Consider the following 43,390-nt stretch of genomic DNA (forward strand, 5'->3'; position numbering starts at 1 on the left):
CTACGTCGGCAACGGCCAACCCCGCGGCCAACGCCCACGATCCAACCAAACGTCACCGAAGTCCTGAGACATGGAGTGTCACCGATGTCCTGATGCAGAACAGTCACCGCTGTCCTGAGACATCACATGGCGAGGTTCTTCACGATTCTTCGCCTTGGTTTCGAGGCTCCTCGCTGCGCTCGTCGCACCTTAGCCAGCGGCAGCCAGCGCGACCTCGCACCTCCGTCAGCGGCGGTGCGGCGCCTCGACAAGCTCGGCGGACGTGGGTCGATTCAGGCGGGCAAGCGGCTCACACGAGCAGCGCGGGATCGGGGAGGAGGCGGGCGGCGGGTGACCCGCGCCACGTTCCTCGCGAAATCAACGACCACAACGGCCAGGCCAAGACGGCTACTTGTGGGTATCCCACGGAGGGGTCTTAGGTAGGCGCATGAGTGTCACGCCTTCGTCGTACTCCATCACCATGCGTCTCTACGCCGAGCCCGACTTCGCCGTCGTGGGCAAGGTGGCGACCACGATCGCCGAGGCGGGGGGCATCACCACGGCGATGGACGTCGCGGAGTCGCGTCACGACCGGCTGGTCCTCGACGTGACCTGCAGCGCCACCGACTCCGACCACAGCGAGCGGCTGGTCCAGGCGGTCGAGCAGCTCGAGGGGGTGCAGGTCCACAAGGTCTCCGACCGCACGTTCCTGCTGCACCTGGGCGGCAAGATCCAGGTCACCAGCAAGGTCCCGCTGAAGAACCGCGACGACCTGGCGATGGCCTACACGCCGGGAGTCGGCCGGGTCAGCATGGCGCTGCACAAGCACCCGGAGGACGTCGCCAAGCTGACCATCAAGGGCAACTCGGTGGCAGTCGTGACCGACGGCTCGGCCGTCCTCGGCCTCGGCAACATCGGCCCCGGCGCCGCGTTGCCGGTGATGGAGGGCAAGGCCGCGCTCTTCAAGCGCTTCGCCAACATCGACGCCTGGCCGATCTGCCTGGCGAGCCAGGACGTCGACGAGATCGTCCGCGCGGTCGAGATGATCGCGCCCGGCTTCGGGGGCATCAACCTCGAGGACATCGCCGCGCCGCGCTGCTTCGAGGTCGAGCGCCGGCTCCGGGAGTCGCTCGACATCCCGGTGTTCCACGACGACCAGCACGGTACGGCGATCGTCGTCCTCGCCGCGCTCCACAACGCGCTGCGGGTCGTCCGCAAGTCGCTGTCGGCCGCCCGCATCGTCGTCGCCGGGGGTGGCGCCGCCGGCTCGGCGATCGTCGCCCTCCTGCTGGCCGACGGGGCCGAGGACGTCATCGTCTGGGACCGCGAGGGCCTGCTGTCGACCGACGACACCTCGCTGCCGCCCGCGAAGCGCGAGCTGGCGTCGATCACCAACCCCCGCAACGTCCGCGGCACCCTCCAGGACGGGCTCCGGGGCGCCGACGTGTTCATCGGCGTCAGCGGGCCCGGCGTGCTCCAGCCCGAGTGGATCCAGGAGATGGCCGAGGGCGCGGTCGTCTTCGCGCTCGCCAACCCCGACCCGGAGGTCGATCCCGCCGACGCGGCGAAGTACGCGGCCGTGGTCGCGTCCGGTCGCTCGGACTATCCCAACCAGATCAACAACGTGCTTGCGTTCCCCGGCGTCTTCCGCGGTCTGCTCGACGCCCGCGCGTCCGAGGTCACCACCGACATGCTGCTGCGGGCCGCCCACGCGATCGCCAGGGTGGTGACCGACGAGGAGCTGCACGCCAGCTTCATCATCCCGAGCGTGTTCCACCCCGACGTACCGGGCGCGGTGGCCGCCGCCATCCGGGGTCAGGAGTGACCGGCAGGGTGCGAGCCCCCGACTTCAGCGACCAAGAGCTCGTCGCCGGCCTGGCGGCCGCGGCGGCCGAGCTCGGCGAGCCGCTGACCGTCGGTGCCTACGACGCCTGGCAGCGCGCCCGCGACGCCGCCTCCCCGGCGCTGGTGATCCGCCGGTTCGGGTCGTGGACGCAGGCGTGTTCCCGTGCGGACGTCGCGACCAACACGACCCGCTCGACGAGCCGGCGCTGGTCGGACGACGAGGTCGTCGCCATAGTCGCCACCTACCTCGGCTCGCCGGGAAGCACGGGGACGTTCGCCGACTACAGCGCGTGGGCCAAGGCGCAGGAGGACGCGCCCAGTGGCGCGACGCTCCGGCAGCGGTTCCCCTGGGCCGAGGTGAAGGACCGTGCCGAGCGGATGCGGGGCGCGTAGCCCGGCAAGCGTCCTCAGAAGGCGAAGGGGCCGAGCCGTCCCCAGGCCACCAGGCCGGCGAGCACGGCCAGCCCGACGTTGAGGCCGACCTTCGGCACCTCTCCCTGCTTGAGGTGGGTGGCGACCGCGCCGACCATCACCAGCACGAGCCCGGCCGCGGCGGCGCCGACCAGCCAGGGGAGGACGTCCGCCGCAGCGGGGACCACCAGGCCGATCGCGGCCGCGACCTCGAGCGCCGCGATGGTGCGGACGAGCGGGGCGGGGACGTGGTGGACCCAGTCGCCGACGATCGGGGCGAGGTCGTCGATCGGCCGGCTCAGCTTGAGCAGGCCGGCGGCGAGGAAGACGGCGGCGAGCAGGACCTGGAGGACCCAGAGGGTGGTGTTCATGTGGCTTTCCTTCGTGAGGGGGTCGGATGGGCGCCGCGGACGCGGTCGATGACGGCGAGCGGGTCGGCGGGCGCTCCAGCGCCGCGCCAGGCGACGTGCTGGTCGGGGCGGATGAGCACGAGGTCGCGCTCGTAGAGCGCGCGGGCGTGGGGGTCACGGACGTCGACCACGTCGAGGGGTACGCCGCGCCGGGCGGCCATCGCGACCAGTCCGTCGACGTCGTGGTCGGCGAACCGCAGGAGCGTGAACCCGCGACCGAACAGGTCGAAGATCGCCCGGCCGTCGGCCAGGTGCAGGCTGGGGGGCCGGGACCCGGGCCAGGTGCTGGGGACGTACTCGTCCATCCGCAGCGCGGGCGGCTCCCCTTCGGGCTCGGGTACGACGACGGGCGACTCGTCGTACCGGTAGCCGATCTCGATGCCGAGCGCCTCGTTCTCCAGGTTGCCGAGGTCCCGGATCTCCCGGCCGAGCCGGGCCCGGGTGCGGTCGCCGTACCAGCGCTCGCTGTGCATCTCCGCCCACTTGCTGCTCATGATCGCTCCGCGGACCGCGGCGTGGCGGGCCGCGGCTACCCGGTTGCGGAGGGCGACGGCGCGCCGCTCGTCGGCGTACGCCGTGAGCAGGCCCGGATCGCCCCAGCCCTGGAGCTGCGCGGCGAGCGCCCAGCCGAGGCCGACGGCGTCGCCGACGCCGGTGTTCATGCCGTAGCCGCCGGTGGGCGTCACCTGGTGGGCCACAGTGTTCAATATTAGTCAATAGTGTTCCAAACGAGGCGATGTGATCTAGGTTGTGCCCATGAACGGCACCGAGCAGCGGATCAGATCCGCGGCGATCCGGCTCTTCGCCGAGCGCGGCAGTGCCGACGTGACCATCAGCGATCTCGCGACCGAGGCCGGCGTCGCGCGGGGCACGCTCTACCGCAACGTCGGGTCGATCGAGTCGCTCTATGAACGGGTCCGCCTCGACCTGGCTGCTGCGATTCATGTCCAGAACGTGCAGGTGATGGACGCTGCTGGCATCACCGACCCGCCCGCGCGGCTCGCCACCGGCACCCGGCTGCTGGTTCGGATGGCCCACGACGATCCTTCCTTCGGGCGGTTCATGGTCCGGTTCGGGCTTGCCGACGAGACGCTGCGCGAGATCCTCAGCGGCCCGCCCATGCAGGATCTGGCCAAGGGCATCGCGGCAGGCCGCTACGCCGTTCCTCCCGGCAGTGAGCTGAGCATCGCCTCGATGCTCATGGGCACGGTGATCGGCGCGATGTGGATGGTGCTCGAAGGTCACCAGGGCTGGCGCGAGGCCGGCGCCGGCGCGGCCGAGCTGGTGCTGCGCTCGCTCGGGGTCGCCGGCGACGAGGCCAAGGAGCTGGTGAGCGTGCCGCTGCCGGAAGGCACCGCGGGCTGAGTGCTCCTACGCGTCGCTCGCCGGCGCGATCAGCTCGTCGAGGTCCGGCAGGGGGCGCCGGCAGATCTCCTCCGCCTCCGCGGCATCGAGGCCGAACATCCGCAGCAGGTCGGCGGTGAGCGCGTCGGCGGACGCGGCCTCGTCGCGGTCGGGCTGGTCGTGCAGCAGCTGTCCGAGTGCGAGCACCGCCCCGCCGGCGGCGACGAGCGCGAGCTCGGGGTCGGCGGTCGTGAAGCGCCCGGCCTCCAGGGCCGCCTTGATGTCACGCAACGCCCGCGGCGCGAGGCCGTGGTCGGACATGATCAGCTCCGGGCCGTGGTGCAGCATGACCCGGCTCGCGCCGGGGAGCCGCCGGTGGAGCCGGCCGGTCAGCCGGAACGCGCGGGCGAACACCTCGGCCGGGTCGTCGATGCCCTCGGTCACCCGGTCCATCAGCTCGCCGTGCGCCTCGAGGACCTGGTCGACGGCAGCCTGGAAGAGCTCTTCCTTGCTGTCGAAGTGGTTGTAGAAGCTGCCGAGCCCCACGTCGGCCGCCTGGGTGATCTCGAGGACGCTCACGTTGGTCCGGTCCTCGGCCAGCAGCTCCTGGGCCGCTCCGATCAGGGCCGCGCGGGTGCGGGCGCGGCGACGGTCCAACCGGCTGGCTGCTTGCTCGCTCACGACGTCTCCCGTCCTGCTCCGGGCGAAGCGTACCTGCTCGCCGTCATATCTGACGAATTCGTCAGAAACTATTGACAGACGATATCGCCATAACTGACGATATCGTCAACAACGAGAGGAGCCGGTGATGGGAGCAGACACTCACCACGGCACGCACAACGACCTGCACAGCGAGCAGGGCGCGCTCTCCGGCGAGCACCCCGGACGTGCGGAGAACCCGGTGATCAAGGTCGCCGACCTGGCCTGGCTGGAGTTCGAGAAGCCGGACCTCGACCGTGCTGAGCTGTTCGCCCACGCCTTCGGCTTCGCCACGGCCGCCCGCAGCGCCGACGAGCTCCAGCTCCGCGGTGCGTACGCCGGAGCTCCGTGCGTGATCATCCGGCGCGGGCCGAAGTCCCGGTACGCCGGCGCGGCCTTCCAGGCGTCCGACGACGCCGACCTGCTCCGGCTCGCGGACGCGACCGGAACCCGGGTGACGAACCTGCCGGAGAGCATCGGCGGAGCCGTCGTCGACCTGACCGCGCCCGACGGTGCCGGGGTCAGGGTGGTCAGCGGGATGCACGCGCTGCCCGCGCTCGAGACCCAGCCGGCGCTCACGTTCAACACGGGCGGCGAGCTGCGCCGCACCAACGACACGCAGCGACCGCCGCGAGCGCCGGCCCTGGTCGAGCGGCTCGGGCACGTCGTGCTCCAGAGCACGAAGTACCGCGAGAGCCTCGACTGGTACCTCCAGCACCTCGGCCTGATCGTCAGCGACTTCAAGTACTTCGACGGGCAGCGCGAGCGCGGCCCGACGATGAGCTTCATCCGCTGCGACCGCGGCTCGGAGCCGGCCGACCACCACACGCTGGCGATGACCCTGGGCCCGCGGGACCGCTACGTGCACTCGGCGTACCAGGTCTCGGACCTCGACGCGCTCGCCGCAGGCGGGGAGCACCTCCGCGAGCAGGGCTACTACCGGTCCTGGGGGATCGGGCGGCACATCGAGGGCAGCCAGATCTTCGACTACTGGCGCGACCCGGACGGCTTCCTGGTCGAGCACTTCACCGACGGCGACCGGTTCGACAACACGCTCGAGCCGGGCTGGTCGCCGCTGACCGCGTCCGGGCTCGCCCAGTGGGGGCCGCCCGCCAGCAAGGACTTCATGGGGATCAGCCCCAGCCGCGAGTCCCTGCGCGAGCTCAGGTCAATGGTGACCGCGCTCCGCGACGACAACGAGTTCGACCTCGCGCGCCTGCGCGGCCTGATGAAAGTAGCCACGTCATGAGCATCACCGTCCTCCGCACCGCCGACGCCTGGTGGGTCCAGACCGGCGGCAGTGCCAGCAAGATCGACACGACCGCCGCGACCACCGGTGAGCTGCTCGCCGACCGGGACGCGATCGACGCAGCGGTCGCCGGAACAGAGACGGTCCCCGTCGACAGCCTGGCTCTGGTCTCACCGGTCACCGCGCCGTGCCGGGTGGTCGCGCAGATGACGAACTTCCGCTCGCACGTCGCCGATGCGGGCATGAACCCCGACACCACCCCGCTGACGTTCTTCCGCAAGACGTCCGGCTCGATCTCGGGGCCGGACGACGACATCGTCCGGCCCGGCCACGTGCGGTTCCTCGACTACGAGGTCGAGATCGGGATCGTGTTCGGGAAGTCGGTCCCGGTCGGCACCACGATCACCGCCGACAACCTCGGCGAGTACGTCGCCGGCCTGGTCGTCACCAACGACGTCAGCGCCCGGGACCTGCAGCTGCCGAAGACGCAGTTCTTCGAGGCCAAGTCCTACCCGACGTTCACGCCCGTCGGCCCGGCGCTGGTGCTGCTCGAAGGCGACGAGCTCAAGCGGTTCGCCGACCTGCGGCTCACCCTCAAGGTCAACGGCGCGGTCCGCCAGGATGCCGTCGTCGCGGGCGACATGATCTTCCAGCCGCTTGAGGCACTGCAGGCGCTCACCGGCTTCCAGCGGCTCGACGCCGGCGACCTGCTGCTGACCGGGACCCCGGTCGGCACCGCCCTCAGCGCACCGCCGAAGCCGATCGAGATCATCGGCAACCTGCTCCCGGCGCACGTGAAGTGGAAGGCGTTCTTCAAGCGGCAGGCCGGCAACCCGAAGTACCTCCACGACGGCGACGTCGTCGAGGCCGGCGTCGCGACCGACGACGGGGCGATCGACCTCGGCACCCAGCGCACCGTCGTGCGCTACGCGTCGTGACCGCCGAGCTCTGGCCGCGGTACGACGGCCCCGAGGACCTGCCCCTCATCGAGGCGGTGCCGCTCGCCGACCGGGGCCTGCCGGCGACGACGTACGACGTCCTCTGCCGGGCGGCCGCGCTCTGGCCGGACCGCACGGCGCTCTCGGTGCTGCCAGAGGCGGCGCGCTGGCGCGACCACACCGACGTCACGTTCGGCGAGCTGCTCGGCCGGGTCAACCGGGTCGCCAACCACCTGCACGGCCTGGGCGTACGACGCGGCGACGCGGTCGGCCTGCTCTCGCCGAACTGCGAGGACCTGGTGGTCGCCACGCTCGCCGCGCAGGTCGCCGGGATCGCGGCGCCGGTCAACGCCGGCCTGCGGGCCGATCACGTCGCCGAGCTGCTGGCCCGCTCCGGAGCGCGGGTCCTCGTCGCCGGCGAGGGCGTCGACACCTCCGGCATCGGTGTCGATGCGATGGTCGACCTCGCGCAGCTCGACGGGCTCGTCGCCGGACAACCGGGCGACCACTTCGTCGGTGCGCCGCCGGTCGCGACCGACATCGCCGCGGTGTTCCACACCGGCGGGACGACCGGCGTGCCGAAGCTCGCCGCGCACACCCACGCCAACGAGGTGGCGGACGCGTGGATGATCGCGGCCAACACGCTGCTGGACGAGGACTCCGTGGTGTTCGCAGCGCTGCCGCTGTTCCACGTGAACGCGCTCGTCGTCACGTTGCTGGCCCCGCTGCTGCGGGGTCAGCGGGTCGTCTGGGCGGGACCGTCCGGCTACCGCGACCCCGCTCTGTACGGCGAGCTCTGGCGGATCGTCGAGCACTTCCGGATCTCCGCCATGAGCGCGGTGCCCACCGTCTACCAGGTCCTGGCCCAGTGCCCCGTGGACGCCGACATCACCAGCATGCGGTGCGCGATGGTCGGGGCGAGCGCGCTGCCGGCCGCGGTCCGGGAGGCGTTCGAGGGGGCCACCGGCGTGCGGCTGCTCGAGGGCTACGGCCTGACCGAGGCGACCTGCGCCTCCGTGCGGAGCTTCCTCCAGGTGGACCGCCCCGGGTCGGTCGGCCAGCGGATGCCGTACCAACAGGTCAAGGCCGTCCGGGTCGAGCCCGACGGCTCGTGGACCGACCTGCCCGCCGGCGAGGTGGGCGTGCTGGCGATCAAGGGACCCACGGTCTTCCCGGGCTACGTCACCGGCCGGGACGCGGGCGGCCCGGTGGTCGACGGCCTGGGCAAGCTGGTCGACGGCTGGCTCGACACCGGTGACCTGGCGCAGGTCGACGAGGACGGCTTCGTCTTCCTCACCGGGCGCGCGAAGGACCTGATCATCCGCGGCGGCCACAACATCGACCCGGCCGTGATCGAGGACGTCCTGCTCGCCCACCCCGACGTGACCGGTGCCGCGGCCGTCGGACGACCCGACGTCCACGCGGGTGAGGTGCCGGTCGCCTACGTGACGGTTGCCGCGGGCGCGACGGTCACCGGTGCCGACCTCGAGGCGTGGGCGGCGGCGCGGGTCGCCGAGCCGGCCGCCGCACCCAGGTCGGTCGACGTGCTGGACGCGCTGCCCGTCACCGACGTCGGCAAGCCCTACAAGCTGGCGCTGCGCGCCGACGCGACGCAGCAGGAGCTGAGCCGCGCGCTGCGCGGTGTCGACGGCGTCAGCGGCGTGGCGGCGGTGATCGGTGACGGCGGCGTCGTCGCGGTCGTCGATGCGCGGTCGACGGTCGACGAGATCGCGCTGAAGGAAGCACTGGGCGGCTACACGGTGCCGTGGGTCCTGAGGAGCGCACGATGACGGCGTACGACGACGCGGCGCCGCCCGCGGTGCTGCTGCGGGTCATCGACGAGTACCTCCGTCGCTACCACCGGCACGAGGTCCAGATCGATGCGCAGCTTCCCGAGACGCCCGCGCTCATCGTCTCCAACCACGGCTTCGGCGGGATCCTCGACCTCAACGTGTTGGCGCTCGCCCGGACGCTGGACCGCATCGGGGATCCTCGCCAGACGACGTTCCTCGTCCACCAGGTCGCATGGACCCTCGGTGTGGGCGGGCTGATCGAGCCGCTCGGTTGCGTGCCGGGCAGTGCGGCGGCGGTCGACGAGGCGTTCGCTGCCGGCCGCCATGTCGCGGTGTTCCCGGGAGGCGACGTCGAGGCTGCCAAGCCGACGAGGGAGCGCAACCGGATCAAGTTCGCGGGTCGGTCCGGCTTCGCCCGGGTGGCCATCGACAAGGGCGTGCCGGTCGTACCGGTCGTCACCGCCGGTGCCGGTGAGTCCCTCCTCGTGCTGAGCGACGGCCAGCGGCTGGCCCGCGCGCTCCGGCTGCCCCAGCTGTTGCGGGTCAAGGCGCTGCCGGTGAGCCTCACCTTCCCGTGGGGGCTCAACCTCGGGATCGCCGGGATGCTCCCGTACGCGCCCCTCCCCACCAAGCTCGTCACCGCCGTCGTGCCCGCCATGACGCCCGCCGACGGCGAGTCCGCGGAGGCCTTCGCCACGCGCGTCGAGTCCGCGATGCAGGACCGGCTGACCGAGCTCACCGCCGACCGCCGCCCCGTCGTCGGCTGACCACGGAGCCGTCATGTCGTCCTCCTCCAACGTCCTGCCGGTCGTGGTCGTCGGCGCCGGCCCGAGCGGCGTCACCGCCGCGACGTTGCTGGCGCAGTACGGCGTCGAGGTGCTGGTGCTGGACCGCTGGGCCTCGGTCTACCCGCAGCCGCGCGCCGTCCACCTGGACGACGAGATCTACCGGATCGTCGCCCGGCTCGGCCTGGCCGACGAGTTCGCCCGCATCTCCCGGCCCTCGCAGGGCCTGCGGCTGATGGACCCGGAGCACCGGGTGCTCGCCGAGTTCCGGCGGGACGGCGGCGCCGGCCGGCACGGCTTCCCCCAGGCCAACATGTTCGACCAGCCCGAGCTCGAGGCACTGCTGCGGGCCAACCTGTGCGCCCAGCCGTCGGTGACCTTCCGCGGGGACGTGCTCGTCACCGCGGTCCACCAGTCGGCCGCCGGACCCGTGCGCGTCGACCTCACGGACCGGACCACGGGCGAGACCGAGGCCATCGAGGCGACGTACGTCCTCGGGTGCGACGGCGCCAACAGCGTCGTACGCCGGTCGATCGGCGCGACCATGCAGGACCTGCGGTTCGAGCAGCGCTGGCTCGTCGTCGACGTCAACACCGACCACGACCTCGGTCAGTGGGAGGGCGTGCACCAGGTGTGCGACACCGACCGCGCGGCGACGTACATGCGGATCAGCGAGCGGCGCTACCGCTGGGAGTTCCAGCTCAAGGACGGCGAGACCAGCCAGGACTTCGAGGACATCGCGGTGCTGGACCCCCTGCTCCGGCCGTGGACCGGCGCCGTCCCGGTGGCCGACCTCGAGCTGGTGCGGGTGGCCGAGTACACCTTCCGGGCCCAGCTCGCCGACCGGTGGCGGGACCGCAACGTCTTCCTGCTCGGCGACGCCGCGCACCTGACGCCGCCGTTCATCGGGCAGGGGATGGGTGCCGGGCTCCGGGACGCTGCGAACCTGGCGTGGAAGCTGGCCGGCGTGCTCCAGGGCCACCTCGCCCCGGTCGTTCTCGACACCTACGAGCAGGAGCGGCGTCCGCACACGGCGCAGATGATCCGGCTGGCGATCGTCGTCGGCACCGCGATGACGCGCGGTGGCCGCACCGGCGACCTGCTGAGGCGGCTCGTCGCACCGCGGCTGCACCTGGTCCCCGGGTTCCGCGCCCGGGTGCTGGACAGCACGACGCCCCCCTGCGCGCGGGCGCGCTCGTCGCCGGTCGTCGCGGACGCCGGGGGCTGGCCGGCTCGCTCGGCCCGAACGCGCCGGTCGACGGCCGGCGGTTCGACGACCTGACCGGAGGCCGCTGCGTGCTGGTCGTCGCGCAGCCGGGTACGGCGGACGTCGTGGCTGGTGACGAGCCCGGACTGGTCGTGCTCCCGACGAGCCCGGGCGAGCCGCTGCACGACTGGCTCACCCGTGGGCGTGCCCGCGCGGCGCTGGTGCGCCCCGACGGCACTGTCATGGCCGCCGGCCGGACCGTGGCCGACGTCGTCCAGCCGCTCGCCTCGCTGACGGTCGACCTTCCGAGCCACTAGCTCGCGCTGTGTCGGCAGTATTCGCCGGCTGAGCGCGAGCTAGCGGCTGTGCTGCGCCTCGCCGACGTGCCAACCTAGGGCGAGGATCTCCGAGAGAAGGGGCGCACCATGGCCGAGCCCGCGAACCTGGATGCCAGTGAGAAGCAGCGGGTCAAGGATGCGCTGAAGGCTCACATCAGCGCCCAGGTCGGTGCGTCCGACCAGGCCGCGTCGTCGGAGCAATCCGGCGCCGAGCTGGACCAGGATGCGTCGCACTCCGTCGACGACCTCTCCCAGTCCGACGCGGCCGGCGAGCTCCACGAGCTGCTCGAAGCGGCCGAGGACAAGCAGCGTGCCGACCTCGCCGCCATCGATGATCTCGACTTCGGGCCCAAGGACGTCGTCGAGCCCGGGGCGGTCGTGGCGTTCGGCGGCGACCACTACGTCTTCGGAGTCGTCGCCGACGCGTTCGAGTGCGACGGGGTCAGCTATGAGGGGATCTCCGCGGACTCACCGGTCGGCCAGGTCATCGACGGCATGCGGGCAGGGGAGTCGTTCACCTTCAACGAGCGGACGCATCGCCTCGACCTCGTCTGCTGAGCTCGAGAAGCGCGCGCTCATCGAGAGCTGACCAGGTCCAGGGCGAGGTCCACGATCATGTCCTCCTGGCCGCCGATCAGCTCGCGGCGGTGCCGATGTTGCCGGAGCCGATGACGGCGACCTTGGTCTTTGCGTTCATGCGTCCTCCGGGAAGCGAGCGGTGAGCGTGACCCCGGAGATCGTGGTCTCGACGACGTCCCCGGCGCCGACAGCGGTCATCGGTCCGAGCGCGCCGGACAGGACGACCTGTCCCGGCCGCAGCGGGTCGCCGAACGAGATGTCGCACGCCGAGATCCGGCTGTCGACGATCTCCAGCGCGACGTGCGCGGACGCGATCGACAGGTCCTCCCCGAGCACGAACGCGATCTCGGCCTCGGCCTTCGGCTGCAGGAGCCGCGACATCGGAACGGCGCGGCTGGTCGTGTCCATGTCGTCGAACAGCACTCCGAAGTCCGGTTGGGCGACACCGAGCTGCTGCTGGACGGCGGACGAGGTGAGCCCGATCTTGCGGCCCACGATGCTCGCGCCCCAAGGATCCGGGCCCGGTTGACCAGCAGCTGGGTCGCGTACGCGGCCTCCACGTCGCTGCCGCCGATGAGGTCTCGCACCGGCGCGCACGGCACACCGCACGCCGCCGCGGCGATGAGGCGCGCGGCCGCCTGCTGCGCGCTCATCCGCCCAACCGCTTCCGGAGCGCGGGGAGCTGCGTGAGGGCGTTGCCGTGCAGCACCTGCCGGAGCTCGGTGCTGTCGAAGGAGCGCTTGAGCTGCGGAGCGGGGTCCCCGGGGATGGTGAAGACCTGCGCCGAGAACGGCCAGTCCGTGGCGAACATGATGTGGGAGACCGGCGCCACCTCGCGGACCGACATCATCGCGGACGGTGCCGGCGACAGCGCGGTGTCGTAGAACAGTCGCCCGTAGTCGAGGTTCTGCTCGTCGAGGACGCCGAGCCCGAGGTTCTGCATGATCGGCGTGACGTACTGCAGCAGCGAGGTCCGGTAGGCGAGGAACGGCAGGGTGCCGCCGGCGTGCGCGAGCAGCCAGCGGATCCGCGGGTAGAGCGTGAACGTGCGGTGGTAGCTGAGGTTCACCGCCGCGCGTGTGGTGTCGAAGGGGAACTCGAAGAGGAACGCCGGCAGCCCGAGGTCCGGGTGCACCGGCGTCACCGGGTGCACGAAGACCATCGCGCCGAGCTGGTTGAGCGTCTTCATCAGCGGCTTGAGCCGGTCGTCGCCGAGGTAGACGCCGCGGTACTGGCTGAAGAGGCCGACCCCGTCGAACCCGAGCTGCTTGATCGCACGCGTCGCCTCGGCGCGGGCGTTGGCGATTTCGGCAGGGTCGTCGAGGTCGCCGAGCGGCAGTACGGCGAACCCGCCGAACCGCTTGGCCACCGTGCCTGAGCCGTTGATGAGCGTCTCGTAGGTGTAGTCGTTGATCCGGCGCGCCATCGCGTCTCGCTGGGTGGCGGTCGGCAGGTAGGCCACGCCCGGCTCGGAGATCGACACCACCTGGGCGGCGATGCCGAACCGGTTCATGAAGGTGACCGCCGCTTGCGGGCTCCAGGCCGGGAGCGCCTTCCCGCCCGCCGAGTCGATGCCGTGCTCGGCGAGCGACTGCCGGTAGAAGTCGGGGATGTGGTGGCAGTGAACGTCGATCCGGTTGCGCGGACCGGTCAGGACGGGCACTGCGCGGGCAGCCGTCGCGAGTGCGATCGGTACGGCGGCCGCGGCCGCGCCGGTCGCGGCCATGCCGAGCAAGGAGCGGCGGTTCATGGGCGCGCTCACAGCCCGACCTCGGCCGGGACCGGACCGGCCGGAACGGCGGCCGGGGTGAGCCCGAGCTGGTCGACGAGCGCGCGGGTGAGCGCGGCGCCGTCCCTGGTGGCGCCGAAGACGTACTTGTCGGGTCGCAGCACGACGACCGACCCGCGACGGATGCCGTGCCGGCGCAGCCACCGGGTCAGCTCGCCGCTCGTGTCCTCGACATCGACGAGGCCGGCCCGGTTGCCGCAGGCGCCGACCGCGCCCTGCGGGCGGGTGCCCGGCGAGAAGACCGTCGCGAACGTCGCGCCCACCTGCGCCCACGCCGCCACGTCGAGGCCCTCCCGTGGATCGACGCCGATCCCGATCACCGACCACCCGGTGCCGAGCGCGTCGTCGAGACGCACCGGCCGTCCGTCGTACCGCCGGACCATCGGTTGTGGCGACAAGGTGCCCTCGGCGCCGCGCACGGACCGCGGGCGCCCGACGTACGTGCCCTTCTTGAAGCGCGGCTTGGGCTTCATGCCGGCCTGCCGGATCCACCCGGCCAGCCCGGGGATGCGCAAGGCGGTCCACATCGCGGCGTTGCGCGCGCTCGCGCCGACCGGGTTCTTGATCGAGACCAGCGACTTGTTGAAGACGGAGAAGTCGATCATCGCCTTGGCGTGCGGGCGTCGCTCGGACTCGTAGGTGTCGAGGAGCGCCGCATCGGCACCGCCGCGGAGCACTGCTGCGAGCTTCCAGGAGAGGTTGTCGGCGTCGCGGACGCCGGCGTTCATCCCCTGGCCGACGAACTGCGGCGTCATGTGGGCGGCATCGCCGGCGAGGAGGACCCGGCCGTCGCGCCACCGGTCCGCGACGAGCGCGTTGAACGTGTAGACGAGTCGCCGCCTGACCTCGACCTGGTCGACGTCGACGTACCGGCCGATCAGGCGCCGGACCGTCTGGTCGGACTCGAAGTGGTCCTTGTCGTCCGCATCCGTCAGCGCGAACTCGAACCTGTGGTGAGCGCCGGGCTGCGGGCAGCTCACGGTCGGCATCTCGGGGTTGCAGACGAAGTCGAAGTAGGGAAGGTGCCGGAAGGCATCGGTGCCTGGCTTCGCCTCGAGGTCGACGACCAACCAGCGCTCGGGGAAGCTCTTGCCGGTCATCTCGATGCCGAGCCGGGTGCGGACGACGCTGCGGCCGCCGTCGGCGCCGACGAGGTACGACGCCCGCACGGTCTCGCGGGTCGACTCGTCGACGACGTTGTCCTGCCGGCCGTAGCGGCTACCCGACGCGGCCGCGTGGACGACGGTGACGCCGGCGTCGTCCTGCGCGAAGTCGACGACCTCCCGGCCGCGGCGCAGCTCGACGTCGGGGTACCGGGTGAGGAGCGACTCGAGGGTGGTCTCGAGGTAGGGCTGGTAAAGGAAGTTCACGACGGGCCACCACAGCGGGCGCTGGGTCTCGCGGAACTGGATGAGCACGTCGCCGCTCGCCTTCACCCACTGCACCGCGGAGTCGACGTTCATGTCGACGTGGATGGCGTCGGCGACCCCGGCCGTCTGGAACACGCGCAGCGCTTCGTCGTCGGTGTAGACGGCTCGTGCGTTGCCATAGAACTCGGGCTCGCGCTCCAGCACCAGGACGCTGAGGCCGCGACGGCCGAGCAGGTGGGCGAGGGTGAGGCCGGTGGGGCCGAGACCGACCACGGCGACGTCGTACTGGTTCATGATGCTGCTCCTGCGAAGGACGAGGTGCTGAGCGCGGGGACGGTGATCTCCGGGCGACGGAGGTTGAGGGCGGCCTGGCGGAGCTGGCCGAGCTTGTCGAAGATGCCGGGATCGACCGGCCGGTGGCCCCAGACGGAGATGCCCTGGTGCGTGGCGACCTGCCACGCGGCCTCGACCTCGGGCGTGAGGACGATCGGGTTCCAGCCGACCTCGAGCTCGAACCCGGACGGGGTGGCGCAGTAGAACGACAGCTCCTTGTCGTTCGTGTGCTGCCCGATCGACCACGCCATCGTGAAGCCGAGCTCGCGGACCCGGGTGTACGCGCCGACCATGTCCTCGAGCGTCGCCGCCTGGATGTTGACGTGCTGCACCTTGGTGCGGATCGGCTCGATCCTGAGGCCCTGGATGTTGGCCACCGCCACCGAGTGGTGGCGCTCGTTGACCCGCAGGAAGCGGATCTTCATGATCAGGCCGCTGATGTTCTCGTCGATGTAGTCCGACAGGCGCGAGTCGAAGACCGTGTTGTAGTAGCGGTGGATGCCGCCCGGGTCGCGCGAGGTGAGCGCAACGTGACCCATGCCGCCGTCACCGGTGACGAACCCGGAGCTGATCATCTGCAGCGGTTTGGGGGAGTCGACAGCGGTCGTGAAGATCTCCTGCGTGATCCCCTTGGGACCGGCGAAGCGCCACAGCCGCTCGACACCGCGGAGCGCGGCCTCCTCCGGCGTGCCCTCCTGGATCGGTACGCCGCGCTCGGTCACCCGGCGCACGACGCGGTCGAAGGTGTCGTGGTCGGTGACGTGCCAGCCGACGGCCATCACGTCCTCGGCCGGGCCGCGCTGGATGAGGAACCGGCACTCGCGGCCGTCGAGACGGAACCGCAGCACGTCGTCGGTGAGCTCGTCCACGTGGAGGCCGATCGCGTCGGCGCCGAACCGGCGCCAGTCACGGAACCGCTGCGACTCGACGACCAGGTAGCCGAGCCGGACCTTGCCGAAGACGCTCACGACAGGCAGCCCTCATCGAGGTGGCGGATCGCGAGGGAGTTGAAGAGCTCGGCGCGCTCCCACTGCACCCAGTGGCCGGTCCTCGAGGCCAGGTAGAGGTCGCAGTGGGGCATCGTCGCGGCGAGGGTGCGTCCACCGGAGGGCCGGTTGACCTTGTCGTCGGCTCCCCAGACGACCAGCGTCGGAGCCTGGACCTGCGCCAGCCGCCGGTCGCGGGTGAAGTCCATCCGCATCAGGGTGCGGAGTGCTGTGGGCCCCGAGGGCCGGCGCAGCGGCGGGTTGGCGACGACCTCGGGCTGGATGCTGGCCTGGTAGCGCAGCTCGATCAGCTCGTCCGGCACCGACGCGCCGTCGTAGACCAGGTAGTCGCGGATGAACGTCTCGAGCTTCGCGCGGGTCGGCCCCTCGCCGCCGTAGTAGGACAGCAGCGTGCTGAGTCCCTTGGTCGGAAGGCCGCGGGTGGTGCCCACGCCGCCGGGGCCCATCAGGACCAGCCGGCCGACCTTGTCCGGCCGGTCCAAGGCCAGCCGGAGCGCGGCAGCGCCGCCGTACGAGTTGCCGACCAGATGGGCCTTGTCGATGCCGAGCTCGTCGAGGAGCCCACGGATCGCGGCAGCGAGGTCCCCGAAGGGGTCCTCGTGGTCGATGTCCTTCGTCGACCGTCCGTAGCCGGGCATGTCGGGGACGATCACCCGGAAGTGCTCCGCGAGCACCTCGATGTTGCGGCTGTAGTTGGACGCGCCGGTCGCGCCGGCGCCGCCGCCGTGGAGAAGTACGACGGGCGCACCCGCTCCCGCTTCCGTCACGAAGATCTCGCGACGTCCGACCCGGACGGTGTGCTCGGTGCGCTGGACCCGTGCTGCTGCGCTCATGACGACCTCATCTCTGAAACTGATGAAATCATCAGTCACGATGAATCCCTCTGTCAAGACATTCTGATGAAGTCATCAGTTATGATGTGCGTCATGACGATCGAGCCCGTTGCCACGCCTACTCGCGTCGACCGTCGTCGGGAGCGCACCCGGGCAGCGCTCATCGCCGCCGCGCAGGAGTTCCTCGCCGACGGCCGGACCGCCGTGTCGATCCAGCAGATCACCGACGCGGCAGACGTCGGCTTCGGCAGCTTCTACAACCACTTCGAGAGCAAGGAGGCGTTGTTCGAGGCGGCGGTCGAGGCGGTGCTGCAGGTCTATGGAGCCGCGCTCGACGGGCTCGTCGCGGGCTACGACGACCCCGCCGAGGTGTTTGCCGTCAGCTTCCGGTTGACCGGGCGGCTCCAGCGCCAGATCCCTGCGATGGTGCGGGTCCTGCTCAACGAGGGCGTCGGCATCCTGCTGCGCGACGAGGGCCTGCGGCCCCGGGCGATCCACGACATCGAGGGGGCTGTGGCTGCGGGGCGGTTCGACATCGAGGACTCCGACCTGGCGGTCATGTCGGCCGGGGGAGCGCTCCTCGGGCTGCTCCAGCTGCTCGACGCCAATCCCGACGCGGACGCTGGGGCGCTCACCGACATGATGACCGCCCGAGTGCTGCGAGGGTTCGGCATGACCAAGGCCGCGGCGGAGAAGCTGTGCAGCCGGCCGCTTCCGGAGCTGCCGGAGATCTGAGCGACGATCCGCGCGGGGCGGGTTCCGACCGTAGGAGGACGCCGACGCGGTGCGGGTGCGGCTAGCGTCCGGCCATGCGCGCTGTCGTCATCACCCGCCACGGCGACCTTGAGGTCCTCCAGGTCCAGGACCGCCCCGACCCGGAGCCACCCGGGCCTGGCGAGGTCGCCGTCGACGTACGCGCCGCCGGCGTGAACTTCGCCGACACCATGGCGCGGGTCGGGTTCTACCCCGAGGCTCCCAGGCCGCCGATGGTGGTCGGCTACGAGGTCGCGGGCGACGTCACGGCGGTCGGACCCGACGTCGACTCCGTCGCGGTCGGCGACCGGGTGCTCGCCGGCACCCGGTTCGGTGGGTACGCCGAGCGCGTGGTGGTCGGGGCTCGGGACGTCGTGCCTCTCGACGACCGGCTGACCTACGAGCAGGGCGCAGCGATCCCCGTCAACTACGCTACGGCGTGGGCCGGGCTGGTGCGGTACGGCACGTTGCAGCCCGGCGAGCGCGTCCTCATCCACGCCGCCGCCGGTGGGGTCGGGATCGCGGCGACCCAGATCGCCCGCGCCGTCGGTGCGGAGGTGCACGGCACCGCGTCGCCGGGCAAGCATGATGCGATCCGCGGGTTCGGCGTCGAGGTGGCCCACGACTACACGCAGAAGAACTGGCATCGCGGGCTGCCGCCGTACGACCTGGTGATGGACGCGATCGGTGGCCCGAGCTTCCGCACCAGCTACGACCTGCTCCGCCCGGGTGGCCGGCTGGTCGCGTTCGGGGCGTCCTCGGTCATGGACGGCGCGAGCCGCAACCTCCTCCAAGCGGCCCGCACGATGATCCGGATGCCGCGGTTCAACCTGGTGAAGCAGATGTCGGCGTCCAAGGCCGTGATCGGCCTCAACATGCTGGCGCTGTGGGACGACGCCGGCACGCTCGAACCGTGGATCACGCCCCTCCGCGAGCTGATCGCCGACGGCACGGTGCAGCCGGTGGTCGCCGAGGCCTTCAGCTTCGAGCGGGCGGGTGACGCGCACCGGATGATCGCCGAGCGCCGGAACGTCGGCAAGGTCGTGCTGGTGCCGTAGGCCGGTGTTGCAGCAAACCTTGTGACGGCGAGCAGCGCTCCGAGGAAGATGACGCCATGTGCTTCTCCGCGGAGATGGATCTCGCCGCCGGCGCGGTGATCACGGCTGTCGGCATCGACACGCTGCGCAACGTCCGCACCCGCGACCAGCTCGCGCTGGCAGCACTGCCGTTGGTGCTCGGTGTTCACCAGCTCGTCGAGACGCTGGTCTGGTGGAACCTCGAGGGCCGCGTCTCCGACGCGGTCGGCGACCCGGCGGCCTGGGTCTACCTCGTCATCGCGCTGGGCGTGGTGCCGGTGCTGGTGCCCTACGCGTTCCTGAGGACGGGGGCCGGGCGGTCGCCGCTCCTCGACCGGGTCTTCCTGCTCGCGGGGCTCGGTGCGGCCGTCGTCGGCCTGGCCGCGCTGGGGCTGGAACCGGTCGCGCGGCGCATCGACGGCCACCACATCTCCTACAGCCCCGGCGTGCCGTACGACGCGGCGGTGCTGACGGCGTACGTCCTCGCCAGCTGCGGTCCGCCCCTCGCCGCCCGTGCCTCGTCACTCCGGTGGTTCGGCGTCGGCAACCTGGTCGTGGTCGCCCTCCTGGCGTGGCTCGACCAGAACGCCGTCGTGTCCTTGTGGTGCGTGTGGGCGGCTCTGACGAGCGTCCTGATCAACGTCCACGTGCGCGAGTCCGGAATGCCGTCATCCGACCGTGACGGAAAACGGCGCAACAGGACTGTTGTGCGCCTCCATCGCAACTGATCTAGCATCAACCCGTGCGTTCTCTTGCGGATTCAGTGAACCTGCCCCTCTGGCTCGACACCCCCGCGCGCCCCGACCCGCGCCCGGCCCTGACCGGGGACACCACGGCTGACCTGGTCGTCGTCGGGGGCGGCTTCTGCGGCCTCTGGACCGCGCTCCGGGCGGTCGAGCGCGAGCCCGGGCGTGACGTGCTGCTGCTCGAGGGGGACCGGATCGCGGAGCACGCGACCGGTCGCAACGGCGGCTTCTGCGAGGCGTCGCTGACCCACGGCGAGCACAACGGACGCACCCGCTGGCCCGGGGAGTACGACGACCTGGTCCGGCTGGGCGTCGAGAACCTCGACGCGATCGAGGAGACCATGACCCGCTACGCCATCGACTGCGGCTTCCTCCGCGGCGGCACCCTCACCGTGGCGACCCGCGAGCACCAGGTCGCCGGGCTGGCGCCGGACGCCCCCGGTTTCCTCGACCAGGACGCTGTCCGCGCCGTGGTCGACTCGCCGACCTACCTGGCCGGCCGGCTCGCTGGGCCGGAGACCTGTGCCGTGGTCGACCCGGCGCGGCTGGCGTGGGGGTTGGCGGGAGCCGCCGAGCGCCAGGGCGTGCGGATCGTCGAGAACACCCCGGTCACGGGGATCCGGCGCGACGGCGACCACCTCGAGGTGGCCACGCCGAACGGGGTGGTGCGCGCCCGCCGGGTGGCCCTCGGGACCAACGCGTTCCGCCCGCTGCTGCGCCGGCTGCGGCTCACGACGGTGCCCGTCTACGACTACGTCCTCGCGACCGAGCCGCTGACCGACGACCTGCTCGCCGCACTGCGCTGGGATCCCGCGCTGGGGGTCGGCGACTCGGGCAACCAGTTCCACTACTACCGGATCACGCCGGACCGCCGGATCCTCTGGGGCGGCTACGACGCGATCTACCACTACGGCCGGTCGATCGAGTCCGACCACGAGGAGCGACCCGCGACGTTCGCGCTGCTCGCGGAGCACTTCCACGCGACCTTCCCGCAGCTCGACGGCCTCCGGTTCACCCACCGGTGGGCCGGCGTCATCGACACCTCGACCCGCTTCAGCGCCAGCTTCGGTACGGCGCACGGCGGGCGGTCGTCGTACGCGCTCGGCTTCACCGGCCTCGGTGTCGGTGCCACCCGCTTTGCTGCTGACGTGATGCTCGACCTGCTGTCCGGTGTGGAGACCGAGCGGACCCGCCTGGAGATGGTGCGGCGGCCGGCGGTGCCGTTCCCGCCCGAGCCCGTGGCGTGGGCCGGCATCGAGCTCACCCGGCGCGCGCTGGCCCGCCAGGACGACACCGGGCGGCGCGGGGTGTGGTTGCGTACCCTCGACCGGATGGGGCTCGGGTATGACAGCTGACGGGCACCTCTGCGTCGGGTTCGACCTGGACATGACGCTCATCGACACGGTGCCCGGCTTCCGCCAGGTGCTGCTCGCCCTCGGCGGTGAGCTGGGCGTCGAGCTCCCGGTCGAGGAGCTGACCGCGAACCTCGGCCCGCCGCTCGACCTGATCCTCGGGCCGCACCTCGCCGAGGACGCGATCCAGCCCGCCGTCGACCGGTTCCGGGCGCTCTATCCCGACCACGCGATCGAGAGCGTGGTCGCGATGGCCGGTGCGCACGACGCGATCGCCGCGGTCCGCCGCCACGGCGGCCGGGTGGTGGTCGTGACCGGCAAGTTCACGCCGAACGCCCGGCTCCACGTCGACCACGTCGGCTTCGACGTCGACCACCTCGAGGGCCAGGTGTGGGGTGTCGGCAAGGCCGACGTGCTGCGCCGCGAGGGCGCGAGCATCTACGTCGGTGACCACTTCCACGACGTGGAGGGCGCGCTCGCCGCCGGCGCCCTGAGCGTCTCGGTGCTCACGGGCGGGTGCACCCGGCAGGAGCTGTACGACGCGGGCACCCACGTCGTACTCGACGACCTGGGGCAGTTCCCGGCCTGGCTGGACGACTACCTCGACGGCTCCGGCGGCCGCACGCCCCAGTTGTAGGACTCCTTGCGGGTCTCGAGGTAGACGAACGTCTCGGTCGCCTGGACGCCGGGGATCCGCCGGATCCTGTCGGAGATGGTCAGCAGGTCCGCGTCGGACTTCGCCACCACCTCCGCGACGATGTCGATGCTGCCGGCGGTCACGACGACGTAGATGACCTCGTCCAGCTCGCAGAGGGCGTCGGCGACCGGCTCGGTCGGCCCGGCGACCCGGATGCCGAGCATCGCCGCACGCGCGAAGCCGAGCTGGAGCGGGTCGGTCACCGCGGCGACGATCTGCATCACGCCGGATTCGACCAGCCGTTGCACCCGCTGGCGGACCGCCGCCTCGGACAGCCCGACCACCTTGCCGATCGCGGCATAGGAGCGGCGACCGTCCTGCTGGAGCTGTTCGATGATCGCGAGCGAGACGTCGTCGAGCTGAGAACGCGGACTGCGAGCCATGGCGGGATGCTTTCACGTCACGCTTCCGGTTACAACGACCGCCCAAACAGCGGATTCCGTTGCAGTCGTGTATCAACACAACCGAATCGCTTGTCACGACCCCTCCCTGGTGGCAGGATCCGAGACCTCCGAGTCACCCACGTCGAGGGGGAGCAATGACCATCAGAAGGATTCCGACGGGGCCAGGCCTTGGTCGCCGGCGGATGCTCCAGGGCGCCGGCCTCTCGGCGTTCGCGCTCGGGTCGCCGACGCTTCTGTCCGCGTGCGGCACCGAGTCGCAGAAGCAGACCGCGGACAGCTGCAAGAGCACCGACAAGTCGGACGAGGAGAAGGTGCTCGTCTTCTCCAACTGGCCCGAGTACATCGACATCAGGGGCGGGCGGATGCCGACCCTCGAGCAGTTCGAGACCGAGAGCGGCATCGATGTCACCTACGACACCGACATCAACGACAACCTCGACTTCTTCGCCAAGGTCAAGGACCAGCTGGGCTCCTGCGAGCCGATCGGCCGCGACATCATCGTGATGACCGACTCGACGGCCGGCCGGATGATCGCGCTGGGGTGGATGCAGGAGCTCGACAAGTCGAACCTCCCCAACGTGGAGGCCAACCTGATCGACAGCCTGCGGACGCCGAGCTGGGACTCCGAGCGCAAGTACAGCGTCCCGTGGCAGGCCGGCCTCACCGGCATCGCCTACAACGCCGACGTGACCGGCGAGGTCACCAGCTTCGAGGAGATGCTGACCCGCAGCGACCTCAAGGGGAAGGTCGGCCTGCTGACCGAGATGGAGGACACGATGGCCTTCATGCTCGTCCTCGAGGGTGCCGACCCCGAGGACTTCACCGACGACGAGTGGCAGTCGGCGATCGCGCGACTCGAGGAGGTCGTCGGTTCCGGGCAGGTCCGCCGGTTCACCGGCAACGACTACATCCGCGACCTCAAGTCCGGCAACCTGGCTGCCTGCATGGCGTGGTCCGGCGACATCGCCGCGGCCGAGGACGAGCGGATCCCGTTCGTCCAGCCGGAGGAGGGCCTCAACATCTGGTCGGACAACATGATGGTTCCGAATCGGGCCGAGCACAAAACCAATGCAGAGATGCTCATGGACTACTACTACGACCCGGTCGTCGCGGCCACGCTGGCCGCCTGGGTCTGGTACATCTGCCCGGTCGAGGGCGCCCGGGAGGAGATGGAGCGCATCGACCCATCGCTCGTCGACAACAACCTGATCTTCCCGAGCGAGGAGTTCCTCGCCACCACCCGGGACTTCATGGTCCTCGACGAGAAGACCCGGCAGCAGTACGAGAGCGACTTCCGTCAGGCGAGCGGTGGCTGAGGACGAGCCCGGCGCCGACCTGACCCTGGCCGGCCTGACCAAGAAGTACGGCGACTTCGCCGCCGTCGACGCCCTCGACCTGACGGTGCCCGCCGGCTCGTTCTTCGCCCTGCTGGGCCCGTCCGGATGCGGCAAGACGACGACGTTGCGGATGGTCGCCGGGCTCGAGGTCCCGACCGCCGGCACCGTCACCCTCGCGGGCGAGGACATCACCCGGCTCAAGCCGTACCGCCGGCCGGTCAACACGGTCTTCCAGAGCTACGCGCTGTTCCCGCACCTCTCCATCCGCGACAACGTCGCGTTCGGGCCGAGGCGCAAGGGGATCAGCAAGCAGGAGGCGGCGGCCGAGGTGGGCCGGATGCTCGACCTGGTCGAGCTCAGTGAGTACGGCGCCCGCCGGCCCGCCCAGCTCTCCGGCGGCCAGCAGCAGCGCGTCGCGCTGGCGCGCGCGCTCATCAACAGCCCGCGGGTGCTGCTGCTCGACGAGCCGCTCGGAGCACTCGACCTCAAGCTCCGCCGGCAGATGCAGCTGGAGCTCAAGCGGATCCAGACCGACGTCGGGCTGACCTTCATCCACGTCACCCACGACCAGGAGGAGGCTATGACCATGGCCGACACGGTCGCGGTGATGAACCAGGGCCGGATCGAGCAGCTGGGTGCTCCGGAGGAGCTCTACGACCTGCCGCGCACGACGTTCGTCGCCAACTTCCTCGGACGCTCCAACCTGGTCGCCGGCTCGGTGGCCGCCAAGAACGCAAAGACGGTCTCGGTGCAGGTTGAGAACGGCTTGGTCATTGCACCCACCGCTCGCGCCGTCGCCTCCGAGGGCAAGGTCTGGGTCGGCGTCCGTCCCGAGAAGGTCCACCTGCGGGAGCCGAACGAGGACGGTCCGGCGGGCAACGTGCTCCACGGCGGGGTCGTCAGCGACGTCAGCTTCGTCGGGGTGAGCACGGAGTACCTCGTCCGGATGCCCTGGGGCCAGGAGCTCACGGTCTTCGAGCAGAACCACACCAGCAGCCGTCGGTTCCGTCCCGGCGACCCGGTCGACCTGACCTGGGCGGACGAGCACACGTTCCTGCTCGACGCGGCGCAGGACGCGACCGCCGGCACCGAGATCGACGACGAGTAGGGCCGGATCCGATGGCGCACGTCGTACCCACTGACGTCCCGGACACCGGGCCGCCGGCCCCCGAGCAGCAGCGGCGGGGTCTGGCCGGCTATCTCCTGCTGACGCCCGGGTCCCTCTGGCTGGCGCTGTTCTTCCTGGTGCCGACCGTGACGCTGGTCGCGACCAGCCTCTACGACCCGGCCGGGTCGCTCGAGCTCGGCTACGAGATGACCGGGCACATCCAGAACTACCCGGACGCCATCGCGGACTTCTGGCCGCAGATCCAGCGATCGCTCGTCTACGCGCTGATCGCGACCGTGGTGTGCATCGTGCTCGGCTACCCGCTCGCCTACGCGATCGCGTTCAAGGCCGGTCGGTTCAAGACGATCCTGCTGGTCGCGGTGATCGCGCCGTTCTTCACCAGCTTCCTGGTGCGCACGCTGGCGTGGCAGTACCTCCTCGGCGACACCGAGTGGTTCGTCTCGTTCCTCCGCTGGCTCCCGTTCACCGGCGCGGACCTGCAGCTGATCAACACCCCGTTCGCCGTGGTCGCCGGTCTCAGCTACAACTTCCTGCCGTTCTTCGTGCTCCCGCTCTACGCGTCGCTGGAGAAGATGGACCACCGGCTGCTCGAGGCCGCGAGCGACCTCTACGCGTCTCCGGCGCGAGGGTTCCTGAAGGTGACGCTCCCGCTCTCGATGCCCGGCGTCGTGGCCGGCACCCTGCTGACCTTCATCCCGGCGGCCGGCGACTACATCAACGCCGAGCTGCTCGGCAGCCCCAACACCCGGATGGTCGGCAACGAGATCCAGGACCTCTTCTACGCAGGTGACTACCCGACCGCGTCGGCACTCTCGGTGGCGCTGATGGTGACCATCGTCGTGATGGTCGCGGTCTACGTGTGGCGGGCCGGGACGGACGAGCTCGTATGAGAGCCGTCACCGACTGGATCGCCCGGCACCTGGTCCTGATGATCGGGCTGCTGGTGCTGCTCTACATGCTCACGCCGGTCTTCGTCGTCGTACTGATGTCGTTCAACCAGCCGGCGGGGCGCAACACCTACACGTTCGACGGCTTCACGCTCGACAACTGGACGAGCCTCTGCGAGCCCTACCAGCTCTGCTCCTCGGTGCGGCTGTCGCTGGAGATCGGCCTGCTCGCGACCGTCATCGCGACGCTGCTCGGCACCCTGATGGCCTTCGCGATGGTGCGGCACCGGTTCCGCGGCCGGGGTGCCGCCAACGTCTTCATCTTCCTGCCGATGGCGACTCCCGAGATCGTGATGGGCTCCTCGCTGCTGGCGCTCTTCGTCAACGCCGGACTCGCGGGCAAGCTGGGGTTCTGGACGATCTTCGTCGCCCACGTGATGTTCTGCCTGTCGTTCGTGGTGGTCACGGTCAAGGCCCGCCTCGCCGGCATGGACCCGCGGCTCGAGCAGGCCGCGGCCGACCTCTACGCCAACGAGTGGCAGACGTTCTGGAGGGTCAGCTTCCCGCTGGTCTTCCCCGGCATCCTCGCCGCCGCCCTGCTCAGCTTCTCGCTCTCCTTCGACGACTTCATCATCACCAACCTCAACGCCGGCCAGCAGGTGACCTTCCCGATGTTCGTCTGGGGCGCCAACACCAAGGGCATCCCCATGCAGATCAACGTGATCGGCACGATCATGTTCGCCATCGCGCTGGTCGTCGTCGTGGTCGGCGAGTTCGGCTCCCGCCGCCGGTCGCGCGCCCTCGCCTGACGCCCCCGCGAAGTGTCAGGGTTGGTCGCCCGAAGTGTCGAGGTTGGTCGCGCGAGGTGTCGAGGTTGGTCGCGCGAGGTGTCGAGGTTGGTCGCGCGAGATGTCGAGGTTGCAGAGTTGAGACGAGGCCGAGCCAGAGTTGTCCACAGGCCCGCCGAAGGCGGTTTTGAGGAGTACGTCGAAGCGGGCACATCGCGCGCATGGCCGAGACCTTCCCACCCGACCGCCCGTTCACGACGGCGGACCTGCCCGACCTCGGGATCACCCGCAGCCAGCTGCGCGCGCACCTGCGGTCGGGGGCGGTCCGCCACCTCCTCTTCGGCGTGTATGTGCCGGGATCCTGGCCCGACGACCCCACCGCCCGGGCCCGCGCCGCCGCGGTCGTCCTGCCCGAGCACTGCGTGCTGGTGGACCGCTCGGCGGCGTCCGTGCACGGGATCGACGTGCTCGACTACGCCGAGCTCGACGTACCACCGGACCTCGAGGTAGTCTCCGTGGGCGGCGCCAACCCGACGCGACGCAATGGCGTGCTCGGAGGCAAGCGTGACCTGCGCCCGGACGAGATCATGACGGTCGACGGCGTACGTCTCACGACCCCGATCCGGACGGCCTGTGACATCGCGTGCCTCCGCGGCCGATGGCGGGCGATCGGGACGCTCGATGCGTTCCGGACCAGGTTCGGGCTCAGCCTCATGCAGCTGTGCGACATGCTGCCCCGGTTCGCCAAGCGCCGAGGCGTCACCCAGCTGAGGGAGCTGATCCCGCTGTCGCGCACCGGGGTGGACTCCCAGCCGGAGTCGTGGATCCGCATCGACATGTACGACGAAGGCTTTCCGATGCCGGAGGCCCAGGTCTGGGCGTGGGTGCCGGGATGGGGACTGGTGAAGATCGAGAACGCGTACGAGCACCTTCGGATCGCGGTCGAGTACGACGGCGAGGACGATCATTCGTCGGAGGAGGATCGCGAGCGCGACGAGGCCCGCCGCGAAGCGTTGCGACAGGCGGGCTGGATCATCATCGTCGTACGACGGGACGGGCTCACCGGTGAGGGACGGGACCGGTGGCTCGCGGAGCTGGCCGCGGCATTCGCCGAGCGTGCGCCGTACCAGGCCCCCAAGCGGTACTACGCGCGGTCGCCGATGTCGCGACCGCGACCGCGCCGCCGTTGACGTCAGCGATCGACACCTCGGGCGCGCATTCTCGACACTTCGCGGCGCCAAGAGCCGCACTTCGAGTGACCAACCCTGACACTTCGCGCGCTCAACGCTGACACTTCGCGGGACGGCGTGCCCGCCTGGCTCGCCCGGGAGGAGCCAGGTCGGCACGCCGTCCGGTCTGGGGGGAGGGGTCAGATCAGCGAGTGGGCCTTGTCGAGGACCGAGCGCAGGATCTGCTCCATCTCGTCGAAGTGCTCCTGGGTGCAGACCAGGGGCGGTGCCAGCTGGACGACCGGGTCGCCGCGGTCGTCGGCGCGGCAGTAGAGGCCTTCTTCGTAGAGCTTCTTGGAGACGAAGCCGTAGAGGATCCGCTCGCACTCCTCGGCGGTGAAGGACTCCTTGGTGGCCTTGTCCTTGACCAGCTCGATCCCGTAGAAGAAGCCCTCGCCGCGGACGTCGCCGACGATGGGCAGGTCGAGCAGCCGCTCGAGCGTCGCCCGCAGGGCGGGGGCGCGGTCCTGCACTCCCTGCAGGATCTGCTCGTCCTCGAAGATCTGCATGTTGCGCAGGCCGACCGCGGTGGAGACCGGGTGCCCACCGAACGTGTAGCCGTGGGCGAACATCGCCGAGCCGGTCGCGAACGGCTCGAACAGCCGGTCGGACACGATCATCGCGCCGAGCGGCGCGTAGCCGGACGTCAGTCCCTTGGCGCTGGTGATGATGTCGGGCTGGTAGCCGATGGCGTCGGCGCCGAACATCCTGCCCAGCCGCCCGTAGGCGCAGATGACCTCGTCGGAGACGAGCAGTACGGCGTACGCGTCGCAGATCTCGCGCACCCGCTGGAAGTAGCCCGGGGGTGCCGGGAAGCAGCCGCCGGCGTTCTGCACCGGCTCGAGGAAGACCGCGGCCACGGTGTCCGGGCCCTCGTCGAGGATGGCGACCTCGACCTGGTCCGCCGCCCAGCGGCCGAACGCGGCCGCGTCGGTGCCGTCGGGTCCGGCGGTGCCGGCCGGAGCCCGGTAGAGGTTGGTGTTCGGCACCCGGAACGTCGAGGGGACGAGCGGCTCGAACTGCTGCTTGAGGCTGGGCAGGCCGGTGATCGACAGCGCTCCGTGGGTGGTGCCGTGGTAGGCGATCGCGCGGCTGATCACCTTGTGCTTCAGCGGCTTGCCGACCCGCTTGAAGTAGTCCTTCGCCAGCTTCCACGCCGACTCGACCGCCTCGCCGCCGCCCGACGTGAAGAACACGCGGTTCAGGTCACCGGGCGCGTACGACGCGATCTTGTCGGCGAGCTCGATCGCCGGCGGGTGGGCGTAGGACCACAACGGCATGAACGCCAGCGTCTCGGCCTGCTGGGCCGCGGCCTCGGCGAGCTCGCGCCGCCCGTGCCCGAGCTGGGAGACGAAGAGCCCGGCCAAGCCGTCGAGGTAGCGCTTCCCCTTGCTGTCATAGAGGTAGACGCCCTCGCCGCGCACCATGATCGGTACGTCGTGCTCCGGCCCGTCGCCGACGTAGCGTCCGTGCTGCGAGAAGTGCAGCCACAGGTGGTCCTTCGCGGCGCGTTGCAGAGCGGAGTCGTCCATGCCCACCATGGTGATCGATCGGATCCGCCCCCGCAAGCGAATCAGTAGGTCCGTGACGGTACGGCGACGGAATCGGTCAGTGCGTCGGCCGAAAGTGCCGCTGATTTCGTCGTCGTCCGGCAGTAGAGTCGGTCCATGGCAGACCTCACCTTCAAGAACGTCATCGGCGGCGAGCTCGTCGACGCCGCCAGCGGAGCGACGTACGACGTCATCGACCCCACCACCGGCGCGGTCTACGCCCAGGCCCCGATGTCCGGCGAGGAGGACGTCGATCGCGCCTACAAGGCCGCGGCCGATGCGTTCGAGGCCTGGGGTGACACGACGCCCAAGGACCGCGCGACCGCGCTCCTCAAGATCGCCGATGCCATCGACGCCCGCGCCGAGGAGATCGCCGCGGTCGAGGTCAAGGACACCGGCAAGCCGATGCAAGCGATGCTCGACGACGAGATGCCGCCGAGCTCGGACCACTTCCGGTTCTTCGCCGGGGCGGCCCGGGTGCTCGAGGGCCGGTCGGCGGGGGAGTACCTCGAGGAGCACACCAGCTGGGTCCGGCGCGAGCCGATCGGCGTCGTCGGCCAGGTGACGCCGTGGAACTACCCGCTGATGATGATGATCTGGAAGATCGCTCCCGCGCTCGCGGCGGGGAACACCGTCGTGCTCAAGCCGAGCGACACGACCCCGGCCAGCTCGACCCTGCTGGCCGAGATCTGCCAGGAGTTCCTGCCGCCGGGCGTGCTCAACGTCGTGACCGGCGATCGCGACACCGGCCGCGCCCTGGTGGCGCACCCGACTCCGCAGATGGTGGCGATCACCGGGTCGGTCCGGGCCGGCATGGAGGTCGCCGGCAGCGCGGCGTCCGACCTGAAGAAGGTCCACCTCGAGCTCGGCGGCAAGGCGCCGGTCATCGTCTTCGACGACGCGGACGTGGAGAAGGCAGCCGAGGCGATCGCCGGTGCCGGCTACTACAACGCGGGCCAGGACTGCACCGCCGCGACCCGGGTGCTGGCCGGGCCAGGAGTCCACGACGACTTCGTCGCCGCCATCACCGAGCAGGCCCGCAGCACCCGGACCGGGATGCCCGACGAGGACGTCCTCTACGGACCGCTCAACAACGCCGACCAGTTCGCCCGCGTCTCCGGCATGGTCGACCGGCTCCCCGACCATGCGTCGCTGCAGACCGGCGGTGCCCAGCAGGGTGACGCCGGGTACTTCTACGAGCCGACCGTGGTCTCCGGCCTGCAGCAGGACGACGAGCAGGTCCAGACCGAGATCTTCGGCCCCGTCATCACCGTCCAGCGGTTCACCGACGAGGGCGAGGCGCTGCGCTGGGCCAACGGCGTGCAGTACGGCCTCTCCTCCTCCGTCTGGACCGCCGACCACGGCCGGGCGATGCGGATGAGCCGCAAGCTGGACTTCGGCGTGGTGTGGATCAACACCCACATCCCGTTCGTCTCCGAGATGCCGCACGGCGGGTTCAAGCACTCGGGCTACGGCAAGGACCTCTCCATGTACGGGCTCGAGGACTACACGCGGATCAAGCACGTGATGAGCTACTTCGGCGAGTGAGCGCCGTCCGTCGTACCGCGGAACGCGCTTGATCGATCCAATTTGGCCATGGCTGTGGAATCCCGCTCATGGACCCACCCCGATGTGCGTTCCACCCTCCGCCAATGTCATGGTGATGCTCGTCGCGGACGACGGTGTCCACGGTTCAGGCGAAAAGCCACACGGGGAATCGGGCTGCTGAGCGTGAGGTAGCGTGCCCACACCCAAACGGACGCGAAAGGCAAGACAGATGGTCGATGTGGAGCGGGTTCTCGACGAGGCGGGGCTCACCAACACCTATGTTCGTGAGTACGTCGCGCACTGGGCCGGGGTCACCGGCGCCGAGCGGGTCGAGGTCGTCTCCGCGTCCGACGACGCGCGGTTGGTCCAGGAGTCGCTCGACGCGGGCGAGCTGCTGCCGGCCGGCGAGGGCCTCTACTACTCGCGGTCCTACTACAAGGACACCGCGCGCGCCGAGGAGCGCACCATCGTCGCCACCAACGACGAGGCCGACAAGGGCACCTACAACAACTGGCGCCCGGCCGCGGAGATGAAGCCGCTGCTCGTCGACCTGATGACCGGCGCCTCCGCCGGCAAGACGATGTACGTCATCCCCTACCTGATGGCGCCGAAGGGCTCCCCGCTGGAGAACTTCGCCGCGGGTGTCGAGCTCACTGACAACCGCAACGTCGTGCTCCAGATGATCCGCATGGCGCGGGTCGGCGTCGAGTACATCAACCACCTCGGCGACTCGTTCGTGAAGGCCGTCCACGTCACCGGCGACCTCCCGAACCTCGGCCAGGGAACACCCGACGACAAGCGCTACTTCGTGACCGTCGCCGACGAGCGCACGATCCTGCACTTCGGTTCGTCGTACGGCGGCAACGCGCTGCTCGGCAAGATCGCCCACGGTCTGCGCCAGGGCTCCTACGACGGCTGGAAGAACGGCTTCCTGGTGGAGCAGTTCATGCTGCTCGGCATCACCGACAAGGAGACCGGCAAGAAGTACAACATCTGCGGTGGCTTCCCGAGCGCCTCGGGCAAGACCAACCTCGCGATGACGCTGGCTCCCGACGCGCTGGGCGACCGCTACTACGTCGAGTTCTACGGCGACGACATCGCGTGGCTGTGGGTCGGCGACGACGGCAAGCTCTACGGGATGAACCCGGAGAACGGCGTCTTCGGTGTCGCCAAGGACACCAACGAGAAGACCAACCCGACCGCGATCGACTCGATCGTCCCGGGCACCGGCGCGATCTTCACCAACGTCGCCTACAACGAGAAGACGCAGCAGGTCTGGTGGGAGGGTCGCGGCGAGAAGCCGACCGACCTCGACGGCTGGCAGGACTGGAAGGGCGAGGCGATCGCCGACCGCTCCCCGGAGCACGCCGACGAGCCGTGGGCGCACCCCAACAGCCGGTTCACCACCACCCTCGCCAACGTCCCGAACGTGGCGGAGGACTTCGAGGACCCGGCCGGCGTCGAGATCCACGGCATCATCTTCGGCGGCCGTACCCGCGACCGTGAGCCGCTGATCCGCGCGATCAACGACATCGCCGAGGGCGTGTACGACGGCCTCACCCTGGGTGCCGAGGCCACCGCCGCGGCCGACGGCCTGGAGGGCGTGCTCCGCTACGACCCGATGTCGATGCGCCCGTTCATGTCCTACCCCGAGGCCGACTACGCCGCGCACTGGCTCAAGGTCATCGGCGCCGCCACGGAGAAGCCGATCTTCGCGCACGTCAACTGGTTCCAGCGGGGCGACGACGGCCGCTTCCTGTGGCCGGGCTACCGCGAGAACCTGCGCCCGCTGCTGTGGCTGATGCAGCTCAAGTACGGCGAGGTCTCCGGCGTCGAGACGCCGGTCGGCATCATCCCATCGCGCGAGGAGCTCAACCTCGAGGGCCTCGACGAGCAGGCGCTCGCCGACCTCGACACCATCCTGACCATCGACACCGCGCGCTGGAACCAGGAGATGAAGTTCCGCGAGGAGCACCTCAACCAGTTCGAGGGTCTGCCCGAGGAGATCTGGGCGGCGCACCGCCGCGTGGCCGACGCCCTCGACCAGGCCTGAGCACCGGCCTCACCTCTTCTTCGCCGAGTCGGCGCATCTCAGGATGCGCCGACTCGGCGCATTTTGGGGCCGAAGATGCGCCGACTCGGGGAGGTTAGTCTCCGGGCATGCGGTACCCCCTCGACCCGCACTCGCACGCCCGCCCGACCGAGATCGCGGTCCGGCACCTCGACCTCGACGTGACGGTCGACTTCGACGCGCGGCGGCTGACCGGACGCGCCACCTTCACCCTGGACCGCACGACGCCGGGCTCCGGGACGCTCGTGCTCGACAGCTGGGACCTCGAGATCCGCGCGGTGACCGACGCCGACGGCACCGCCCTCGCCTCCGCGCTCGGCGACCACGACCCGGTGCTCGGCCGAGCGCTCACGATCGAGGTCGGGGCCGTGGACACCGTCGTGGTCGACTACTCGACCGGGGACGACGCCCGGGCGCTCCAGTGGCTCGAACCGGCCCAGACGACGGGCGAACGCTTCCTCTTCACCCAGTCCCAGCCGATCCTGGCGCGGTCCTGGATCCCCTGTCAGGACACGCCCTCCGTCCGCCACGCCTACCACGCAACGGTGCGGGTCCCGCCCGAGCTGCTCGCCGTGATGAGCGCCGAGAATCCCACGGAACGGTCGGAGGACGGTGTCTACTCCTTCGCGATGCCGCAGCCGGTGCCGTCGTACCTCATCGCGCTGGCGGTGGGAGAGCTCGAGTTCCGCGCGCTCGGCGACCGGACCGGGATCTACGCGGAGCCGGCGGTGATCGACGCCGCGGCCTGGGAGTTCGCCGACACCGAGCGGATGATGCAGGCGGCCGAACGCCTGTACGGGCCCTACCGCTGGGGTCGCTACGACCTCCTCGTCCTCCCGCCGAGCTTCCCGTACGGCGGCATGGAGAACCCGCGCCTGACCTTCGTGACCCCCACGGTCCTGGCCGGTGACCGGTCGCTGGTGACCCTCATCGCGCACGAGCTGGCGCACTCCTGGTCCGGCAACCTGGTGACGAACGCGACGTGGAACGACCTGTGGCTCAACGAGGGCTTCACGGTGTACTTCGAGACGCGGATCGACGAGGAGCTGTACGGGCCGGACTTCGCCGCGATGCTGCTGCGACTCGGTCGGCAGGACCTCGAGATCGAGCTCCCGAGCCTCGACGACAGGGACTCCTGGCTCGAGACCGACCTCGCCGACCCGGACGACGGCGCGGTCTCCGTGCCGTACGAGAAGGGGTCGCTCTTCCTGCGCCTGCTCGAGCAGGCCGTCGGGCGGGCGCGGTTCGACGCGTTCCTCGCCGACTACTTCGACCGGTTCGCCTTCCGGTCCATCGACACCGCGGGTTTCCTCGCCCACCTCCGCACCGAGCTGCTCGCTCCAGCCGGGGTGTCCGACGACGACCTCGCGATGGAGGCCTGGATCCACGGTCCGGGCATCCCGCCCAACGCACCGGAGTTCCCGTCGGACGCGTTCGACCGCGTGGACCGTCAGGCCTCCGCGCTCCTGGCAGGAACGCCCGCCGCCGACCTCGACGTCGTCGGCTGGGTGCCGCAGCAGTGGGTGCACTTCCTCCGCGCACTGCCGTTCGACGTGCCCCACCCTCGCCTGGCCGAGCTCGACCGAACGTTCGGCCTGACCCGTCTGGGAAACATCGAGGTCGTGGCCGCCTGGCTCGAGATCGCGATCGACTCGGGCTACGTCTGGAGCGCCCCCGAGGTCGACGACGCGCTGGCCGGCTTCCTCGGCCGCTACGGCCGTGCGCTGTTCCTCCGGCGTCTGTTCGCACGGCTCGCGGCCACCCCGCAAGGGCTCGAGCGGGCGCGGGAGATCTATGCCGGCGTACGTCCCGGCTACCACCCGGTGTCACGGGCGGCGATCGACCGGATCCTCGTCGCGGACTGACGCCACGACGTCGAGGTGCGCCGGCAGTCGCCGGCCGAGCCCCCACGTCAGGGAGGCCGCGACGAGGCAGGCGGCGGCCAGGCCGAGGAACAGGCCGCGACCGTGGCCCGCGCCGAGGGCGAATCCGGCCAGCGCCGGTCCGACCATGAGTCCGGTCGTCCAGGCCAGGGTGTAGAGGCCGTTGTAGCGGCCGCGGAGGTCGTCCGGCGCGAGGTCGTTGACCAGCGACGCCTGGCTCGGGGCCAGCAGTGTCTCCCCGACCGCGAACACCACCAGCGCCGCAGTGAGGCCGACGGCGGCCAGGCTGCCGCCGCCGGAGGTGCCGGCGATCGCGGTCACCACCCAGGCAACGGCCCAGAAGGTGCAGGCAAGCGCCATGCCCGTGGTGCGCCGATGGCCCGTCATCACCCTGAGGACGGGCAGCTGGAGCAGGACGACAGCGAAGGTGTTCGCCGCGAACGCGATGCCCACGACGTGCGCGCCGACCCCGCCGTCACCGGTCGCGTACGCCGGGAAGCCGGACAGGGTCTGGGCGAACCCGATGGTGACGAGGAATGCCATCAACACCCACACCTGGAGGAACGTCGTGTCCCGGAGCACCGCCCGGTAACCGCGCCGCGCGGGCGAGGTGGGAGCGGTCGCGGCGTCGGTCCGCCGGGTCGCCCGCCCGGCGTCCGGTAGCAGCACGATCAGGACCGGCACGAACAAGAGGAACGTGCACCCGTCGACGACGTAGAGCACGACGAAGCTCTGCGCCGAGCCGAGGTCGGCGATGAAGGCGGCGGCAACACCGCCGACGCCGTACCCGGCGTTGAGCGTGGCGTTCCGCACTGCGAACACGGTCGGCCGCTGGCGTGGTTCGACCACTGTTGCGAGCAGCGCATCCTGGGCGGGGGTCACCAGGGCGAGGCCCACCCCCACCACGGCCGAGGCGGCGAACGCGTGCCACGGGTCGCGGACCAGGGTCACGGTGAAGGCGCCGACTGCCGACACGAGGAGGCCGCAGACGAGTGCTCGGCGCGAGCCGATCACGTCGGACAGCCAGCCGCCGACCGGGTTGCCGGCGAATCCGGCCAACGCGACCGTGGCGACGGCCAGTCCGGCGACGCCGACGTCGATGCCGCGTACCTGACTGAGGTAGACGAGGAGGAAGGGCAACGTCATCCCGCTGCCGACGGCCGACAGGGCGTCGCCCCCGAGCACCAGCCAGGCGGGTCGTGGCAGGCGGGGAATCCACGGCCGCGCCGTCACGAGCGCGATGCTACGTCGCGTTCAACCTGTTCGACTGATCCGACCCTGCCGGTAGTGGTTACGCTCCGCGCATGCGCGCAGTCACCTGTCACGAAGCCCGGCTCGAGGTCGCGGAGGTCCCTGACCTGACGCCGGCGAAGGGGCAGGTGCTGCTCGACGTCGAGCGGTGCGGGATCTGCGGGTCCGACCTGCACGCGCGGACCCACTGCGACGACACCGCGGACGACGTCGCCGCGCTGGGCTACGACGCGTTCATGCGTTCGCACCAGCGGGTCGTGATGGGGCACGAGTTCGTCGGCACCGTGGCCGACTACGGACCGAGGACCAAGAAGTCGTGGCCGGTCGGCACCCGGGTCGTGGCGCTGCCGATCCTGCGGGCGGGCGACTCGGTGCACCTGACCGGGCTGAGCGAGCAGGCGTCCGGTGGGTACGCCGAGCAGGTGCTCGTCACGTCCTCGATGACGATGCGGGTGCCCGACGGCCTGGAGGCCGACCGGGCCGCGCTGACCGAGCCGATGGCGGTCGCGCTGCACGCGGTACGGAAGGGTCAGGTCGGTGCCAAGGACACCGCGGTCGTGATCGGGTGCGGGCCGATCGGGCTCGCCGTCATCCTGATGCTCAAGGCGACCGGCGTCCGGCACGTCATCGCCAGCGACTTCTCGCCCGGCCGGCGAGCGCTCGCCGAGCGGTGCGGCGCCGACCTCGTGGTCGACCCGGCAGCCGACTCGCCGTGGACCTCGTTCGAGGAGTCCCGGCGCTACCTGACCAGCCCGATCGCCCTCGCCGAGCTCGGGCTGGACGCGATGGACAAGCTGCGCGCCGTACCCCTGCTGCCGTGGGCGCACGTGATGCGCGCCGCAGAGAAGGCCGGGGCGACGCCGCGCGGCCCGGTCGTCTTCGAGTGCGTCGGGGTGCCCGGGATGATCGAGCACATCGTGTCGTCCGCGCCCCTGCTCTCCAGGGTGGTCGTCGTGGGGGTGTGCATGGAGTCGGACTCCTTCCGCCCGTCGATGGCGATCAACAAGGAGATCGAGCTGCGGTTCGCCTTCGCCTACGACCCGAGCGAGTTCCACCAGACCCTCCAGTGGATCGCGTCCGGCAAGGTCGACGTCTCGCCCCTGGTGACCGGGACGGTCGGGCTCGGTGGCGTCGCCACCGCGTTCGAGGCGCTCGGCGACCCGGAGCGGCACGCCAAGATCCTGGTCGACCCCGGGAGCGACGCCGTCGACGTCTGAATCCACGCCAACTCCGCCCCAAGGGGGTCCTCGAGGCTCTACGATCCGGCCGTGACCTCACCCGCGGAGCGGGATGCCGAACCGCCGCCGTCCTTCGTGCGCAACTTCGTCCGCACGCTGGCGTTCATGCTTGTCTGCGGCATAGTCGGGCCGATCTTCCTGATCATCTACTTCGCCAGCGGGTCCGATCCGCTGATCGGCTGGATGCTCTGGACCGGGCTGGGCGTCACGCTGCTCGACGTCGTGCTCGCTGTCGTGATCGCCAGCGGACGGACGGCGTCGCAGCGCCGGAGCTACCGGTTGGGCCGCACCGGCCGCCGCGCGGTCGCCGAGATCCTGTCGGCCGAGCAGACCGGCGTCCGCGTCAACGACCAGCCGTTGCTGGTCCTCAAGGTGCGGATCCAGGGCGCCGACGTGACGCCGTTCGACGACGAGCGGCGGGTCGTGATCTCCGACCTGCACCTCCCGCTGCTCTACGCAGGCCCCGTGCCGGTGCTCGTCGACCCCGAGGTCCGGGAGTGGGAGTTCGACTGGGACGCGGCCCGTCCCGGGCTCGCCGTACGTGCGACCGCCGCCCCGGCGCCCGACGAGCGGACCCGCGCCGACCGGCTGGCCGAGCTCGACAGCCTGCTCCAGCGTGACCTGGTGAGTCGCGAGGAGTACGACGCCGCCCGGGCGCGCATCCTCGGCGAGATCTGAGTCGCCCGTCACACCTCCTTGCCGCTGGCAAGGAGAGCGGTCTAGGTTCCGAGAAAGACGTTCCTTGCCACTGGCAAGGGACCGACGCCGACGGGAAGCTCATGGCCGACAACGGACGCGTCTCGGGACTGGCGCGGTTCGCCGCGCAGCGCGCACCGTGGGTGGTGCTCGCCTGGGTGGCGCTGGCAGCCGTCCTCAACGTCTTCGTGCCGCAGCTCGAGGAGGTCGCGGCGCGCGACTCCTCGCCCGTCGTACCCTCGCACGCGCCGTCGATCGTCGCCGTCGACGAGATGGACGAGGCGTTCGGCAACGGTGGCAGCAAGAGCTTCGTCGTGATCGCGATGGAGCGGGACGGCGGCCTGGTGCCCGCCGACCGGCGGTACGCCGGCCGGCTCGCCCGGGTGCTGGCCGAGGACGAGGAGAACGTCTCCTTCGTCCAGGACGTCCGCAAGCACCCGGAGCTGCTGGACCCGCTGACCAGCGAGGACGGCGAGGCGAGGTACCTGCTCGTCGGCACCACCGGTCAGACCGGCGCGCCGTCGTCCATCCGCCAGGTGACCGCCGTCCGCGACGTCGTCGACGACCTGGCTCCCGAAGGACTCGTCACCGAGGTGACCGGGCCGACCGCCACGATCACCGACCTCGCGACCGAGACCGAGCACAGCGTCGTGCGGATCACGATCGTCAGCGTCGGGCTGATCGCCCTCCTCCTGTGGCTTATCTACCGCTCGTTCGCGGTGACGGCGCTGGTGCTGACCGTCGTCGGGCTCGGGCTCGGGCTGGCGCGCGCGGTCACGGCCTGGTGCGGGCTGGCCGGCGTGTTCACGGTGTCGACGTTCAGCGGCTCCTTCCTCACCGCGGTGGTGCTGGGCGCGGGCACCGACTACGCGATCTTCCTGGTGAGCCGCTACCACGAGCTGCGGCGCGCCGGCGTCGAGCCGCGCGTGGCCGCGGCCACGGCCGGTACCCGGATCAGCAGCGTGATCGTGGGATCGGCGCTCACCGTCATCCTCGCCTGCGGGTGCATGCTGCTCGCCGAGCTCGGCTTCTTCACCACGACCGGTCCGGCGATCGCGGTCAGCGTGGCGATCAACCTCGCGGTCGCGCTCACCCTGACACCGGCGCTGCTGGCCCTGGCGGGCAGCCGCGGCTGGTGCGAGCCGCGCCCGGAGCGGAGCAGATCGTTCTGGCCCCGCCTCGCCGGTGCGGTGGCACTGCACCCCGCCCGGATGCTGCTCGTCGCGCTGGTCCCGTTGGTGGCGCTCGCGGCGCTGGCGCCGCTCATCGACGTCAGCTACGACACCCGGGACTCACAGCCCGCCGAGACCGAGAGCAACCGCGGCTACGCCCTGATCGACCGGCACTTCCCGGTCAACGAGATCCTGCCCGACTACGTGCTGATCCAGGCCGACCACGACCTCCGCAACGCGCGCGACCTCGCCCTGCTCGAGCGCGCCGCCTCCGCCGTGGCGCAGGAGGACGGCGTGGTGCTCGTGCGCAGCATCACCCGCCCCCTCGGCGAGCCGATCACCCAGGCCTCGGTCGCCCGCCAGGCCGGCATCGTGGGCGTCCGGCTCGACCGCGCGTCCGACCGCGTCGGCGAGGGTGAGCAGGGTGCGGAGCAGCTCGCCGACGGTGCCGGGCAGCTCGGTGACGGAGCCGACCGGCTCAGAGACGGCACCGGTCGGCTGGCCGACGGGGCGCAGCGTGCGGTCGGCGGTGCCGACCGGCTGGTGTCCGGGACCACCGAGCTCGAGCAAGGAGTACGGCGACTGCTGGCCGGTGCCGACGATGCCGTCTCCGGCACGGGGCGGTTGGCCACGGGGATGCGCGAGCTCGCCCGGGGCCTCGACACCGGGGCGGACCAGGTCCAGCTGGCGGTGGACGGCCTCGGCCTCGCCTACGACGCGCTCCGCACCCGGAGCCTGACCTGCAACCTGGATCCTGCATGCCGACAGGCTCGCGAGGGGATCCGACAGATCTGGGTCGCCGAGCGCGACCGGCTGCTCCCCGGCCTGCGTCAGGCCGCCCGGGCCGCGGACCAGCTCGCCGACGGCACCGTCGCGCTCCAGGACGGGTTGCGCCAGCTGCGGGACGGCCTGCGGCTGGCACGGGAGGGCGCGGACCGGCTCGCCGACGGCCAGCAGGTCTTCGCCGACCGGCTCGGCGGGCTCGCCGACGGGGCGGACCTGCTCGCGGAGGGCGCCGACCAGCTCGCCGACGGCGCCGACCAGCTGCACGGGGGCACCGAGGAGGTGGCGGCCTCGCTCCCCGAGCTCCGCCAGGGGTTGAGCCGGGCGGCGACGTACCTCCGCCGTACCGGCGCGGTGGCGAAGGACCCCGGCATCGGCGGCTTCTACCTGCCGCCGGCCGCGCTGCAGGACCAGCGGTTCGAGGCGGCGGTGGGGCTGTTCCTCTCCGAGGACGGTCGCACCGCGCGGTTCGCCGTGCTCGGCGGCACCGACGCGTTCGACCACGAGGCCTCCGCCCGGACCGTCGAGATCCGGGAGACGATCGAGCAGGCCTTCCGGGACACCCGGCTCGACGACGCGGACGTCAGCATGACCGGGATGGCGGCGACCAACGCCGACCTGGCGACGTACTCCCGGTCCGACATGCGCGTGGTCGCGACGGCCGCGCTGATCGCGGTCTTCCTCGTGCTGCTGGTGCTGCTGCGCAGCCTGGTGGCGGCGGCGGTGCTGATGGCGACGGTCGTCCTCTCCTACGCATCGGCGATGGGGCTCTCGGTGCTGGTCTGGCAGCTGCTCCTCGGCCACGACATCGACTGGACGGTCGCCGCGGTGTCGTTCACGATCCTGGTCGCGGTCGGCGCCGACTACAACCTGCTGCTGACCAAACGGATGCACGAGGAGGCGCCCGACGGGTCCGCGGAGGGCATCGCCCGGGCGACCGCCGCGACCGGATCGGTGATCACCTCTGCCGGCGTCATCTTCGCCGCGAGTATGTTCGCGCTCATGGCCGGAAGCGTGACCACGATGACCCAGGTGGGCTTCACGATCGGCGCCGGGCTGCTGCTTGACACCTTCGTCGTCCGGTCGCTGCTGGTGCCGGCCGTCGCCACGTTGCTCGGGCCGAGGCTCTGGTGGCCGGGCGGGAGGAGCGAGACCGCATGAGCCGCGCGTCGACGATCGACCTCCGCGCCCGGTTGCTCCGCGCGGCCGAGGAGGAGATCGCCGCGACCGGGCCGGCCCGCGCGAGCCTGCGGGCGATCGCCCGCCGCTGCGGGGTGTCGCACCAGGCGACCGCCCACCACTTCGTCGACCGCGCCGGGCTGTTCACCGCGCTCGCGGTCGAGGGGCACGAGCTGCTCCGCGCGGAGACGCAGGAGGCGATCGAGGCCACCCCGGCCGACGGTGGCCAGCAGGTGGCGGCGGCCGGAGCGGCGTACGTCGAGTTCTCCCGCCGGCACGCCGCGCTGTTCGACCTGATGTTCCGGCCGGACCTGCTCCGCAACGACGACGAGCAGCTGATCACGGCGCGGCTGGCGCAGCGGGAGCTGATGATGGCGACGATCGGGGCCGCGCAGCAGCGCGGATGGGGCACGGAGGTGCCGACGGCGGAGCTCGCCGCCCTCGGCTGGGCCTCCGTCCACGGCCTGGCCGTGCTGCAGCGCGACCTGGTCGTCTCGGCGCTCTACCCGGAGATCGACCCGGACTCGATCCTGCGCCGGGTCGTGCACCTGCTCGACCGGTTGACCTAGGCCCCTACTCCCAGACGGGTACGGCGAGCGCCGTCTTCTCGGAGCGTCCCCGCAGCAGCGCGGAGCCGTTCTTCTCCCAGTGGATGGCCTCGTCCGCGCCCCCGCCCTCGGCCGCGGCGACGACGGTGTCCCACATGGCGAGGACGCCGCCGGGGACGTCCTTGGCGAGGTCGGTGAGCCGCGACGCCGAGTTCACCGCGTCACCGATCACGGTGTACTCGTAGCGCAGCTCGTGCCCGACGTTGCCGGCGACCACGCTGCCGGTCGCGACCCCGATGCCGGCGCCGATCTCCGGCACCTCCTCCTCGAGCCGGATCGCCATCGCCCGCGCCGCGGCCAGGGCCGACGCCGCGTGGTCCTCGTTGGGGACGGGCGCCCCGAAGATCGCGAGCACGGCGTCGCCGATGAACTTGTTGACCAGGCCCCCGCGCCGGTCGACCTCGTCCACGACGACGCCGAAGAAGCGGTTGAGCACGCCGACGACCTCGGCGGCCGAGTGGTCGGAGGCGTACGCCGTCGAGCTCACCAGGTCGACGAAGAGCACCGACGCCACGCAGGTCTCGCCGCCCAGCCTCATCTCGCCGGTGGTGGCGTCGACGGCCGCTGCCGCTACCTCGTGGCCGACGTGCCGCCCGAACAGGTCGCGGAGCTTCTCCCGCTCGCGCAGTCCACCCACCATCTGGTTGAACCCGCTCTGCAGGGCGCCGAGCTCGGTGCCGTCGTAGACGACGACGTCCGCGTCGAGGTGGCCGGCCTCGACCGCCCGCAGCGCCTCGCGCACGGACATGATCGGGGCCACCACCGACCGGGCGTTGAGGTCGGTGAGGATGAACCCGAAGACCAGCACCGCGCCGATCGTCACGATCGTGACCGTCGCCATCTGGGTGAGGCTGGTCTCGCCCGGGTCGGTGAGGGCAAGGATCGCGGCCACCAGCAGGCCGCCGAGCGGGACCGCCGTACCGATGGCCCAGAAGAGCACCATCCGCGGCCCGACCCCGACGAAGCGCACGCGGTTGGTGACCTCGGTGTCGGCGAGAGCGCGCGCGGCCACCGGGCGCAGCGTGAACTCGGTGAGCAGGTAGGAGACACCGGCCACCACTAAGGCGCCGATGCCGACGGTGAGCGCGGTCGACACGGCGCGCTCGGGCTGGAGCGCGATCGACAGCACCGTGAACAGCGCACTGCCGGCCATCCAGAGCGTCAGCTGCATCAGCGTGAGCTGGAGCGGGACCCTCAGGGCCTGGCGCCGCTGCTTGTCGGTGGGCACCACCTCCTGGCCCTGGGTCGCCCACCGCAGCGCCCGGAGGCTGGTCGCCGTACCCCAGATGACGCCGACCGCCGCAGCCGCCACGACGTACGTCGGCACCGCGATCGCCAGGGCGAGCACCATGTCGGGCGACGGTTCCTCCGCCGGCACGGCGAAGTTGTTGACCACGAACACGACGGCCGAACCCAGCAGGTTGGTGCCGATCAGCACCAGCGTCAGCAGGACCTGGATCCGGACGCGGAGCCTGCGCGGGCTCTGCTGGGCCGAGCCCAGGATGCGTGCGCCGAAGGGGCTCCGCTGGCTGGCGGGCTTCGGACGCGGCATGTCCGTAAGGCTAGTGGCCGTGCCGCGGATGCTTTGATCTTCGCGTGAAGACCTTCAGTGCCGCCGAGATCACCGACGCCTACGAGGCGTTCCACCAGAAAGTGGCCGGCTTCGTGGCCTCCGGCGACTGGACCGGCTACGCCGACCTGTTCACGCCCGACGCGGTCTACGTCGAGCACGCGATGGGCACCTTCCGCGGGCGCGAGGAGATCCGCGCGTGGTCGGTGCGGACGATGACGTCGTACCCCGGTCGGGTGATGACCGGCTTCCCGCTGAGCTGGCAGGTCGTCGACGCCGACGCCGCCCGGCTGGTGTGCGAGGTCCGCAACCCGATGCCCGATCCCGGCGACGGCACGATGCTGGAGGAGCCGAACATCACGATCATGACGTACGCCGGCGACGGGCTCTTCTCCCGAGAGGAGGACGGGCGGTTTCTGGCCATCGTCGCGAATCAGGGTGTGACGAGTTGCCTGTGCCATCGTGCCATCAACTGCCTGGGTGAGCGATCGCCGAGGCAGAGCCGTGGGCGGTCGTTGAGCTCGTCGGCCACTT

At 70.9% G+C, this 43,390-nt stretch carries 40 protein-coding genes and 1 pseudogene; 28 read left to right on the forward strand and 13 right to left on the reverse strand.

The genetic code is table 11. The features are described 5' to 3' along the window. Positions 1 to 427 precede the first annotated feature (427 nt). Positions 428 to 1,804 (forward strand): NAD-dependent malic enzyme, encoded by a 1,377-nt coding sequence (locus tag D0Z08_RS29880; protein ID WP_118928939.1) that lies wholly within the window; start codon positions 428 to 430, stop codon positions 1,802 to 1,804. Positions 1,805 to 1,812: 8 nt separating this feature from the next. Continuing rightward, positions 1,813 to 2,217, forward strand: a complete 405-nt coding sequence (locus D0Z08_RS29885) for a homing endonuclease associated repeat-containing protein (protein ID WP_118928940.1) — start codon at positions 1,813 to 1,815, stop codon at positions 2,215 to 2,217. A 14-nt stretch (positions 2,218 to 2,231) separates the two neighbouring features. Here the strand turns inward: D0Z08_RS29885 and D0Z08_RS29890 are convergent, their stop codons facing one another. Then, positions 2,232 to 2,606, reverse strand: coding sequence for a DoxX family protein (locus tag D0Z08_RS29890; RefSeq protein ID WP_118928941.1), 375 nt, complete (start codon positions 2,604 to 2,606; stop codon positions 2,232 to 2,234). After that, on the reverse strand, positions 2,603 to 3,343 hold the full coding sequence (locus D0Z08_RS29895) for an FAD-dependent monooxygenase (protein ID WP_118928942.1): 741 nt from the start codon (positions 3,341 to 3,343) through the stop codon (positions 2,603 to 2,605). Before D0Z08_RS29895 ends, D0Z08_RS29890 begins: the two co-directional genes overlap by 4 nt. Positions 3,344 to 3,401: 58 nt before the next feature. Between D0Z08_RS29895 and D0Z08_RS29900 the strand changes: the two genes are divergently transcribed. Beyond that, positions 3,402 to 4,010 carry a TetR/AcrR family transcriptional regulator gene (locus D0Z08_RS29900; RefSeq protein WP_118928943.1) on the forward strand — a complete coding sequence of 203 codons (609 nt, stop codon included), beginning with the start codon at positions 3,402 to 3,404 and terminating at the stop codon, positions 4,008 to 4,010. 6 nt (positions 4,011 to 4,016) lie between these two features. On the opposite strand, the gene D0Z08_RS29905 is transcribed toward D0Z08_RS29900, so the two are convergent. Next, the gene (locus D0Z08_RS29905; protein WP_118928944.1) at positions 4,017 to 4,670 is read right to left on the reverse strand and encodes a TetR/AcrR family transcriptional regulator; all 654 of its coding nucleotides are present in this window, start codon (positions 4,668 to 4,670) and stop codon (positions 4,017 to 4,019) included. Positions 4,671 to 4,797: 127 nt separating this feature from the next. Here D0Z08_RS29905 and D0Z08_RS29910 point away from each other — a divergent pair, with 127 nt between their 5' ends. The 7 genes from D0Z08_RS29910 (at position 4,798) to D0Z08_RS29935 (ending at position 11,556) form a co-directional block, all read left to right on the forward strand. Then, a complete protein-coding gene (locus D0Z08_RS29910; protein WP_118928945.1) occupies positions 4,798 to 5,937 on the forward strand; it encodes a VOC family protein in 1,140 nt (379 codons plus the stop codon). Further along, positions 5,934 to 6,875 carry a fumarylacetoacetate hydrolase family protein gene (locus D0Z08_RS29915; RefSeq protein WP_118928946.1) on the forward strand — a complete coding sequence of 314 codons (942 nt, stop codon included), beginning with the start codon at positions 5,934 to 5,936 and terminating at the stop codon, positions 6,873 to 6,875. The genes D0Z08_RS29910 and D0Z08_RS29915 overlap by 4 nt, the downstream gene beginning before the upstream one ends. After that, positions 6,872 to 8,665: an AMP-binding protein gene (locus D0Z08_RS29920; protein ID WP_118928947.1), complete on the forward strand. Its 1,794-nt coding sequence runs from the start codon at positions 6,872 to 6,874 to the stop codon at positions 8,663 to 8,665. The genes D0Z08_RS29915 and D0Z08_RS29920 overlap by 4 nt, the downstream gene beginning before the upstream one ends. Beyond that, positions 8,662 to 9,435, forward strand: coding sequence for a 1-acyl-sn-glycerol-3-phosphate acyltransferase (locus D0Z08_RS29925; RefSeq protein WP_118928948.1), 774 nt, complete (start codon positions 8,662 to 8,664; stop codon positions 9,433 to 9,435). The genes D0Z08_RS29920 and D0Z08_RS29925 overlap by 4 nt, the downstream gene beginning before the upstream one ends. Positions 9,436 to 9,448: 13 nt before the next feature. Next, a complete protein-coding gene (gene mhpA, locus D0Z08_RS29930; protein ID WP_220454456.1) occupies positions 9,449 to 10,735 on the forward strand; it encodes a bifunctional 3-(3-hydroxy-phenyl)propionate/3-hydroxycinnamic acid hydroxylase MhpA in 1,287 nt (428 codons plus the stop codon). A 14-nt stretch (positions 10,736 to 10,749) separates the two neighbouring features. Next, a complete protein-coding gene (locus tag D0Z08_RS32815) occupies positions 10,750 to 10,977 on the forward strand; it encodes a hypothetical protein (RefSeq protein WP_220454457.1) in 228 nt (75 codons plus the stop codon). A 108-nt stretch (positions 10,978 to 11,085) separates the two neighbouring features. Then, a complete protein-coding gene (locus tag D0Z08_RS29935; protein WP_118928949.1) occupies positions 11,086 to 11,556 on the forward strand; it encodes a hypothetical protein in 471 nt (156 codons plus the stop codon). Positions 11,557 to 11,573: 17 nt separating this feature from the next. Here the strand turns inward: D0Z08_RS29935 and D0Z08_RS33805 are convergent, their stop codons facing one another. The 6 genes from D0Z08_RS33805 to D0Z08_RS29965 form a co-directional block, all read right to left on the reverse strand. Continuing rightward, positions 11,574 to 11,768 carry a hypothetical protein gene (locus D0Z08_RS33805; protein ID WP_118928972.1) on the reverse strand — a complete coding sequence of 65 codons (195 nt, stop codon included), beginning with the start codon at positions 11,766 to 11,768 and terminating at the stop codon, positions 11,574 to 11,576. Continuing rightward, entirely contained in the window at positions 11,692 to 12,072 is a 381-nt protein-coding gene (locus D0Z08_RS29945; RefSeq protein ID WP_245994651.1) for a hypothetical protein, read from the reverse strand. Before D0Z08_RS29945 ends, D0Z08_RS33805 begins: the two co-directional genes overlap by 77 nt. A 154-nt stretch (positions 12,073 to 12,226) precedes the next feature. Then, positions 12,227 to 13,339, reverse strand: a complete 1,113-nt coding sequence (locus tag D0Z08_RS29950) for an amidohydrolase family protein (protein WP_147381585.1) — start codon at positions 13,337 to 13,339, stop codon at positions 12,227 to 12,229. After that, the gene (mhpA, locus tag D0Z08_RS29955) at positions 13,336 to 15,030 is read right to left on the reverse strand and encodes a bifunctional 3-(3-hydroxy-phenyl)propionate/3-hydroxycinnamic acid hydroxylase MhpA (RefSeq protein WP_118928951.1); all 1,695 of its coding nucleotides are present in this window, start codon (positions 15,028 to 15,030) and stop codon (positions 13,336 to 13,338) included. The genes D0Z08_RS29950 and mhpA (D0Z08_RS29955) overlap by 4 nt, the downstream gene beginning before the upstream one ends. Continuing rightward, positions 15,027 to 16,037 (reverse strand): VOC family protein, encoded by a 1,011-nt coding sequence (locus D0Z08_RS29960; protein ID WP_118928952.1) that lies wholly within the window; start codon positions 16,035 to 16,037, stop codon positions 15,027 to 15,029. The genes mhpA (D0Z08_RS29955) and D0Z08_RS29960 overlap by 4 nt, the downstream gene beginning before the upstream one ends. After that, positions 16,034 to 16,909: an alpha/beta fold hydrolase gene (locus tag D0Z08_RS29965; RefSeq protein ID WP_118928953.1), complete on the reverse strand. Its 876-nt coding sequence runs from the start codon at positions 16,907 to 16,909 to the stop codon at positions 16,034 to 16,036. Before D0Z08_RS29965 ends, D0Z08_RS29960 begins: the two co-directional genes overlap by 4 nt. Before the next feature lie 93 nt (positions 16,910 to 17,002). Here D0Z08_RS29965 and D0Z08_RS29970 point away from each other — a divergent pair, with 93 nt between their 5' ends. The 5 genes from D0Z08_RS29970 to D0Z08_RS29990 all read left to right on the forward strand — a co-directional run bounded on the left by D0Z08_RS29970 (position 17,003) and on the right by D0Z08_RS29990 (position 21,473). After that, positions 17,003 to 17,644, forward strand: coding sequence for a TetR/AcrR family transcriptional regulator (locus D0Z08_RS29970; protein ID WP_118928973.1), 642 nt, complete (start codon positions 17,003 to 17,005; stop codon positions 17,642 to 17,644). 74 nt (positions 17,645 to 17,718) lie between these two features. Beyond that, positions 17,719 to 18,720, forward strand: a complete 1,002-nt coding sequence (locus D0Z08_RS29975) for a zinc-binding dehydrogenase (protein WP_118928954.1) — start codon at positions 17,719 to 17,721, stop codon at positions 18,718 to 18,720. Positions 18,721 to 18,776: 56 nt separating this feature from the next. Then, the gene (locus D0Z08_RS29980) at positions 18,777 to 19,466 is read left to right on the forward strand and encodes a DUF6629 family protein (RefSeq protein WP_118928955.1); all 690 of its coding nucleotides are present in this window, start codon (positions 18,777 to 18,779) and stop codon (positions 19,464 to 19,466) included. A 14-nt stretch (positions 19,467 to 19,480) separates the two neighbouring features. Continuing rightward, positions 19,481 to 20,839, forward strand: a complete 1,359-nt coding sequence (locus tag D0Z08_RS29985; protein WP_220454458.1) for an NAD(P)/FAD-dependent oxidoreductase — start codon at positions 19,481 to 19,483, stop codon at positions 20,837 to 20,839. Next, on the forward strand, positions 20,829 to 21,473 hold the full coding sequence (locus D0Z08_RS29990; RefSeq protein WP_118928956.1) for an HAD family hydrolase: 645 nt from the start codon (positions 20,829 to 20,831) through the stop codon (positions 21,471 to 21,473). Before D0Z08_RS29985 ends, D0Z08_RS29990 begins: the two co-directional genes overlap by 11 nt. Here the strand turns inward: D0Z08_RS29990 and D0Z08_RS29995 are convergent. Continuing rightward, positions 21,434 to 21,916 (reverse strand): Lrp/AsnC family transcriptional regulator, encoded by a 483-nt coding sequence (locus tag D0Z08_RS29995; RefSeq protein WP_118928957.1) that lies wholly within the window; start codon positions 21,914 to 21,916, stop codon positions 21,434 to 21,436. The two genes, D0Z08_RS29990 and D0Z08_RS29995, sit on opposite strands and share 40 nt — an antisense overlap. A 155-nt stretch (positions 21,917 to 22,071) precedes the next feature. On the opposite strand from D0Z08_RS29995, the gene D0Z08_RS30000 reads away from it, so the two are divergent. The 5 genes from D0Z08_RS30000 (at position 22,072) to D0Z08_RS30020 (ending at position 27,268) form a co-directional block, all read left to right on the forward strand. Continuing rightward, a complete protein-coding gene (locus tag D0Z08_RS30000; protein WP_118928958.1) occupies positions 22,072 to 23,253 on the forward strand; it encodes a polyamine ABC transporter substrate-binding protein in 1,182 nt (393 codons plus the stop codon). After that, positions 23,246 to 24,382 (forward strand): ABC transporter ATP-binding protein, encoded by a 1,137-nt coding sequence (locus D0Z08_RS30005; RefSeq protein WP_118928959.1) that lies wholly within the window; start codon positions 23,246 to 23,248, stop codon positions 24,380 to 24,382. Before D0Z08_RS30000 ends, D0Z08_RS30005 begins: the two co-directional genes overlap by 8 nt. An 11-nt stretch (positions 24,383 to 24,393) precedes the next feature. Beyond that, complete coding sequence (locus D0Z08_RS30010) at positions 24,394 to 25,293, forward strand: ABC transporter permease (protein WP_118928960.1); 900 nt, start codon at positions 24,394 to 24,396, stop codon at positions 25,291 to 25,293. Continuing rightward, positions 25,290 to 26,099, forward strand: a complete 810-nt coding sequence (locus tag D0Z08_RS30015; RefSeq protein ID WP_118928961.1) for an ABC transporter permease — start codon at positions 25,290 to 25,292, stop codon at positions 26,097 to 26,099. The genes D0Z08_RS30010 and D0Z08_RS30015 overlap by 4 nt, the downstream gene beginning before the upstream one ends. 200 nt (positions 26,100 to 26,299) lie before the next feature. Beyond that, complete coding sequence (locus tag D0Z08_RS30020; protein ID WP_118928962.1) at positions 26,300 to 27,268, forward strand: hypothetical protein; 969 nt, start codon at positions 26,300 to 26,302, stop codon at positions 27,266 to 27,268. Positions 27,269 to 27,447: 179 nt separating this feature from the next. Here D0Z08_RS30020 and D0Z08_RS30025 read toward each other — a convergent pair whose 3' ends face one another. Continuing rightward, entirely contained in the window at positions 27,448 to 28,839 is a 1,392-nt protein-coding gene (locus D0Z08_RS30025; RefSeq protein ID WP_245994652.1) for an aspartate aminotransferase family protein, read from the reverse strand. A gap of 135 nt (positions 28,840 to 28,974) precedes the next feature. Between D0Z08_RS30025 and D0Z08_RS30030 the strand changes: the two genes are divergently transcribed. From D0Z08_RS30030 to D0Z08_RS30040, 3 genes are all read left to right on the forward strand, one after another. After that, positions 28,975 to 30,405: a gamma-aminobutyraldehyde dehydrogenase gene (locus D0Z08_RS30030; RefSeq protein WP_118928964.1), complete on the forward strand. Its 1,431-nt coding sequence runs from the start codon at positions 28,975 to 28,977 to the stop codon at positions 30,403 to 30,405. Positions 30,406 to 30,634: 229 nt separating this feature from the next. Next, positions 30,635 to 32,458 (forward strand): phosphoenolpyruvate carboxykinase (GTP), encoded by a 1,824-nt coding sequence (locus tag D0Z08_RS30035; protein ID WP_118928965.1) that lies wholly within the window; start codon positions 30,635 to 30,637, stop codon positions 32,456 to 32,458. Positions 32,459 to 32,565: 107 nt separating this feature from the next. Beyond that, positions 32,566 to 34,341 carry a M1 family metallopeptidase gene (locus D0Z08_RS30040; RefSeq protein WP_118928966.1) on the forward strand — a complete coding sequence of 592 codons (1,776 nt, stop codon included), beginning with the start codon at positions 32,566 to 32,568 and terminating at the stop codon, positions 34,339 to 34,341. Here the strand turns inward: D0Z08_RS30040 and D0Z08_RS30045 are convergent. Beyond that, positions 34,303 to 35,592 carry an MDR family MFS transporter gene (locus tag D0Z08_RS30045; RefSeq protein WP_147381586.1) on the reverse strand — a complete coding sequence of 430 codons (1,290 nt, stop codon included), beginning with the start codon at positions 35,590 to 35,592 and terminating at the stop codon, positions 34,303 to 34,305. The two genes, D0Z08_RS30040 and D0Z08_RS30045, sit on opposite strands and share 39 nt — an antisense overlap. Positions 35,593 to 35,663: 71 nt before the next feature. Between D0Z08_RS30045 and D0Z08_RS30050 the strand changes: the two genes are divergently transcribed. From D0Z08_RS30050 to D0Z08_RS30065, 4 genes are all read left to right on the forward strand, one after another. Beyond that, positions 35,664 to 36,827 (forward strand): zinc-binding dehydrogenase, encoded by a 1,164-nt coding sequence (locus D0Z08_RS30050; protein ID WP_118928968.1) that lies wholly within the window; start codon positions 35,664 to 35,666, stop codon positions 36,825 to 36,827. 51 nt (positions 36,828 to 36,878) lie between these two features. Next, positions 36,879 to 37,526, forward strand: coding sequence for an SHOCT domain-containing protein (locus D0Z08_RS30055; RefSeq protein ID WP_182481584.1), 648 nt, complete (start codon positions 36,879 to 36,881; stop codon positions 37,524 to 37,526). 101 nt (positions 37,527 to 37,627) lie between these two features. Next, complete coding sequence (locus D0Z08_RS30060; protein ID WP_182481585.1) at positions 37,628 to 40,660, forward strand: MMPL family transporter; 3,033 nt, start codon at positions 37,628 to 37,630, stop codon at positions 40,658 to 40,660. Next, a complete protein-coding gene (locus tag D0Z08_RS30065; RefSeq protein ID WP_147381587.1) occupies positions 40,657 to 41,247 on the forward strand; it encodes a TetR/AcrR family transcriptional regulator in 591 nt (196 codons plus the stop codon). Before D0Z08_RS30060 ends, D0Z08_RS30065 begins: the two co-directional genes overlap by 4 nt. 4 nt (positions 41,248 to 41,251) lie before the next feature. Here D0Z08_RS30065 and D0Z08_RS30070 read toward each other — a convergent pair whose 3' ends face one another. Continuing rightward, entirely contained in the window at positions 41,252 to 42,838 is a 1,587-nt protein-coding gene (locus D0Z08_RS30070; RefSeq protein WP_118928970.1) for an adenylate/guanylate cyclase domain-containing protein, read from the reverse strand. Between the two features lie 113 nt (positions 42,839 to 42,951). Between D0Z08_RS30070 and D0Z08_RS33810 the strand changes: the two are divergent. Continuing rightward, positions 42,952 to 43,170: pseudogene (locus D0Z08_RS33810) on the forward strand (nuclear transport factor 2 family protein); the annotation flags it as partial. Positions 43,171 to 43,390: the final 220 nt, after the last annotated feature.

It is taken from the genome of Nocardioides immobilis, assembly GCF_003515065.1.
Lineage (GTDB): Bacteria > Actinomycetota > Actinomycetes > Propionibacteriales > Nocardioidaceae > Nocardioides > Nocardioides immobilis.

Bases quoted from the DNA above. Each gene is read 5' to 3' on its own strand.
- D0Z08_RS29880 (WP_118928939.1), top strand. From the start codon at position 428: ATGAGTGTCACGCCTTCGTCGTACTCCATCACCATGCGTCTCTACGCC.
- D0Z08_RS29890 (WP_118928941.1), bottom strand. From the start codon at position 2,606: ATGAACACCACCCTCTGGGTCCTCCAGGTCCTGCTCGCCGCCGTCTTC.
- D0Z08_RS29900 (WP_118928943.1), top strand. From the start codon at position 3,402: ATGAACGGCACCGAGCAGCGGATCAGATCCGCGGCGATCCGGCTCTTC.
- D0Z08_RS29910 (WP_118928945.1), top strand. From the start codon at position 4,798: ATGGGAGCAGACACTCACCACGGCACGCACAACGACCTGCACAGCGAG.
- D0Z08_RS29915 (WP_118928946.1), top strand. From the start codon at position 5,934: ATGAGCATCACCGTCCTCCGCACCGCCGACGCCTGGTGGGTCCAGACC.
- D0Z08_RS29925 (WP_118928948.1), top strand. From the start codon at position 8,662: ATGACGGCGTACGACGACGCGGCGCCGCCCGCGGTGCTGCTGCGGGTC.
- mhpA (WP_220454456.1), top strand. From the start codon at position 9,449: ATGTCGTCCTCCTCCAACGTCCTGCCGGTCGTGGTCGTCGGCGCCGGC.
- D0Z08_RS29935 (WP_118928949.1), top strand. From the start codon at position 11,086: ATGGCCGAGCCCGCGAACCTGGATGCCAGTGAGAAGCAGCGGGTCAAG.
- mhpA (WP_118928951.1), bottom strand. From the start codon at position 15,030: ATGAACCAGTACGACGTCGCCGTGGTCGGTCTCGGCCCCACCGGCCTC.
- D0Z08_RS29965 (WP_118928953.1), bottom strand. From the start codon at position 16,909: ATGAGCGCAGCAGCACGGGTCCAGCGCACCGAGCACACCGTCCGGGTC.
- D0Z08_RS29970 (WP_118928973.1), top strand. From the start codon at position 17,003: ATGACGATCGAGCCCGTTGCCACGCCTACTCGCGTCGACCGTCGTCGG.
- D0Z08_RS29975 (WP_118928954.1), top strand. From the start codon at position 17,719: ATGCGCGCTGTCGTCATCACCCGCCACGGCGACCTTGAGGTCCTCCAG.
- D0Z08_RS29980 (WP_118928955.1), top strand. From the start codon at position 18,777: ATGTGCTTCTCCGCGGAGATGGATCTCGCCGCCGGCGCGGTGATCACG.
- D0Z08_RS29990 (WP_118928956.1), top strand. From the start codon at position 20,829: ATGACAGCTGACGGGCACCTCTGCGTCGGGTTCGACCTGGACATGACG.
- D0Z08_RS29995 (WP_118928957.1), bottom strand. From the start codon at position 21,916: ATGGCTCGCAGTCCGCGTTCTCAGCTCGACGACGTCTCGCTCGCGATC.
- D0Z08_RS30000 (WP_118928958.1), top strand. From the start codon at position 22,072: ATGACCATCAGAAGGATTCCGACGGGGCCAGGCCTTGGTCGCCGGCGG.
- D0Z08_RS30010 (WP_118928960.1), top strand. From the start codon at position 24,394: ATGGCGCACGTCGTACCCACTGACGTCCCGGACACCGGGCCGCCGGCC.
- D0Z08_RS30015 (WP_118928961.1), top strand. From the start codon at position 25,290: ATGAGAGCCGTCACCGACTGGATCGCCCGGCACCTGGTCCTGATGATC.
- D0Z08_RS30020 (WP_118928962.1), top strand. From the start codon at position 26,300: ATGGCCGAGACCTTCCCACCCGACCGCCCGTTCACGACGGCGGACCTG.
- D0Z08_RS30025 (WP_245994652.1), bottom strand. From the start codon at position 28,839: ATGGACGACTCCGCTCTGCAACGCGCCGCGAAGGACCACCTGTGGCTG.
- D0Z08_RS30030 (WP_118928964.1), top strand. From the start codon at position 28,975: ATGGCAGACCTCACCTTCAAGAACGTCATCGGCGGCGAGCTCGTCGAC.
- D0Z08_RS30035 (WP_118928965.1), top strand. From the start codon at position 30,635: ATGGTCGATGTGGAGCGGGTTCTCGACGAGGCGGGGCTCACCAACACC.
- D0Z08_RS30040 (WP_118928966.1), top strand. From the start codon at position 32,566: ATGCGGTACCCCCTCGACCCGCACTCGCACGCCCGCCCGACCGAGATC.
- D0Z08_RS30050 (WP_118928968.1), top strand. From the start codon at position 35,664: ATGCGCGCAGTCACCTGTCACGAAGCCCGGCTCGAGGTCGCGGAGGTC.
- D0Z08_RS30060 (WP_182481585.1), top strand. From the start codon at position 37,628: ATGGCCGACAACGGACGCGTCTCGGGACTGGCGCGGTTCGCCGCGCAG.
- D0Z08_RS30065 (WP_147381587.1), top strand. From the start codon at position 40,657: ATGAGCCGCGCGTCGACGATCGACCTCCGCGCCCGGTTGCTCCGCGCG.
- D0Z08_RS30070 (WP_118928970.1), bottom strand. From the start codon at position 42,838: ATGCCGCGTCCGAAGCCCGCCAGCCAGCGGAGCCCCTTCGGCGCACGC.